This window comes from Sphingobium sp. DEHP117 (assembly GCF_030867385.1).
In the GTDB taxonomy this organism is placed as follows: domain Bacteria; phylum Pseudomonadota; class Alphaproteobacteria; order Sphingomonadales; family Sphingomonadaceae; genus Sphingobium.
On the sequence record NZ_JAPFBJ010000004.1, the window covers coordinates 1 to 56801 of the forward strand.

A 56801-nucleotide genomic window follows, 5' to 3' on the forward strand; every position below is an offset into this window, starting at 1 on the left:
AATACCAGCGCACCGCCCACAGGATCACATCACCCTGGAAATGGCGCCACTTGAAATCCGTCATCGTTCCGTCCGTCCAATCTCCGCCAAGCATGCTCAAGCTTCACGATTTTTGCAACAGAGCCTCCGCGCGCGATACTGGGTCGGCGCGGTGCCGAAGCGGCGACTGAAGGCGCGGGTGAAGCTGGCATTGTTGAGATAGCCGCAGCGATAGCCGACCGATGCGACCGGCAGGTCGGTCGACAGGAGCAGCATCTTCGCACCCTCGAGCCGTTTCTCGGCCAGCGCATCGGCGATCGAACAGTCGAACATGTCGCGGAAACCGCGGGTCAGCTTGGCGCGGTTGAGACCGCAGGCGCGCGACAGCGTGTCGAGCGTCAGCTTCTCCGCCCAGCGCTCGTCGATCATCGACCTTGCATTGAGGATGCGGCGGCTGTCCTCCTGTGACAAATGGCTCTCCCCCAGCACCGGAACCAGCGCGCTGTCCCCGATCAGGCGCAGCGTATCGCACAGCAATTCGATGCTCTTGGCGAGACGGTAGGGCTCGCGCGCGCCTTCGGGCATGTCGCAGTCGCGGATGGCCAGGGCGATCTCGCGCAGTTCGCGGGTGATGTGGAAGGCGCCGTCGCGCCCCTCGGGCAGCGCGCCGAACAGCCGCTCGATCGCCGAGGCGGAGACGATCAGGAGAAGCTGGTCGTCGCCGAGCGTCGCGGCGGAGGGATCGGCATGCCAGCGGACCGTGGCAGGGGTACCGACGCAGCCGAGCGTGTAGCTGAGCGCAACCGGTTCGGCCGGCCAGGGGCGTTGCGGCAACGCGCCCGCGCCTACCATTGCCGCCATCTCGTGGGAGACCTGTACCCAGTCCCGCTCGACCATCCAGCGCATCCTCTCATCCTATCGAGGAAAAGCTAGACCTTCCTGATAGGTTTGTCGAGACCTATCAGAAAGGTAAAGGTCATGTGGCGAGCGAGGTCGAATCGCGCGGCGCGTGGCGCATCGCCAGGGGGAAGGCGAGCGAGGCGATCGCCGTGATCACGACGCCGACGATCGCGAGCGCGGTGCCCAGATGGCTCTCCCCGCCCAGCAGGCCGCTGACCAGCGTGATCAGCGGCGGCGCCACGCCGAAGCCGAGGACGCCGGCCAGCGCCACGAACAGCCCAATGCAGAATCCGCGCAGCTCGTTGGGCAGCAGGACCGTGATGGTGACGCCGACGATCAGCCCGGCGGCTGTGCCGCAGAACAGGAAGAGCCCGAGCATCAGCGCGAAACTGGGCACGTCGGGGGCGAGCGGGAAAAGTGACATCGGCACCGACAGGGTCGTCGCCGCGATCGCGCCGATCAGGATGCCGCCACGGCGCGGAAGGCGATGGCCCCAGTCGGCGACAAGACCGCCCAGGATCGATCCGATCACGCCGGCGGCGAAGACGACCAGGCCCATCCACTGGGCGAACTGATCGGGCTGGAGCCCATAGCTGCGGCTCAGCACCGGCGCGGCCCAGATGCCGGCGGCGGTATCGATCATCGCGACCGAGAGCTGGCCGGCGAACAAGGGAAGGATGAAGGCACGCCGGTCCCAAAGTTCGCGCATCGCGACCGAGAAGGGAGCATCGGCGCCCGCGACCGTCTCGCGCCGGGCCGGCTCGCGGACGAACAGCAGCGGCAGGCACACGATCACGCCGATCGCGGCCACGGCGAGATGGACCCCGCGCCAAGGCGCGACCGGGCCGATCCATGCGGGAAGCACCATCGTGCCGAGCATGCCGAACAGCCAGCCGCCCAGCGCGAACGCACCCGCGCTGCCGCCCCATTTGCCGAGCGTCAGGACCAGCATCGCGCTGCCGCGCTGGGTCGGCGGGCACATGTCGGCCGCGATCGAGATAGCGGCGGTGACCGAACAGAAGCCGCCCACCGCGACGAACATCCGGGCGATGAACAGCCCGGTGACGCTGTCGGCGAAGGCGGTCAGCACCAGCCCGATCGTCCAGCCGAGCACCAGCAGGAGCAGGAGCCGCATCCGGTTGCTGCTGTCGACCAGTCGTCCGATCGGCACCGCCAGCACGGCGAGCGGCGCCGCCGCGCCCACGCCCTGGATGAAGCCGAGCTGGTTGTCTGTCAGGCCCAGTTCGGCCTTGGCGGCCTCCTGGACGATGCTGAAAAGGAAGATCGACATCGTGCCGATGGCCAGCGCCAGCGCCAGGGCGAACAGCGCGGGCAGCGCGGCGGACAGGCGCGGTTCGGCGCGCGTTGGGTCAGGTGCGAGGGGCAAGGAACCTCCTGAGGGCCGACTGGCTGAGCTGCCGCGCCTGCCGGCTGACATAGGCGTCGGCCTGCAGTTCGAAGGCGTGGAAGGCTCCGGGAAAAAGATGGAATTCGATCGGCACGCCTGCGCGGGCGAGGCGGCGCGCATAATCGAGATTCTCCTCCAGGAAGAGATCGAGCGCTCCGGCGTAGAGGAAGGTCGGCGGCAGGCCTGACAGGTCGGTCGCGCGGGCGGGCGCCGCATAGGGCGAAACGTCGGCGCCGCCGGGCGCATGGCCGAGCAGGGCTTCCCAGCCGAAGCGGTTCTTTTCCGGCGTCCAGACATATTCGCCGACGAAGGGATGGGGTTCGGCGCCGCTGCCGTTGCGATCGTCGAGCATCGGATAGATGAGCTGCTGGAAGGCGAGGGGATATTCGCCGCGGTCGCGCGCCAGCAGCGCCAGCGCCGCGGCAAGGCCGCCGCCCGCGCTTTCGCCCATCACGCCGATCCGGGCCGTATCGAAACCCTGTTCGGCGGCGTTGGCGAAGACCCAGGCAAGGCCGGCATAGCAGTCCTCGATCGAGCCGGGAAACACGGTCTCGGGCGCGAGCCGATAGTCGACCGAGACGATCGCGCAGTTCAGCTCGATCGCCAGCGGCCCGTTGGACATGTCCCGCTGATCCGCGGTGCCGGCGACAAAGCCGCCGCCATGGATGTGATAGATGACGGGAAGCGGGGCGGCGGCCGCGTCCTTCGGTCGCAGGACGCGCAGCTGGATGTCGGGGCCCCCCGCAGGGCCGGCGACGGTCTTCACCTCGATCGCCGCGTCGGTCTGCGCCGGCGGCAGCATCGCCCTCAACTGCTCGCGCAGCGCAGGCAGGCTTTCGCGGCTGAGCTCGCTGTCCGGAAACTGCTCCAGAACGGGCAGGAGTTCGGGGTCGACGAGGTGGCGGCTGTTCACGGGCAGATCCTTTCCAGCGGACATGACGGAGGCCCGGACGGAACCGGGCCTTCGTTCAAAGCTGGAATATCTTGCCGGGGTTGAACAGGTCCTTCGGGTCGATCGCACGCTTGATCAGCCGCATCATTTCGACCGCGTCACCCAGTTCGTCGACGAGGAACTGCTGCTTGCCCAGACCGATGCCATGTTCGCCGGTACAGGTGCCGTCCATGGCGAGCGCGCGGGCGACGATCCGGTCGTTGAGTGCCTCGACCTCGATCATCTCCTCCGGCCTTTTGGGATCGATCGCGAAGATCACGTGGAAATTGCCGTCGCCGACATGGCCGAGGATCGTCGAGGGTACCGACGACGTCGCAAGATCTTCCTTGGTCTCGACGATGCATTCGGCGAGGCGGCTGATCGGCACGCAGACGTCGGTGGTCCAGCCGACCGCGCCGGGGCGCTGGTTGACCGCGGCGTAATAGGCCTCGTGCCGCGCTTTCCACAGCCGGTTGCGTTCTTCGGGCAGGTTCGACCAGAGGAACTCGCCGCCGCCATTATAGCCGGCGATCTCGCGCACCGTCTCGACCTGCTCCTCGACATAGCGTTCGGAGCCGTGGAATTCGAACAGCAGGGTCGTCTTTTCGGGATAGTCGAGCTTCGAATAGGCGTTGCAGGCCCGAACCTGCGCATCGTCGAGGATCTCGATCCGCGCGACCGGCACGCCGATCTGGATCGACTGGACGACGGTGTCGACCGCGCCCTTGAGGGTCTCGAAGGAGCAGACCGCCGAGGAGATCGCCTCGGGAATGCCGTGCAGGCGCAGGGTGATCTCGGTGATGATGCCCAGCGTGCCTTCGGCGCCGATCATCAGACGGGTCAGGTCGTAGCCCGCCGCCGACTTGCGCGCCCGGCGCGCGGTACGGATCACCTTGCCGTCGGGGGTGACGACGCGCAGCGACAGGATCGCCTAGCGCATCGTACCGTAGCGCACCGCGTTGGTGCCGGACGCACGGGTCGACGCCATGCCGCCGATGGTGGCGTTGGCCCCGGGATCGATCGGGAAGAACAGCCCCTGGTCGCGCAGATGTTCGTTGAGCTGTTCGCGCCGCACCCCCGCCTGGACGGTGCAGTCGAAATCCTCCTGGTTCACCTCGAGGATCGCGTTCATCTCCGACAGGTCGATCGTGAGGCCGCCCTTGACCGGGGTGACGTTGCCCTCGAGCGAGGTGCCGGCGCCGAAGGCTATGATCGGTACCTCGGCGGCGACGCACAGCCTGACCAGCGCCGCCACCTCTTCGGTCGAGCGAACGAAGGCGACCGCATCGGGCAGCACCGGATCGAAATGGGTCTCGCTCGACCCATGCTGGAGGCGGATCGCCTCCCCGGTGCCGAGCCGGTCGCCGACCACCGCACGAACCTCGTCGAGGAAGCCCGTGGGCAGCGGCTTGCGGTCGAAATTGGGCAGGGGCGCGGTCATGGCCTGTCTCAATATTTGAAGGAGGCGCGGACGCCGTAGCGACGACGATCCCCGATGATGCCCAGGTCGGAAGCCGCCGGCAGGCCCGCGAGCAGGGACGCCGTCTTCTCGATGTAGCTCTCGAAATACTTCTTGTTGAGCAGGTTGTTGCCGAAGATCGCCAGCTCGAACGGACCGGTCTTGTAGGTGATCGAGCCGTTGACCAGCGCATAGCCCTTCAGGAAGGTCGGCGTGGTCTCGTTGAGCGTCCCGGCGAGGCGCTTGCCCTTGCCCTGCACGCCGGCGCTGAAGGTCAGCGTGTCGTCGCCGATCGGCACGGCATAGTCGCTCGACAGGCTGAACATGATGTCCGGCTGGAAGGTGAGGCGGTCGCTCGAAAGCGTGCGGCCGGTGACGGCGGTATAAGGCGAACTGTCCGTCAGGCGGGCGTGCATGTAGGTGAGGCTACCGCTGATCGTCCATTGCTGGGTCGGCCGCACCAGCCCTTCGAGTTCGACGCCGTAGCTTTCGACATCGCCGCTGTTCAGGTCGACCTTGACGAGGCCGGAGGGGAGAGCCGGCGCGACCGAGTTGGGGCCGATATAATCCTTATAGTCGTTGTAGAAGACTGCGGCCGACAGCGAGAGCGCGCGGGTCGAATATTTGGTCCCGGCCTCGTACGTCCAGGCGGAGTCGCCCTTGTAGGTCCGGAATGGCGCGTTGGGGGCGTTGAAGCCACCGCCACGATAACCGCGCGCCACCGAGGCGTAGCTCATCATGCTGGTGTTCCAGTGACGGGTCACGGTCAGCTTGGGCTGGACCTGATCCGATTTGAGGCTGGCATCGGGGAGCGCCGCCCCATTGACGGTGCCCGAAGCCTTGCGGCTTTCATGGTCGTACCGCAGGCCGAGGGCCACTTCCCAATCGATGTTGGGCTTCCAGAATAGCGTGCCGAACGCGGCGTAGGTATTTCCCACGCGCTTGTCGGTCTGCCGTACCACGGCATTTCCGGCGATGACGATAGTGCGCGCCAGCGAGGCCGAGGTCGTTTCGCGGCTGTAGAACAGGCCGAACAAGGTCGAGATCTGGTCGCTCAAGTCGCTGTCGAGGCGAAGCTCGGTCGTTGTCGTGCGCAGGCGGTCGGGGCTGTTGTCGCGGACCGCGTTCAGCGGGCCGAAGTCGGCGTCCGAGTCCGGCGAAACGGTGTTGCGCAGGTCATAGGCTGCCTGAAGGGTCAGCTTGCTGGCGAGTGCTTCGATCGGGGTTTCGATCTTCGCATTGACGCCACGATATTTGTAATTGGCGACACCCAACGCGTTGAACTGGTTGGTGCGCAGATAGTCGGTCGGGCCGGTGACGCGGGCATAGGGGCCATTGGTGCCTTTCACCCAGTCATAATAGCCGCCGATGGTGATCGTCAGGTCTTCGGTTGGCGTCGCGCGGATGGTGGCGTTGATCGAGTCGGTGTTGAACTTGTTCGACTTGCCGCCGATTATGACGTTGTTGATGAAGCCGTCCTGTTCGCGGTGCGACCCGGCGACACGGACCGCCAGCTTGTCTTCGACGATCGGTCCGGCCACCGAAGCGCCGACCTGCCAGGCGTTGTCGGGGCCGGCATAGCTCGCCATGCCGCGCGCTTCGAAGACGTTGCCCGGCTGGCGGGTAATGACGTTGATCGCGCCGCCGAGCGTATTCTTGCCGTAGAGCGTGCCCTGCGGGCCGCGCAGCACCTCGATCCGTTCGACGTCGTTCAGCGGGTTGTTGAGATAGGCGGTGTTGGGACGATAGATGCCGTCGACAAACAGGCCGACACCCGGCTGCACGGTGCTGACGATGGTGACGCCGACGCCGCGGATCGACACGATGGCGCGGCCGGCACCATCGCTGTTGATGTTCAGACCCGGCGACAGAAGGGCTGCCTCGCGGACCGAGTTGATGCTGCGCTTCGCCAACACGTCGCCGGAAACGGCGGTCACCGCGACCGGAACGTCGAGAAGGGTTTCGTTGCGCTTGCGGGCGGTGACGATGATGTCCTGGATGATGTCCTGATCGCCGGTCGCTTCCTCGGCCGCGGCGGGGGCGGCCTGCTGCGCGACGGCCGACGAGGCGGCGAGCGCGACGAACGCACATCCCGAGACGAGCATGGTGGTGAAGCGCATCTGTGGTCCTCTCCTGAAACGCGCCGACCTTTGATGATCTGGCGCCAACCAATGAAGAGGACCTATCCGATAGCTTACCTTTCAGAAAGGTCCTGATGCACCGCCGGCTTTGCCGATCGGCTCGGACAATTGACCGGCCCGATCAAGTGTCTGAAATCAAGGAAGAAAGGTCGCCGCCGGCAGGCGTGGTTCGGAACGGGCGAGTCCGTCCGAAATCGAATAGACCAGCCTTTTCTCGCGGTCGAACGGCGACCAGGGCAGGTTGCCGTCGCGGGCGAAGTCGACCCAAAGCCGATGCATGCGATCGGCGAGCTGCTGCGGCGGGGCTTCCCCGACCAGGCCCTGCGCGCCCGTCGCGGTCGCGAGCGTGTCGAACACGAAGGGCAGTTCGACCGCGTGGCAGGAGCCGAGCTCGCCCTTGAAGGCGGGCGAGCGCCAGTCGAACTCGTACATATGCGTCCGGCCCTGATGCTCCTCGGCGAAACGGCGCGCGGGCCAGCGGAAGACGAGGTCGTTCATCGCGTCGGTCAGCGCCTGTCCGGGCTTCACGCCATGCTTCCCCAGGCCATAGGCCTTGAGCACCCTGCGCGCGCCCGGTTGCGATCGGCTGAGCAGGAATGTCGCGAGCAGGCCACCGATCTTGTCGCGCACCCCGGAGGGGACGAGGAAGAGATTCATCTCCTCCGCATTGGTGCCGATCAGGACCTCGACATCGCTCCCCGCGCCGCGCCGCAAAGCTTCGAGCGGTTGGAGCGGAAGGACGTCGTCGCCATGGACGGGCAGGAAGCGACTGAGGCCGAACATCGGCTCATGCCCCCTCGAATCGCGCAGGTCGATCCGCGCGGTCGGCGCCGATATCTGCTCGACCGCGTCGAGCGCATCGCCCGGCGCCACGCTGGCGAAGCCGGCCCGGTCGGGCGTCACCCGCAGCAGCTTGGCCAGCTTCTTGACCAGTCGCTGCATCACCGGGATCTCGCGGGTCATGCCGGCATGGCCGCTCTGGATGATAGCGCGGCGGAACAGGCCTTTGGCGAGCGGGGAAGCGATCAGGTCGGCGATCGCCATGGCGCCCGCGGACTCGCCGAACACCGTGATATTGCGCGGATCGCCGCCGAATGCCGCGGCATTCGCGCGCACCCACTGCAGCGCTGCGATCATGTCGCGCAGGCCCAGATTGGTGGGCACGCCCGGGATTGGAAGGAAGCCGTCGATGCCCATGCGGTAGTTGATCGCGAAACAGACCAGACCGGCGCGGGCGAAGGCGGCGCCGTCGCTGATCGACACGTCCTTGCTGCCGATCACGAAGCCGCCGCCGTGGATCCACACCATCACCGGCCGGCCGCCGCCATTGGCCTCGGGCGTCCAGATATTGGCCGACAAATAATCGTCGCCCTGAACCCAGCCGCTGCCGATCAGCGGTGTGACGTCGAGGCCGGGGAATGCCTTGACCCGATGGGGGGCGTTGGGGCCGGGGTCGACCGCGTCGCGCACGCCTTCCCAGGGTTCGGCGGGCGCGGGGGCGGCGAAGCGACGGTCGCCCACCGGCGCGGCCGCATAGGGAACGCCGCGGAAGCGGCGAACGCCCGCTTCGATTGTTCCCCGCACCGTTCCAGCGGTCGTGTCGACGATCGCTCTAGCCATCATGATCTCCTGCACATTTTCGTTCTACCTAACGCATATACGCACCACGGTGCCCGCTATTGCAGTGTGCAGACCGGCTCTATCTGGATGCGCCCCGTCTTGCGGGCCGGAACTTCGGACGCTCCCCGGCGTCGAACGGCGGGACGCTAGGCTCGTTTCGGGCACCGCTTGAAATTGCGGGTCCGCGTTTCCTTATTACGGGGGAGCGGCCGTGCCCCACGGCACACCCCCGGCCGCCGAGAGAGGACGTCACATGAATTCTGGCCGATCGCGGGATTGGATGTGGGCGGAAGCCGTCGACCTGATCGACCGCGTGCAGCGCCTGCATCAGCAGGCCTTCGCCCCGTCGCGGGCGAGCGGCGGCGCGCCCAGTTGGGAGCCGCCGGCCGACATGCTCGAGACCGAGGGCGAACTGCTCGTGCTCGTCGCGCTGCCCGGGGTCGACCTCGACCAGACCGAGGCGTTCATCGACGACGGCGTGCTGGTCGTCCGCGGCTACCGGATCCTGCCTCCCGAACTGCGCATCGCCAAGATCCATCGGCTCGAACTCCCGCAAGGCCGGTTCGAACGACGCCTGCCGCTGCCGCCGGGCCGCTATGACTCGGTTCGCCGGTCGAGCGTGCATGGATGCCTGCTCGTGACGTTGAACAAGGTGAATGGAGGGCTGCGGCGATGACCGACCTGGCCGACAGCAAGACGATCGAGGCGCAGGAGGCACGGACCGACGCCGGTCCCCGCCTGCCCGAACTTCCCGCCGACGCGATGATCATCGTGCCGGTCCGCAACTTCGTGATGTTCCCCGAGGTGGTGATGCCGCTGGCGATCGGCCGGCCGGTGTCGATCAACGCGGCGCAGGCGGCGGTTCGCGAGAGCCGCCCCGTCGGCGTGCTCGCCCAGCGCGACGCCGACGCCAAGGAGCCCGGTCCGCTCGACATGCACCGCATGGGCACCATCGCCAATGTGCTGCGCTACATCACCGGGCCCGACGAGACCCATCACCTGATCGTCCAGGGCGAGACACGCTTCCGCGTCGTCGAATTCCTCGACGGCTGGCCGTTCCTCGTCGCCCGGATCGAGCGCATCGAGGAGCCCGCACCCGAGGGCAACGAGGTCGAGGCGCGCTTCATCAACCTGCGCAACCAGGCGCTGGAGACGGTGGGGCTGCTGCCGCAGGCGCCGCAGGGCCTGGCCGACGCGATCCGCACGATCGCGGCGCCCGGCGCGCTGGCCGACCTGACGGCGGCCTATCTCGATATCGGCGCCAACGAGAAGCAGGACATATTGGAGACGGTCGCGCTGCAGCCGCGCCTCGACAAGGTCATGGCGCTGCTCGCCCAGCGGCTCGAGGTGCTGCGCCTGTCGGCCGAGATCGGCAAGGGCGTGCAGGAGAAGCTCGGCAACCGCCAGCGCGAGCATCTGCTGCGCGAGCAGATGGCCGAGATCCAGCGCCAGCTCGGCGAGGACGAGGGCAATTCGGCCGAGATCGCCGAACTCAGGGAAGCCATCGCCGGAGCCGGCATGCCCGAAGAGGTCGAGAAGCAGGCCACGAAGGAGCTGCGCCGGCTGGAGCGCATGCCCGACGGCGCGGCCGAGCACGGCATCATCCGCACCTATCTCGATTGGCTGACCGAACTGCCCTGGGCGCTGCCCGCGCACAAGGACATCGACATCGCCGAGGCGCGGGCCCAGCTCGACGCCGACCATTATGGGCTGGAGAAGATCAAGAAGCGGATCATCGAATATCTCGCGGTCCGCAAGCTGGCGCCTGAGAGCAAGGCGCCGATCCTGTGCTTCGCGGGCCCCCCGGGGGTCGGCAAGACCTCGCTCGGCCAGTCGATCGCCAAGGCGATGGGGCGCGAGTTCGTCCGCGTCAGCCTGGGCGGCGTCCATGACGAGGCCGAGATACGCGGCCACCGGCGCACCTATATCGGCGCGCTGCCGGGCAACATCATCCAGGCGATCCGCAAGGCGGGCACGCGCGACTGCGTGATGATGCTCGACGAGATCGACAAGCTGGGCCGCGGCGTCCAGGGCGATCCGTCGGCAGCGATGCTGGAGGTTCTCGACCCCGAGCAGAACGGCACCTTCCGCGACAATTATCTCGGCGTGCCCTTCGATCTCAGCCGGGTCGTGTTCATCGCGACCGCCAACATGCTCGACACCATCCCCGGACCGTTGCGCGACCGGATGGAGGTGATCTCGCTCCCCGGCTACACCGAGGAGGAGAAGCTCCACATCGCCCGCCGCTATCTGGTCGGCCGCCAGCTCGAGGCGAACGGGGTGAGCGCCGAGCAGGTCGAGATCGACGATGCCTCGCTGCAGGCGATCATCAGCTTCTACACGCGGGAAGCCGGCGTGCGGAACCTGGAGCGCGAGATCGGCAAGGTGATCCGCCACGCGGCGGTGCGCATCGCCGAGGGCAGCGACACCCATGTCAAGATCGGCGAGAAGGATGTCGTCGAGGTTCTCGGCGGCCATATCTTCGAGGGCTCTGTTGCAAAAATCGTGAAGCTTGAGCATGCTTGGCGGAGATTGGACGGACGGAACGATGACGGATTTCAAGTGGCGCCATTTCCAGGGTGATGTGATCCTGTGGGCGGTGCGCTGGTATTGTCGCTATCCGATCAGCTATCGCGACCTTGAGGAAATGCTGGCGGAACGCGGCATTTCGGTCGACCATACGACGATCTATCGCTGGGTCCAGTGCTACGCCCCGGAGATGGAGAAGCGGCTGCGCTGGTTCTGGCGGCGTGGCTTTGATCCGAGCTGGCGCCTGGATGAAACCTACGTCAAGGTGCGGGGCAAGTGGACCTACCTGTACCGGGCAGTCGACAAGCGGGGCGACACGATCGATTTCTACCTGTCGCCGACCCGCAGCGCCAAGGCAGCGAAGCGGTTCCTGGGCAAGGCCCTGCGAGGCCTGAAGCACTGGGAAAAGCCTGCCACGCTCAATACCGACAAAGCGCCGAGCTATGGTGCAGCGATCACCGAATTGAAGCGCGAAGGAAAGCTGGACCGGGAGACGGCCCACCGGCAGGTGAAGTATCTCAATAACGTGATCGAGGCCGATCACGGAAAGCTCAAGATACTGATCAAGCCGGTGCGCGGTTTCAAATCGATCCCCACGGCCTATGCCACGATCAAGGGATTCGAAGTCATGCGAGCCCTGCGCAAAGGACAGGCTCGCCCCTGGTGCCTGCAGCCCGGCATCAGGGGCGAGGTGCGCCTTGTGGAGAGAGCTTTTGGCATTGGGCCCTCGGCGCTGACGGAGGCCATGGGCATGCTCAACCACCATTTCGCAGCAGCCGCCTGATCGGCGCAGAGCGACAGCCTACCTCTGACTGCCGCCAATCTTTGCAACAGAGCCCGAAGGACCGCAGACATTCCAGTGCGTCATCCGAGAGGGAAAGTGTCAAACGATCGCCGATTTCGCGATCGACGATTTGTCCTATGAGTTCCGACAAATCCGCTCGCTCGCGTAAGGGGGGCAAGGTGACGCAGAGTCCATCAATGCGGTAGTAAAGGTCTTCCCGAAATTCGCCCGTGGCGACGAGCGCCTTGAGGTCACGATGGGTCGCACAGACCAGAGAGATATCGATCGGCCTGTCCTTCGATCCGCCCACCGGCATGACGGCCCGCTCCTGCAGAACCCGCAGAAGACGAGCCTGTAGCGAGAGCGGCATGTCCCCGATCTCATCCAGGAAGAGTGTTCCACCATGGGCCTGCTCAAATTTACCCGGAGCGCCTCCCCGGCGAGCGCCGGTAAACGCCCCTTCCACATATCCGAACAATTCGGCCTCGATCAGTCCGTCGGGAATGGACGCACAATTTACCGGCACGAACGGCCCGTTTCGCCGCGGCCCTGAGGCGTGCAGCTCCCGCGCAAGAACCTCCTTTCCAGTTCCCGTCTCGCCGGTTAGGAGAACAGGAATATCACGAGCGAACGCCAGCTTCGCGTCGCCAATGGTGTCCAGCAGGGCGGGATCGGAACAGAACATGTCAGAAGAGGCATGAGACGAACGCTTGCCCGAGGGCGGCGGCAAGAGCGCCTTACCAACCCGCATAACGTCATCTGCATGGCGGGCGAGACTGAGGTGGACGCGGATGCCGGCCGGCGTGTCTGTCACGATCGGTTCGGCATTGCGGCCGCTAAGCTCGTCAACCGCACGCGCAAAAGGCAGGTCGAACATGTGATCGAACTCTGTCGCCGAACGCGTATGCCCAAGCAGCTTGCGCGCGATCTGGTTCCCACCGAGCAATTGCCCATGTTCCGAGAAAGCGAGAACGGCAGCCAAGGGCGTGCGAAGCAGGTCAGGGTGATAATGTAACGAGACGTGCAGAGCGCCCGGAAGGTCAAGCAGCATATGATTTTCTATGGCTCGGGCGGCAACCCGCAACGCCTCGCAAACTGATGACAGATCCCTGCCGCTGCGGCAGGTGGCATTCAAGACGCCGATCAGGTCCCCGTTAACGTCGAACAGAGGAACGGCCGCGCAAGAATAGCCATGAATCTCGTCAAGGAAATGCTCGTTGGCGTGGACAATAAAGGGTTTCTGTTCCACGAGCGCGCATCCCGGCGCTCCGGTGCCGATCGCACTTTCGCTGAGGGAAACCCCGTTCCGGAAAAGACTCTCCAGTTCGCGGCACGGCCCCTCGGCGTCGCCGATCGAGCAAATGACAAATCCGCTGACGTCAAGGCAGGCCAGCACCCAATCCTGCGTGTGAAACGCTTTGTAAAGCCGTGTCATCTCCGGCATCGCATAGCGAATGAGCCGTTCACCCCTTTCTGTGGCGATCCGGCGTTCGCCAGGCGCCGCCATGTCGAACAACCTCTTGTCGGACGCGCTCAAACCCAGGCGTCTTGATCGCTCCCAGGAACGCGTGATCGGCTCGGGCACCCACTGCGACACGATACTCTCGCCCGAGAAGAAAAGATCTCGTGCCCTCCTTGTCTGGCGGACCTGTTCCAGATTCATGGATTGCCTCTCGTACCGTTGTCTTTCCGAACGGTGGGGTGCCCGGCGCCTGGACCGGACGGCGCTGATCCCTCTCTCCATTCGAACATCTTTATCGCCCGTCATGCTAGCTTGTTCGACGGACGCGAACAACCATCTCTCCTTCTCTGGAAGATCCGATCGTGCCGAAACAGATCGATGCCTGGCGATCACAAAAATGGTCGGCCAGGCGACACATGCGCCTGGCCGACCATAGTGGCTCAAGGGGAGAGGAATACTCAAGCCACCAAGCCCAGTTCAGCTTCCATCGTCTTGCGCATCTCGAACTTCTGCGCCTTGCCCGTGACCGTCATAGCGAAGCCCTCGACGATGCGGACATAGCGGGGAACCTTGTAGTGGGCGATCTTACCCCGGCAGTGGGCAATCACATCGTCGGCGCTCAGCCGATGGCCGGCTCGCGCTATGACCCATGCGCAGACTTCCTCACCAAATTTAGCGTCGCTGACGCCAAAGACCTGCACATCGACGATCAACGGGTGGCCAAGCAGGAATTCCTCGAGCTCGCGCGGATAGATATTCTCGCCGCCCCGGATGATCATGTCCTTGATGCGGCCGGTAATGCGAACATAGCCCCGCTCATCCATCACCGCGAGATCGCCCGAGTGCATCCATCCTTCCGCGTCGATGGCATCGTCGGTCTTTTCCGGATCGTTCCAATATCCCTGCATCACCGCATATCCGCGCGAGCAATATTCGCCCTGTTGGTTCACCTGCAATGTCTCGCCGTTCAACCCTACGATCTTTGCTTCGGCATGAGGGTGGACGCGGCCCACCGTCGCCACTCGCTCTGCGACGGGATCGTCTATCGACGTCTGCGTCGTCAGGGGACTGGTTTCGGTCATGCCATAGCCGATAGTCACCTCGCGCATGTTCAACCGATCCATGATCTGCTCCATCATGGCCGCCGGGCAAGGGGCGCCCGCCATGATCCCGGTGCGCAAGGACGAGACGTCGAACTGATCGAGGTCCGGATGGTTGAGGATCGTGATCAGCATGGTCGGCACTCCGTAAAGCGCCGTACAACGTTCATCTCGCACCGCCTCAAGTGTCATCCGCGCATCATAAGCCTCTCCGGGGTAGATCATCGCAGCCCCGCTCGTCACGGATGCAAGATTACCCAGGACCATGCCGAAGCAATGATAGAGCGGAACCGGAATGCAGATGCGGTCCTTGACGGTGAGATTGATGGTTTGTCCCGAAAAATAACCATTGTTGAGAATGTTGCGATGCGTAAGCGTTGCCCCCTTTGGAAAACCCGTCGTGCCGCTGGTGAATTGTATGTTGATGGCATCGTCCGGTCGCAGACTTTCCGATGCCGCGCCCAGCAGCAGGGGATCCGCCGACACGCGCAGTTGCTCCCAAGGAATGAAACCGTCATGTGCCTGCTCACCAAGCGAAATCACCAGGCGAAGGTCAGGTAAACTACGCGTCCCGATCTCGCGTAGCATGGCGATGTAGTTACTGCTTTTGAAGGCAGATGCCGTCACCAGCACGCTGCAGCCGACCTTTGCGAGCGCATACTCGATTTCGCTGACACGATAGGCAGGATTGATGTTTACCAGGATCGCGCCGATCTTGGCGGTCGCGAATTGAATCACGGTCCATTCGGCGCAATTGGGCGCCCAGATGCCGACCCGATCGCCGCGACGCACCCCATGATCGAGCAGTCCGCACGCGACCCGTTCCGCTTCGCGGTTCAGTTCCTGCCAGCTCCAGCATATATTCTGATGCCGGGAAACCAATGCCAGTTCACTCCCCCAGCGCCGGGCAGCCACCGATAGGGCTTCTCCCAGCGTCATCTCCAGCAGCGGAACATCAGCCGCGCCTTTCGCAATTGAGAGCACGGTCACCTCTTGATGTTGATCACTTGGAGCTGCGTATATTCGGCGAGGCCCTCGACGGACTGCTCGACACCCAGGCCGGAATTTTTGAAGCCGGCCATGGGGATGTGCGGGCCGATCGCGATATGCTGGTTGACCCACATCTGACCGCTTTCGATACGCTCGGCGATCGCCGCGGCGCGCTCGACATCTTTCGACCAGATGGATCCACCCAGGCCGTATTCGGAGGAATTGACGCAGCGTACCACGTCGTCCACATCCGAGAAGGCGATGACCGGCAATATGGGTCCGAATTGCTCTTCATCCACGATCGTATGGCCGTCGCTGATATCCCGGACGATGGTCGGTTGGATGAAATAGCCGGCTCGCTCCATGGCTTCGCCACCGGCGATGATCTTGCCGTCGCGCCGGGCCGCCTCCAGGAATCCCTTCACCTTTTCAAATTGCGCGCGGTTCTGGATCGGACCGATATTCGTTCCCTGCTTCAGTCCGTCATCGACGACGGCTTCCTGCGCCAGCCTTGCCAATTCGTCGCACATCGCCTCGTAGATCGATTCATGCACATAGGCCCGCTTCACCGCCAGGCAGACCTGTCCGCAGTTGAGGAACGCGCCGTTGAAGATCGCCAGCGCCGTCTCACGCACATCGACATCCTCCAGCACGATGGCCGGATCGTTGCCGCCCAGCTCGAGCGTGACGCGCTTGAGCGTATCAGCGCTGCTCGCCGCGATCCGCTTGCCGGTGGCGGTCGAACCCGTGAAGCCAATTTTGGCGACATCCGGATGGGCGGTGAGATGCGGCCCCAGGTCATTATCGTCGGTGATGATGTTGACCACGCCCGCCGGGAAGATGTCTCGGCACAGCGCGCCTAATGCAAGGGCGGTGACGGGCGTGGTAGGGGCCGGCTTCAAGATGATGCTGTTTCCCGCCAGCACGGCGGGACCGATCTTCCAGCAGGCGACGAGCAGCGGGAAGTTCCATGCGATGATCCCGACGACCACGCCTAGCGGCCGATGCTTGACGACGATATGGGCCTGCTCATCGTCCTGTATGACCCGGTCGGGAAGCTCGAGAGTGGCGTAGTGCCGGAGATATCCTTCCGTCCACGCAACTTCCCCCTGGGCCTCGGCAAAGGGCTTGCCCTGTTCTTGCACCAGCAGGCGCGCGAGATTGTCGCCATCGGCCGCGATGGCATCGGCAAGCTCGATGAGCTTGGCCTGGCGCTGCGCGAAGGGCGTCTCGGCCCAGCCGGGATAGGCTGCCTTGGCGGCTTTGATGGCTTCGTCGGCCTGAGCCGCTGAAGCGCGCGGCACGGTCACGAACGCTTCGCCGAGTGCGGGGTTGATGACCTCGAGCGTGCCATCGCCCTCCACGAGTTGGCCCCCAATCAGCAACTTATAATCAGACATGCTTGTCTCCAGCCACATACGTGGGAAAATCGAATATGCAGGGCATCCAGAGCGCCCCATGGTCGCCGGTCTGGCTCTGTTGCAAAAATCGTGAAGCTTGAGCATGCTTGGCGGAGATTGGACGGACGGAACGATGACGGATTTCAAGTGGCGCCATTTCCAGGGTGATGTGATCCTGTGGGCGGTGCGCTGGTATTGTCGCTATCCGATCAGCTATCGCGACCTTGAGGAAATGCTGGCGGAACGCGGCATTTCGGTCGACCATACGACGATCTATCGCTGGGTCCAGTGCTACGCCCCGGAGATGGAGAAGCGGCTGCGCTGGTTCTGGCGGCGTGGCTTTGATCCGAGCTGGCGCCTGGATGAAACCTACGTCAAGGTGCGGGGCAAGTGGACCTACCTGTACCGGGCAGTCGACAAGCGGGGCGACACGATCGATTTCTACCTGTCGCCGACCCGCAGCGCCAAGGCAGCGAAGCGGTTCCTGGGCAAGGCCCTGCGAGGCCTGAAGCACTGGGAAAAGCCTGCCACGCTCAATACCGACAAAGCGCCGAGCTATGGTGCAGCGATCACCGAATTGAAGCGCGAAGGAAAGCTGGACCGGGAGACGGCCCACCGGCAGGTGAAGTATCTCAATAACGTGATCGAGGCCGATCACGGAAAGCTCAAGATACTGATCAAGCCGGTGCGCGGTTTCAAATCGATCCCCACGGCCTATGCCACGATCAAGGGATTCGAAGTCATGCGAGCCCTGCGCAAAGGACAGGCTCGCCCCTGGTGCCTGCAGCCCGGCATCAGGGGCGAGGTGCGCCTTGTGGAGAGAGCTTTTGGCATTGGGCCCTCGGCGCTGACGGAGGCCATGGGCATGCTCAACCACCATTTCGCAGCAGCCGCCTGATCGGCGCAGAGCGACAGCCTACCTCTGACTGCCGCCAATCTTTGCAACAGAGCCGCTGAACGTAGAATGAGCTAAGCGGCTCGATAGCGTTGCGTCAACCTGGGGCGCTTGACGTCTCGATTGTCGCAGAAGCGGTCGTTCAAGGGCTAGGATAGACCGGTAGAGAGGACCCGGCTCTTTGGACAACTCTATTATTGCAGTCCGAACCTCTAACCACGACTTGTCTGGCTAACTCGCCTGTGCCCATCAACCGGAAGTCGAAATCGAGGAGATGCTCATTGCCGCTTTTGAGCCTTTCAGGCTGCGTTGTCTCGAAAATCAGCGTTTCCGAGACCAAGCGATATATCAACGATTTTCGCCCTCGCCCGTAAACTGATCTGCTCGTCCAACCGGCATCAGGTTTTGATAGGATGAGGCATGGCTAACGAACATGAGTTGGTTGCCGATTCAAGAGTTGTGGCGACTTGGATCGAAGGATGGACCATTGCCCGCGAAACGCCGCCTCCGGTCGAAGATCACGGTGGTTTCAGAGTCGATGTGGGATGGCCGCAACAACGGACGCGCTATGTCTTTACCGATATCTCGCCGGCCCTGCACGAATTGGCCACCACGATCGAGGAGCCGTGGGTTTTTTTGAAAGCTTGTGTCTCGGCGACAGCAATGCGCGTCGCCTTACCAGAACACTGGGTAATACAGCCACCGGGCTTCATGATGAAATATCGGCGCATCATGCCCGGCGATTCCGCGCCTCCTGACGGCTATCTGCTCGATGCGGCTGAACCTCGCCCCATTGTAATCGTGCGGGCGCTTACTCCGAGCGGCGCGCTGGTCGCAATCGGACGTGTCGTTCGCGTCGGTGAGTTTGCCATATACGATCGGATCGAAACCAACGCCGCTCATAGACGGCGCGGCCTCGCGCGAACCGTCATGAAGAAACTTGAATCCATCGCGCGCATCATGGTGCGACGCGGGAGGTGTTGGTCGCCACTGCAGAGGGTCGCGGTCTCTATGCATCCTTAGGATGGGAATTGCATTCCCTCTACACCACAGCAGTCATTTTACGGGCTGACTGATATCCACAAATCGGCACGTAGGTGTTAGTCAAACGCTCTGTTCGTTCGCCTTTGCAGTAGAGGCGGGTACTTCCGGTATGGGCCGAAGCCATTGCAGCGCGACAAACGCCGTCAGCAGCAGCGCGCCAGCGGCAAATACCACATCGCCGGGGGTGCGCATCCACACGAGGAAATGGATCAGCGGCCGATCCATAAACGCGGCCGACCGCGCATAGGCGTAGCCATGATCGAGCGCCGCCTGAAGTTGCAGCACGCCCATCGGCAGCAGCGTGAGCAGGGCCATCAGGGCAAGCCCGATGTTGAAGCACCAGAAGCTCGCGCGTAGCCAGCCTTCGTTCCAATGGATATGATCGCGCAGGCCGCGCAGGCAGAAGAGCATCAGGCCGATGCCGAGCATCCCATAGACGCCGAAGAGCGCGGTATGGCCGTGCAGCGGGGTCAGGTTGAGTCCCTGGACGTAATAGAGCGCGATCGGCGTGTTGATGAGGAAGCCGAACAGGCCGGCGCCGACCAGATTCCAGAAGCTCACCGCGAGGAAAAACATGATCGGCCATTTGTAGCGCGCCATCCACGGCGTCGCGCGACTGTGCGACCAGGTGTCCATCGCCTCGAGGCCGATTAACGCGAGCGGGACCACCTCAAGCGCGGAGAAACTGGCGCCGAGCGCCACGCCCGCCATCGACGTGCCGACGAAATAGAGATGGTGGAACATGCCAAGCACGCCGCCCGACAGGAAGACGATCGTCGCGAACAGCACATTGACCGTGGCCGTGCGGCCGCGCACCAGCCCCAGCTTTACGAACAGGAAGCTGATGACGGCGACCGCGAAAATCTCGAAGAAGCCCTCGACCCAGAGATGGACCACCCACCAACGCCAATACTCAACCTCGGACAGGTGGCTGCGCGCGCCATACATGAGCCCCGCGCCATAGAAGAGACCGATCGCCACCGTGGAGAGGAACAGCAGGCCGACGATCGAGGACATCTCATCCCGGCGCCGGATCGCGGGCCAGAGCGCGCGACCCACGAGGAAGAGCCACAGCAGCAGGCCGATGAAGAGGTATATCTGCCAGAACCGGCCAAGATCGACATATTCCCAGCCTTGATGCCCGAACCAGAAGTTTTCGGTGAGGCCCATCTTCTGCATCACCGCCAGCCATTGTCCGGCGAACGCGCCGACGACGATGACGATCAGGCTGACGAACAGGAAGTTGACACCGGCGCGCTGCCACGGCGGCTCATGGCCGGAGATGGCGGGCGCGATATAGAGGCCGGTGCCGAGCCAGGCCGTCGCGATCCACAGCACCGCGAGCTGGGTGTGCCAGCTTCGAGTCAGGCTGTAGGGTAGCCAGTCGGCGAGGTTGATGCCGTAGAAATGCTGGCCCTCGACCTGATAATGCGCGGTCGCCGCCCCCAGGCCGATCTGCGCGAGCAGGAGCGCGATGACGATCCAGAAATATTTGGCGCTGGCACGCATCGAGGGTGTCAGAACGATCCCCTTGAGCGGATCGGCCGCGGGCGGGGTGAGCGGCGGTTCCTTGCCGTGCCAGACCGCATAGTGCCACGCGAGAAGGCCGATGCCGGCGAGCATGAAGAGGATGCTGAAAAGCGACCACATGAAGGTGCCGGACGTGGGCACGTTGCCGACCAGCGGTTCGGAGGGCCAGTTGTTGGTAAAGCTCACCATATCGCCGGGCCGATCGGTCACGGTCGCCCAGGCTGTCCAGAAGAAGAAGGCCGCGAGTTCCCTGCGCCGCGCCGGATCGGGAAGTGTGTTCTCCTTCATGGCGTAGGCGACGCGCAAATCGCGCGTTGCCGGGTCAGCGGAGAACAGGCTGTCATAATGCCTTGCCACGCCGGCGATCGCTGCAGCGCGCGCGTCGCTGATCGTCAGCGTGCCGGTCGCAGCGTCATAGGTGTTGGCACGGAAGCCGGGACGTAGCTCGGCCTGCAAAGCCGCCTTATCTGCCAGCGACAGCATGTCGAAGCTGGCCGCGCCCTTCGTGCGGGCAACGGCGTCGAGCTGGGCCAGCGCCTCCCGGTGCAGCCAGTCGGCGGACCAGTCGGGCGCGATCAATGCGCCGTGACCCCACACGCTGCCGAGCTGCTGGCCGCCCATCGACTGCCAAACCTGTTGGCCGGTCTCGATATCGTCGCGTGTGAAGACGGTGCGCCCGGAAGCGGTCACGACCCGTTCGGGGATCGGCGGCGCGGTACGCATAAGGTCCGACCCGAGCCACAGCATCACCGCGAATCCTGCGAAGATGACGGCAGCCAGGCCGATCCACAGCCGTTTCGTCGTCGACATCGTTCCCCGTCCCTCTTCCTTTAGAAAAGCCCGTGACTGCCGCCGACGGCGCCGATCAGCGCGATGACCGATGCCGCCAGCAGCAGACGGTGCATACGCTCCATGCGTGCGAAGTCGGCCGCCGGATCGGGGGAAGCGGCCATGCGGCGGTGCAGATAAAGCGGCTCGATGACGAACAGCATGGCGACGAACACCAGCCAGATCGCCACCATCGCTTGCATCCACCAGAGGCGGGGATCGGCGAAACGCTCCCACAGGTCCGCCCGCCAGGTCATCCAGAAGCCGCTAGCGCCGGCAAGGAGAACCCACAGCCGAGCCTGCGGCGCGAAGCGGCCTTCGATCCGGTGAAATGCCGCCAGCCTCTCAGCGGGCGGATTGCCGGCACGCACGGCCGGCATCAGCACCAGCGTCACGAAGGCGACGCCGCCGATCCAGAACAGGACGGCGACGACATGGATCACGCGCGCAAGAGTGAAATCGTCCGCGATCATCAGCTCTTCGGGGGCGGCTCATGGTAAAATTCGACCTGCATCCGCATCGGACCCAGCGGGGTCACGAAATGCGGCTGCTGCGGTTCGATCAGACCGGGATGACCGGGCTTCAGGATGACTTCCGACGCCGGCTCGAGATAGGTGAGCTTCAGTTCACCTTCGAGGACGCGGATCAGTCCCCACACCCCCGCCTTGGTGTCATGGCGCGCGCGCAGCGCCGCCGGCAATGTGTCCTGATCGAACACCGGCGACGAGCTGTAGGGCGCCGGCCCCGTCATGCGGCCTGGGCCTCGTCATAAAGCTCGGCCTCGCGCGCGATCAGAATGTCGGCGAGGAACCAATAGGCTTCGCCCCATGCCGCCAGGATTTCGTCCGTCGCGGCCTCGCCCAGGATGTCGCGAATGGCCGGCAGCAAGGCATTGGCGACCGCAGGATAATGCTCTGGTTTGATATGGGTATCGACGTGCCGCCCGGCGATCCGCTCGATCGCCGGTTTCAGGACGTCGAGCTTGTCCACATTCTGGGCGAACGCCAGGATCGCCGCCGCAAGGCGCTTGGGTTGCGCGCCCGACTCCTGCGCGGCCATGTCGAACAGCGCCTTGATCTCGGGATCGACAAATAGCCGCTGATACATGCGCGTGGTGATGTCCACGCCATGCTGTTGAAGGGCTGGCGCCGTCGCTTTGACCAACGTCATGGTTTGGGGAGACAATGCTTTGGTCACGACGATCCTCTTCATGATAACAGTTTGCTTGTAGAGGCTGTCGGTGCGAGCCGGTTTGCGCTGGCGCAAACTCGGCTCTGTTATTTCGACTAGATCGACCCGAACGAGAGAAGGCAGGAGGCAAATCATCGTTCAGACCCGAGGCCTTGCTTCACACCTGAAGATTATCGGCGCGGTGGAGCTATTTCGCGATCTGCCTCACGAAGCGCTGGTGCATGCCCATGCCTGCGCACGCATCGAACGATTGCCAAAACATGCGAGGATTTTCGAGCAAGGAGCCCGTGCCGAGCGGGCCTATGCGGTGGCGAAGGGCAGCGTGAGAATCATCCAGACCGGCAGTGATGGCGGGCAGGCGATCATTCGCTTTATCGGCTCCGGCGAAATGTTCGGAACAGTGCCTCTCTTCACTGACCACCTTCTTCCGGCGGACGCGATCACAGCGGAGGCGTCGGTCGTCCTCAGTTGGAGCGAGGCGGATATAGTAGTGCTGATCGGCATATATCCGCAGGTGTCGCTGAACGTCATTCGAGTGATCGGGACGCGGCTTATCGAACTTCAGGATCGGGTCCGCGAGTTGGCCACCCAGCGCGCCGATCAGCGTCTCGCCCGTGCGCTCCTGCGCCTGATCCGTAACGATGGTGGCGACGAGGTAGCGTTCCCGCTACGTCGTAAGGACCTGGCGGAGTTCTCGGGAACGACCCTTCACACTGCGAGCCGAATGCTCTCCGCCTGGGCCAGGGCCGGCCTGCTCACAAGTATCGGACGACGCATCCTAATCCATGATCGTACTGCTCTGGACTCCCTCGCAGAGGGCAGGCCACTCCTCTAGCAATTGGGGCGTTAACTTGATGAAAACCGCACCCCGGCCAATTTGCCTCACTGTGGCCCGCATAGAATTATTGGCTTTGGCGGCGACAGCCGCGCTCACGATCGGCGCGACTGCGCCGATAGCCGCGCAGTCCTCTGACCAGAAGCCGGCAGCCCCGCAACCGCGCATGTTATATCTGCCAGGCCGCGGCACTGTTCTTGTTCAGCCCGCGCCGACAGACGATCCTCGCGCGGTTGCGCGCACGGTCATCGTGCCGGGCTACGGCGAGGTCTATACCGTGCCTGTGCGGCCGAAAGACACTCGAAGCCCGAGGCAGCGTTGCGTTGACGAGGAGATAGCGCGCGAGGGAGGTTCTCCCTCCGCGTTGGCGATGGGCGCAATCGACCTGAAATACAGCCAGCGGTAACGGCCTAACCTGGGGAGCGGATAGCTCATGTAGGCCGCATGCGTCTCGAAATTCGAGCGTTTTAGAGACGGGTTGGTTTAATTGTGCAGCCTCAGAGTCACCCCGATCAGCCGGGGTTCGCTCGGAGTGCCGACGATCAGGCCGCTATTGCCCGCCTGAACTGTCAGGTTCTGCATGTAGACCTTGTGGAACAGGTTGCGCGCAGAGCACGAGCCCGCTCCGCGGGAGGGTCGCTTGGGGTGACGTAGCCATCGGGTCAGCGATTTCGTGGCGCATCAGTTTGGCGCCGACCGCGAGAAAGTAATGCCCAACGCCCATTTCATTGATGATCTCGGGGCAGACAGCCTGGATGTCGTCGAGCTGGTCATGGCGATCGAGGAAGAAATTCGGAATCGCGATCCCCGATGCCGACGCGGAGAAGAACCAGACGGTCGGTGAGGCGATCACCTATGTCGAAGGCGTCAAGGCCTGAGAGCGATCACGGCCCCGGCAATAGTTTAGGATAGGGCAACCGCGGGAGTGCGCGGCCCTGTCGGCGCGCGTTGCGGGTGAGCTCGAAGCAGTAGGTGAAGAGTCCGGATTGGCGGTGGCGGGTCAGGAGCTGCTCGGCCTGAAGGCGGGCGAGCCATGCGGCTGGGCTCTCGCGCAGGCCGGGCGCCGGTAGACCGAGGCGGACGATCTGGTCGATGGCGCCATCCATCCCGCGTTCGCGGAGCCGGATCTTCGAAAGCGTCCGATCGGAGATCGTCTGGCCTGCGGCGCGAAGGACTGTACGCGGGCGCGTGGTGCCCCGGTGCGCCCCGGAAAGAGCGGCGTAAACCCGGCCGGTATGCCCGAATTCGGGGTCGCTGTAGGAAACGACGGCTTCGATCGCTGGCCGCGCCTGGCGAAGCAGTCGGAAGGCCCGTGCGCAAAAGAAGCTTTCCCCGTTCTGCGGGACCCGGTCGAGAAGAATCAGGCGTGCGAGAACGCATCCCTTTGCCGGATCGGTGAAGCCCGTGTGCCGGGTGATGACGGCGTCGGTCGCGGGAACCGCGAAGACGGCCACGCCTGCCAGGACCGCGCGGAGTCCAAAGAGGCCGACTGCGACCTGGGCTGCCGGATAGCTCGGCAGATAATGATGCTCGGCGATGAACGTACGCGCTACGGCGTGATCGATGATGTCGACCGAATAGGCCTTCGGATTGATGATGAGAGAGTCCGTCGCCCATAAGGCGCGGCGTTCCCGCCATCGCTGGCTTCGTGAGGTCTCCATGTCCTGGCTCCCGGGTGGAAGGGGTCGAAGGCGCTTGGCCTCCGACCGGTCTCCCCGGCCCATTCCCCTCTTCTTTGGACATGAATCGACATGAAGGGATTTACGGAATGTTCGGGTTTGGACGCGATCAGATATCGTACGTCCCTGTTTGGCGCGGGTGAATAGGTGCTCCTGTGAGCCTTTGGGAACTTCACAGGGCGCCATGTTCCCGGTAGCGAATAGTCTTCCGGGTTCTTCAACCAGAGAAGGCAAGATCATCATGAGCGACGTATCGGAAAACGATAGCACGCTGATTACCCTGACCGCTGATATCGTCGCGGCGCATGTGACGAACAACAGCGTGGCGGTGGCGGATTTGCCGTCCCTGATCCAGAATGTTCACGGAGCGTTGAGCAATCTCGGCAAAAGTGAAACGGCGCCCGAGACAAAGCAGGAGCCGGCGGTATCCGTGCGTGCCTCGGTGAAACCTGACTACATCGTCTGCCTGGAAGACGGCAAAAAGCTCAAGATGCTCAAGCGTCATCTCATGACGCACTATCAGATGACGCCGGCGGACTATCGTTCGAAGTGGAATCTTCCGGCCGACTATCCGATGGTCGCGCCCAATTACGCCGAGCAGCGTCGCACGCTCGCCAAGAGCATCGGACTTGGCCGCAAGCCCAAGGGGTCCAGCGCTGCCGCATCGGCAAAGGCGACGAAATCTGCGCCGGTTCGTCGCGGAAGTCCGAAATCCACCGAAGGGCAGCCCGCCTAATAGGACTTCCTCTGGGGAGACGGCCGGTTTGGAAAAGGGACCATCGGATCAAGATATTTCGACGCGGCGCTCGACAACACCTCCGGGGCTGATCGAGACTCGCACCCCGTCCTATCCCGGCACGGAGGCGTCGGTTGGTACGGTCATGACCTTGGCCGACGCCTACTGGGATGCCGCGCACAGGCTGCTGCCGCAGATCGAGAAAGGCCGGAGTGTCTCGTCCACCCCGGCTAGGCTGTGCGCCATTCAGTCGATCGAGACTTACCTCAATGCGTTTCTGCTCTTTCATTCGGTCGATCGAAAGCAGGTCCGGGGATTGCAGCATGATCTCGCCGAACGGACGCGGTTGGCTGTCGAGAAGGGATTGTCTCTCCGGCGCCGTACCGCGGAGCATCTGGTCCGATTGAGCGATCAGCGCGATTATCTCATGGTGAGATATGGGCCGGAACAGCTCAGCGATCTGTCCGAAATCAATCGGATGTTCGCCACGCTCAAAGAGATCGCGGAGAAGGTGCGGGCAGCGATTTTCGAACAGCCCTATGATCGCTCTGACCGGAGGTTCCGGGTATATTGGTGATCCAGAGCCCGCCTCAGAGTGTGATGTCCAGAGCCGAGGCGCGCTGGCGGGATTGCAATTCAGAATAGGGTCAACTGCTCGCCGACCGTTCTGGTCCTTGGCTCTTGGGCTTGCTTATCGTGGGTTGTGCGTTCCGGTGTCGTTTCAGTAAAAAATCGCGGGGGTTGTTCGACCAAGCGTTCCTGGCTGGCAAGCCTGGCGCCCCAGCCGCCGAGGATGTGGGCCGGCGTGAACCAGTGTTCGCGGACCTCGTTGCTGAGAGAGTTACCAACGATCACGTGGGCCGGAATGTGGAGCAGCGAGAACTGGATATAGCCCATGTGTACGGCGCGTTGGTCGATATCGATCGCCGTCACGTGGAGATGGCGCTGATAGTTGATCCCGGCGGCGCGCATCGCTTCGGCGAGAGCAATGACCATGGCGCCGGCACCGCAGGCGGGTTCCATCGCGCTGACGAAACCCTTGTCGTCGATCAGCGCCAGGGCGTCCTTGGCATCGCCAAGCGTGACCTGTGCCATCATCTGGCAAACCGGATAGGGCGTGAAGAATTGCCCACGGTTCTTGTTGTGGATCTCGAGCGCGGTGAAGATGCTCCCGAGGACGTCCCCTGGCGCTTCCTCCAGTGCCATTGTGATCTCTCCGAAGACGCGAGGGAACATCTCGATGGTGTGCTGCTCATATCGTCCCACGATCTCGAGATAGCGCGCCTCGCGCGTTTCCCGGGATCGGCTGTCGACGCTGTTCGAGATGCTGATCGCTATGAGCTCCATGCAGTCGGAGAAGAGCGTGTAGCGGTCGTGACGATAGCAATGCGCATCGAAGAGTTTCAGGACGTTCCTGATGTGTCGATCCTGCGGCGGCATGAGAGATCCCCGGTCACGGGGCCGCTTCGCGCGGCATCGCGACGTTCTGATTGGCGGGCGTGGAAGGGCTCGGGCGAATGGCTCGGCGCCCGAGCCCGGGTCAGTTCGTGGCCAAGAGCGCTTCGAGCGTCACGGCGCGGCGCGGCCGGCGGCCGAACTGATAGCCATGGTTGGTCGCGTATTTGCTGAGCGACATGGCCTTGCGGTTGAGCGCCACGGCTCTGTTGCAAAGATTGGCGGCAGTCAGAGGTAGGCTGTCGCTCTGCGCCGATCAGGCGGCTGCTGCGAAATGGTGGTTGAGCATGCCCATGGCCTCCGTCAGCGCCGAGGGCCCAATGCCAAAAGCTCTCTCCACAAGGCGCACCTCGCCCCTGATGCCGGGCTGCAGGCACCAGGGGCGAGCCTGTCCTTTGCGCAGGGCTCGCATGACTTCGAATCCCTTGATCGTGGCATAGGCCGTGGGGATCGATTTGAAACCGCGCACCGGCTTGATCAGTATCTTGAGCTTTCCGTGATCGGCCTCGATCACGTTATTGAGATACTTCACCTGCCGGTGGGCCGTCTCCCGGTCCAGCTTTCCTTCGCGCTTCAATTCGGTGATCGCTGCACCATAGCTCGGCGCTTTGTCGGTATTGAGCGTGGCAGGCTTTTCCCAGTGCTTCAGGCCTCGCAGGGCCTTGCCCAGGAACCGCTTCGCTGCCTTGGCGCTGCGGGTCGGCGACAGGTAGAAATCGATCGTGTCGCCCCGCTTGTCGACTGCCCGGTACAGGTAGGTCCACTTGCCCCGCACCTTGACGTAGGTTTCATCCAGGCGCCAGCTCGGATCAAAGCCACGCCGCCAGAACCAGCGCAGCCGCTTCTCCATCTCCGGGGCGTAGCACTGGACCCAGCGATAGATCGTCGTATGGTCGACCGAAATGCCGCGTTCCGCCAGCATTTCCTCAAGGTCGCGATAGCTGATCGGATAGCGACAATACCAGCGCACCGCCCACAGGATCACATCACCCTGGAAATGGCGCCACTTGAAATCCGTCATCGTTCCGTCCGTCCAATCTCCGCCAAGCATGCTCAAGCTTCACGATTTTTGCAACAGAGCCCGCTCGACCGGCGAACCGAGTCATAGCGGCCCGGCGGCAGCGGCAGGCGTCGTTCGAACCGGCCTTGCGGGAGTTCGAGCCGATGGATCTTGGCGATGCGCAGTTCGGGAGGCAGGATCCGGTAGCCGCGGACGACCAGCACGCCGTCGTCGATGAACGCCTCGGTCTGGTCGAGGTCGACCCCGGGCAGCGCGACGAGCACGAGCAGTTCGCCCTCGGTCTCGAGCATGTCGGCCGGCGGCTCCCAACTGGGCGCGCCGCCGCTCGCCCGCGACGGGGCGAAGGCCTGCTGATGCAGGCGCTGCACGCGGTCGATCAGGTCGACGGCTTCCGCCCACATCCAATCCCGCGATCGGCCAGAATTCATGTGACGTCCTCTCTCGGCGGCCGGGGGTGTGCCGTGGGGCACGGCCGCTCCCCCGTAATAAGGAAACGCGGACCCGCAATTTCAAGCGGTGCCCGAAACGAGCCTAGCGTCCCGCCGTTCGACGCCGGGGAGCGTCCGAAGTTCCGGCCCGCAAGACGGGGCGCATCCAGATAGAGCCGGTCTGCACACTGCAATAGCGGGCACCGTGGTGCGTATATGCGTTAGGTAGAACGAAAATGTGCAGGAGATCATGATGGCTAGAGCGATCGTCGACACGACCGCTGGAACGGTGCGGGGAACAATCGAAGCGGGCGTTCGCCGCTTCCGCGGCGTTCCCTATGCGGCCGCGCCGGTGGGCGACCGTCGCTTCGCCGCCCCCGCGCCCGCCGAACCCTGGGAAGGCGTGCGCGACGCGGTCGACCCCGGCCCCAACGCCCCCCATCGGGTCAAGGCATTCCCCGGCCTCGACGTCACACCGCTGATCGGCAGCGGCTGGGTTCAGGGCGACGATTATTTGTCGGCCAATATCTGGACGCCCGAGGCCAATGGCGGCGGCCGGCCGGTGATGGTGTGGATCCACGGCGGCGGCTTCGTGATCGGCAGCAAGGACGTGTCGATCAGCGACGGCGCCGCCTTCGCCCGCGCCGGTCTGGTCTGTTTCGCGATCAACTACCGCATGGGCATCGACGGCTTCCTTCCAATCCCGGGCGTGCCCACCAATCTGGGCCTGCGCGACATGATCGCAGCGCTGCAGTGGGTGCGCGCGAATGCCGCGGCATTCGGCGGCGATCCGCGCAATATCACGGTGTTCGGCGAGTCCGCGGGCGCCATGGCGATCGCCGACCTGATCGCTTCCCCGCTCGCCAAAGGCCTGTTCCGCCGCGCTATCATCCAGAGCGGCCATGCCGGCATGACCCGCGAGATCCCGGTGATGCAGCGACTGGTCAAGAAGCTGGCCAAGCTGCTGCGGGTGACGCCCGACCGGGCCGGCTTCGCCAGCGTGGCGCCGGGCGATGCGCTCGACGCGGTCGAGCAGATATCGGCGCCGACCGCGCGGATCGACCTGCGCGATTCGAGGGGGCATGAGCCGATGTTCGGCCTCAGTCGCTTCCTGCCCGTCCATGGCGACGACGTCCTTCCGCTCCAACCGCTCGAAGCTTTGCGGCGCGGCGCGGGGAGCGATGTCGAGGTCCTGATCGGCACCAATGCGGAGGAGATGAATCTCTTCCTCGTCCCCTCCGGGGTGCGCGACAAGATCGGTGGCCTGCTCGCGACATTCCTGCTCAGCCGATCGCAACCGGGCGCGCGCAGGGTGCTCAAGGCCTATGGCCTGGGGAAGCATGGCGTGAAGCCCGGACAGGCGCTGACCGACGCGATGAACGACCTCGTCTTCCGCTGGCCCGCGCGCCGTTTCGCCGAGGAGCATCAGGGCCGGACGCATATGTACGAGTTCGACTGGCGCTCGCCCGCCTTCAAGGGCGAGCTCGGCTCCTGCCACGCGGTCGAACTGCCCTTCGTGTTCGACACGCTCGCGACCGCGACGGGCGCGCAGGGCCTGGTCGGGGAAGCCCCGCCGCAGCAGCTCGCCGATCGCATGCATCGGCTTTGGGTCGACTTCGCCCGCGACGGCAACCTGCCCTGGTCGCCGTTCGACCGCGAGAAAAGGCTGGTCTATTCGATTTCGGACGGACTCGCCCGTTCCGAACCACGCCTGCCGGCGGCGACCTTTCTTCCTTGATTTCAGACACTTGATCGGGCCGGTCAATTGTCCGAGCCGATCGGCAAAGCCGGCGGTGCATCAGGACCTTTCTGAAAGGTAAGCTATCGGATAGGTCCTCTTCATTGGTTGGCGCCAGATCATCAAAGGTCGGCGCGTTTCAGGAGAGGACCACAGATGCGCTTCACCACCATGCTCGTCTCGGGATGTGCGTTCGTCGCGCTCGCCGCCTCGTCGGCCGTCGCGCAGCAGGCCGCCCCCGCCGCGGCCGAGGAAGCGACCGGCGATCAGGACATCATCCAGGACATCATCGTCACCGCCCGCAAGCGCAACGAAACCCTTCTCGACGTTCCGGTCGCGGTGACCGCCGTTTCCGGCGACGTGTTGGCGAAGCGCAGCATCAACTCGGTCCGCGAGGCAGCCCTTCTGTCGCCGGGTCTGAACATCAACAGCGATGGTGCCGGCCGCGCCATCGTGTCGATCCGCGGCGTCGGCGTCACCATCGTCAGCACCGTGCAGCCGGGTGTCGGCCTGTTTGTCGACGGCATCTATCGTCCCAACACCGCCTATCTCAACAACCCGCTGAACGACGTCGAACGGATCGAGGTGCTGCGCGGCCCGCAGGGCACGCTCTACGGCAAGAATACGCTCGGCGGCGCGATCAACGTCATTACCCGCCAGCCGGGCAACGTCTTCGAAGCGCGCGGCATGGCGAGCTATGCCGGCCCCGACAACGCCTGGCAGGTCGGCGCTTCGGTGGCCGGACCGATCGTCGAAGACAAGCTGGCGGTCCGTGTCGCCGGGTCGCACCGCGAACAGGACGGCTTCATCAACAACGTCATAATCGGCGGCAAGTCGAACAAGTTCAACACCGACTCGATCAACGCCACCATCCGCGCGACGCCAACCGAAGACCTGACGATCACCATCGGCGGCTATTATGACTGGGTGAAAGGCACCAATGGCCCCTATGCCCGCGTCACCGGCCCGACCGACTATCTGCGCACCAACCAGTTCAACGCGTTGGGTGTCGCCAATTACAAATATCGTGGCGTCAATGCGAAGATCGAAACCCCGATCGAAGCACTCGCCAGCAAGCTGACCCTTCAGGCAGCCTATGACCTGCGCAACACCGTTTCGCCGGACTCGGACGCCGACTTCGGCCCGCTGAACGCGGTCCGCGACAACAGCCCCGACCGCCTGCGCACGACAACGACCGAGCTTCGCCTCGACAGCGACTTGAGCGACCAGATCTCGACCTTGTTCGGCCTGTTCTACAGCCGCGAAACGACCTCGGCCTCGCTGGCGCGCACTATCGTCATCGCCGGAAATGCCGTGGTACGGCAGACCGACAAGCGCGTGGGAAATACCTACGCCGCGTTCGGCACGCTATTCTGGAAGCCCAACATCGATTGGGAAGTGGCCCTCGGCCTGCGGTACGACCATGAAAGCCGCAAGGCTTCGGGCACCGTCAATGGGGCGGCGCTCCCCGATGCCAGCCTCAAATCGGATCAGGTCCAGCCCAAGCTGACCGTGACCCGTCACTGGAACACCAGCATGATGAGCTACGCCTCGGTGGCGCGCGGTTATCGTGGCGGTGGCTTCAACGCCCCCAACGCGCCATTCCGGACCTACAAGGGCGACTCCGCCTGGACGTACGAGGCCGGGACCAAATATTCGACCCGCGCGCTCTCGCTGTCGGCCGCAGTCTTCTACAACGACTATAAGGATTATATCGGCCCCAACTCGGTCGCGCCGGCTCTCCCCTCCGGCCTCGTCAAGGTCGACCTGAACAGCGGCGATGTCGAAAGCTACGGCGTCGAACTCGAAGGGCTGGTGCGGCCGACCCAGCAATGGACGATCAGCGGTAGCCTCACCTACATGCACGCCCGCCTGACGGACAGTTCGCCTTATACCGCCGTCACCGGCCGCACGCTTTCGAGCGACCGCCTCACCTTCCAGCCGGACATCATGTTCAGCCTGTCGAGCGACTATGCCGTGCCGATCGGCGACGACACGCTGACCTTCAGCGCCGGCGTGCAGGGCAAGGGCAAGCGCCTCGCCGGGACGCTCAACGAGACCACGCCGACCTTCCTGAAGGGCTATGCGCTGGTCAACGGCTCGATCACCTACAAGACCGGTCCGTTCGAGCTGGCGATCTTCGGCAACAACCTGCTCAACAAGAAGTATTTCGAGAGCTACATCGAGAAGACGGCGTCCCTGCTCGCGGGCCTGCCGGCGGCTTCCGACCTGGGCATCATCGGGGATCGTCGTCGCTACGGCGTCCGCGCCTCCTTCAAATATTGAGACAGGCCATGACCGCGCCCCTGCCCAATTTCGACCGCAAGCCGCTGCCCACGGGCTTCCTCGACGAGGTTCGTGCGGTGGTCGGCGACCGGCTCGGCACCGGGGAGGCGATCCGCCTCCAGCATGGGTCGAGCGAGACCCATTTCGATCCGGTGCTGCCCGATGCGGTCGCCTTCGTTCGCTCGACCGAAGAGGTGGCGGCGCTGGTCAGGCTGTGCGTCGCCGCCGAGGTACCGATCATAGCCTTCGGCGCCGGCACCTCGCTCGAGGGCAACGTCACCCCGGTCAAGGGCGGCCTCACGATCGACCTGTCGGAGATGAACGCGATCCTCGAGGTGAACCAGGAGGATTTCGACTGCACCGTCCAGGCGGGGGTGCGGCGCGAACAGCTCAACGAACATCTGCGCGACCAGGGGCTGTTCTTCCCGATCGATCCCGGGGCCAACGCCACCATCGGCGGCATGGCGTCGACCCGTGCGTCCGGCACCAACGCGGTGCGCTACGGTACGATGCGCTAGGCGATCCTGTCGCTGCGCGTCGTCACCCCCGACGGCAAGGTGATCCGTACCGCGCGCCGGGCGCGCAAGTCGGCGGCGGGCTACGACCTGACCCGTCTGATGATCGGCGCCGAAGGCACGCTGGGCATCATCACCGAGATCACCCTGCGCCTGCACGGCATTCCCGAGGCGATCTCCTCGGCGGTCTGCTCCTTCGAGACCCTCAAGGGCGCGGTCGACACCGTCGTCCAGTCGATCCAGATCGGCGTGCCGGTCGCGCGGATCGAGATCCTCGACGATGCGCAGGTTCGGGCCTGCAACGCCTATTCGAAGCTCGACTATCCCGAAAAGACGACCCTGCTGTTCGAATTCCACGGCTCCGAACGCTATGTCGAGGAGCAGGTCGAGACGGTGCGCGAGATCGCCGGCTATAATGGCGGCGGCGAGTTCCTCTGGTCGAACCTGCCCGAAGAACGCAACCGGCTGTGGAAAGCGCGGCACGAGGCCTATTACGCCGCGGTCAACCAGCGCCCCGGCGCGGTCGGCTGGACCACCGACGTCTGCGTGCCGATCAGCCGCCTCGCCGAATGCATCGTCGAGACCAAGGAAGATCTTGCGACGTCGTCGGTACCCTCGACGATCCTCGGCCATGTCGGCGACGGCAATTTCCACGTGATCTTCGCGATCGATCCCAAAAGGCCGGAGGAGATGATCGAGGTCGAGGCACTCAACGACCGGATCGTCGCCCGCGCGCTCGCCATGGACGGCACCTGTACCGGCGAACATGGCATCGGTCTGGGCAAGCAGCAGTTCCTCGTCGACGAACTGGGTGACGCGGTCGAAATGATGCGGCTGATCAAGCGTGCGATCGACCCGAAGGACCTGTTCAACCCCGGCAAGATATTCCAGCTTTGAACGAAGGCCCGGTTCCGTCCGGGCCTCCGTCATGTCCGCTGGAAAGGATCTGCCCGTGAACAGCCGCCACCTCGTCGACCCCGAACTCCTGCCCGTTCTGGAGCAGTTTCCGGACAGCGAGCTCAGCCGCGAAAGCCTGCCTGCGCTGCGCGAGCAGTTGAGGGCGATGCTGCCGCCGGCGCAGACCGACGCGGCGATCGAGGTGAAGACCGTCGCCGGCCCTGCGGGGGGCCCCGACATCCAGCTGCGCGTCCTGCGACCGAAGGACGCGGCCGCCGCCCCGCTTCCCGTCATCTATCACATCCATGGCGGCGGCTTTGTCGCCGGCACCGCGGATCAGCGGGACATGTCCAACGGGCCGCTGGCGATCGAGCTGAACTGCGCGATCGTCTCGGTCGACTATCGGCTCGCGCCCGAGACCGTGTTTCCCGGCTCGATCGAGGACTGCTATGCCGGCCTTGCCTGGGTCTTCGCCAACGCCGCCGAACAGGGTTTCGATACGGCCCGGATCGGCGTGATGGGCGAAAGCGCGGGCGGCGGCCTTGCCGCGGCGCTGGCGCTGCTGGCGCGCGACCGCGGCGAATATCCCCTCGCCTTCCAGCAGCTCATCTATCCGATGCTCGACGATCGCAACGGCAGCGGCGCCGAACCCCATCCCTTCGTCGGCGAATATGTCTGGACGCCGGAAAAGAACCGCTTCGGCTGGGAAGCCCTGCTCGGCCATGCGCCCGGCGGCGCCGACGTTTCGCCCTATGCGGCGCCCGCCCGCGCGACCGACCTGTCAGGCCTGCCGCCGACCTTCCTCTACGCCGGAGCGCTCGATCTCTTCCTGGAGGAGAATCTCGATTATGCGCGCCGCCTCGCCCGCGCAGGCGTGCCGATCGAATTCCATCTTTTTCCCGGAGCCTTCCACGCCTTCGAACTGCAGGCCGACGCCTATGTCAGCCGGCAGGCGCGGCAGCTCAGCCAGTCGGCCCTCAGGAGGTTCCTTGCCCCTCGCACCTGACCCAACGCGCGCCGAACCGCGCCTGTCCGCCGCGCTGCCCGCGCTGTTCGCCCTGGCGCTGGCGCTGGCCATCGGCACGATGTCGATCTTCCTTTTCAGCATCGTCCAGGAGGCCGCCAAGGCCGAACTGGGCCTGACAGACAACCAGCTCGGCTTCATCCAGGGCGTGGGCGCGGCGGCGCCGCTCGCCGTGCTGGCGGTGCCGATCGGACGACTGGTCGACAGCAGCAACCGGATGCGGCTCCTGCTCCTGCTGGTGCTCGGCTGGACGATCGGGCTGGTGCTGACCGCCTTCGCCGACAGCGTCACCGGGCTGTTCATCGCCCGGATGTTCGTCGCGGTGGGCGGCTTCTGTTCGGTCACCGCCGCTATCTCGATCGCGGCCGACATGTGCCCGCCGACCCAGCGCGGCAGCGCGATGCTGGTCCTGACGCTCGGCAAATGGGGCGGCAGCGCGGGTGCGTTCGCGCTGGGCGGCTGGCTGTTCGGCATGCTCGGCACGATGGTGCTTCCCGCATGGATCGGCCCGGTCGCGCCTTGGCGCGGGGTCCATCTCGCCGTGGCCGCGATCGGCGTGATCGTGTGCCTGCCGCTGCTGTTCGTCCGCGAGCCGGCCCGGCGCGAGACGGTCGCGGGCGCCGATGCTCCCTTCTCGGTCGCGATGCGCGAACTTTGGGACCGGCGTGCCTTCATCCTTCCCTTGTTCGCCGGCCAGCTCTCGGTCGCGATGATCGATACCGCCGCCGGCATCTGGGCCGCGCCGGTGCTGAGCCGCAGCTATGGGCTCCAGCCCGATCAGTTCGCCCAGTGGATGGGCCTGGTCGTCTTCGCCGCCGGCGTGATCGGATCGATCCTGGGCGGTCTTGTCGCCGACTGGGGCCATCGCCTTCCGCGCCGTGGCGGCATCCTGATCGGCGCGATCGCGGCGACGACCCTGTCGGTGCCGATGTCACTTTTCCCGCTCGCCCCCGACGTGCCCAGTTTCGCGCTGATGCTCGGGCTCTTCCTGTTCTGCGGCACAGCCGCCGGGCTGATCGTCGGCGTCACCATCACGGTCCTGCTGCCCAACGAGCTGCGCGGATTCTGCATTGGGCTGTTCGTGGCGCTGGCCGGCGTCCTCGGCTTCGGCGTGGCGCCGCCGCTGATCACGCTGGTCAGCGGCCTGCTGGGCGGGGAGAGCCATCTGGGCACCGCGCTCGCGATCGTCGGCGTCGTGATCACGGCGATCGCCTCGCTCGCCTTCCCCCTGGCGATGCGCCACGCGCCGCGCGATTCGACCTCGCTCGCCACATGACCTTTACCTTTCTGATAGGTCTCGACAAACCTATCAGGAAGGTCTAGCTTTTCCTCGATAGGATGAGAGGATGCGCTGGATGGTCGAGCGGGACTGGGTACAGGTCTCCCACGAGATGGCGGCAATGGTAGGCGCGGGCGCGTTGCCGCAACGCCCCTGGCCGGCCGAACCGGTTGCGCTCAGCTACACGCTCGGCTGCGTCGGTACCCCTGCCACGGTCCGCTGGCATGCCGATCCCTCCGCCGCGACGCTCGGCGACGACCAGCTTCTCCTGATCGTCTCCGCCTCGGCGATCGAGCGGCTGTTCGGCGCGCTGCCCGAGGGGCGCGACGGCGCCTTCCACATCACCCGCGAACTGCGCGAGATCGCCCTGGCCATCCGCGACTGCGACATGCCCGAAGGCGCGCGCGAGCCCTACCGTCTCGCCAAGAGCATCGAATTGCTGTGCGATACGCTGCGCCTGATCGGGGACAGCGCGCTGGTTCCGGTGCTGGGGGAGAGCCATTTGTCACAGGAGGGCTCTGTTGCAAAAATCGTGAAGCTTGAGCATGCTTGGCGGAGATTGGACGGACGGAACGATGACGGATTTCAAGTGGCGCCATTTCCAGGGTGATGTGATCCTGTGGGCGGTGCGCTGGTATTGTCGCTATCCGATCAGCTATCGCGACCTTGAGGAAATGCTGGCGGAACGCGGCATTTCGGTCGACCATACGACGATCTATCGCTGGGTCCAGTGCTACGCCCCGGAGATGGAGAAGCGGCTGCGCTGGTTCTGGCGGCGTGGCTTTGATCCGAGCTGGCGCCTGGATGAAACCTACGTCAAGGTGCGGGGCAAGTGGACCTACCTGTACCGGGCAGTCGACAAGCGGGGCGACACGATCGATTTCTACCTGTCGCCGACCCGCAGCGCCAAGGCAGCGAAGCGGTTCCTGGGCAAGGCCCTGCGAGGCCTGAAGCACTGGGAAAAGCCTGCCACGCTCAATACCGACAAAGCGCCGAGCTATGGTGCAGCGATCACCGAATTGAAGCGCGAAGGAAAGCTGGACCGGGAGACGGCCCACCGGCAGGTGAAGTATCTCAATAACGTGATCGAGGCCGATCACGGAAAGCTCAAGATACTGATCAAGCCGGTGCGCGGTTTCAAATCGATCCCCACGGCCTATGCCACGATCAAGGGATTCGAAGTCATGCGAGCCCTGCGCAAAGGACAGGCTCGCCCCTGGTGCCTGCAGCCCGGCATCAGGGGCGAGGTGCGCCTTGTGGAGAGAGCTTTTGGCATTGGGCCCTCGGCGCTGACGGAGGCCATGGGCATGCTCAACCACCATTTCGCAGCAGCCGCCTGATCGGCGCAGAGCGACAGCCTACCTCTGACTGCCGCCAATCTTTGCAACAGAGCCGCGCGAGGTGCCGGATGCGTCGGCTTCCCGCAAAATAGGCGTCCACGTCCGTGCCGGGTTCAAGAGCGAGTTGTTCGATCACGGCCGCCAGGACCGACGCTGGGATCTCGGCGGGCGAGACTGGAAATGCGCCCAGAAACCGGGCGCTCGTCAGCATCACGGCAAAGCCGAGCCGATTGTGGTCGCCGCGCAGAGTTCCAATGAGGTCGCGATCAGTTTGGTCCAGATGGAAATATCGCGCGAGTTGATCGGCCGACGGTTCGCCATCAAAGCGGGCAAAGCCCTGACGCTGGGCGTCAGTGAGGTGACGGGTGGGCATACCGTGCGAAACTTTCAACTTTTGCGAAGGGGACGGCCCATGCCGATAAACAAGGCGAATTTCTTCGCAAAACATATGTGCGAAACAAAATTGTTTTGCAGTAACTTTCGCACAATATCTGGAGCAGTCGCATGAAGCTCGGCTACGCGCGCGTTTCCACCGAGGATCAGAACTTGGAAATCCAGCGCGGTCGGCTCTCGGAGGCGGGCTGTGAAATGATGTTCGAAGAGAAAATATCGGGGGCCGCTCGTGGCCGGCCCGAGCTTGAAAAGCTGATGGGTCACCTGCGCAAAGACGATGTTCTCGTCGTCGCCCGCCTCGATCGTTTGGCGCGATCCACCATCGAACTCCTGCACATCGCGGAACGCATCAAGGAAAAGCAGGCAGGATTACAATCGCTTGATGAACCTTGGGCCGATACCACGTCCCCGTCTGGCGTGATGATCATGACCGTATTCGCTGGGATCGCCCAGTTCGAGCGGACTCTCATATTGAGCCGAACCGAGGAGGGGCGAAAGGCGGCGATGGCGCGCGGTGTGAGCTTCGGACGCCCAAAGAAAATGCGCCCAGATCAGGCGGAGCTCGCTCGCCAACTCGTTCTCGAGGGTAAGTCCATTAGCGCCGTCGCAAGGACCTTCAACGTTCACCCGGCCACCATCTATCGCTGTATCGAGCCAAACAGTGCCTTATGACACTTTCCTGTTCCGCTCAGCCGCACGACCCCAATTCGGCGACCGCGGGTTCCTCGGAATCGATGGATTCGAGGAGGATTTCTATGGTTCCGCCACAAAGAAGCCTGATGTCGATCCAGGGGCTTCCCTGTCCGTAAAGCAGTGTCTTGGGAGTGCGATCGCGGAGCACTTCAGCGGCATGGTTGGCCACATCCGCTTCCAGGCATCCTCCGGAAAAATAGCCGCCGGCCCGATCCTGATCGAACACCATCTGTGTTCCTGCTGGACGCGGCGAAAAGCCGACGAGGCGTGTGATCGTTCCCAGGACGACATTGCGATGCTGCCGGCGGGCGCTCTCAAGGCACGGGCGGATATCGGAAATCCAACCGAAGGTAGGCCAATCATTGCCCTCAAGCTGCATGCGCCCCTCCCCGTGCCAAGGATTCACGCGCTATACTTCTTGGTCCTTTGACAGCCGATGGCTGCTTGTATCGGTCCCTCCAAAGCCCTCTGCTTGACGCAGCCCAACGCCGCCATCGCAGGAGCCCCCTATGATATGCTCGGCCGCTTGGACCGGTGATGGGGGAGCTATGAAGAGCATGGGTACGAACGGTGCGCAACGATGTGATCGCGCCCGCCGCTGAAGCTGGGGCAAACTCGGCGGATGGAATTCCCCACTTTTCTATGAAAACCCCATCTTGTCCGATCGATAAAACAGCATTGGCATCCGCCTGATCCACTCGATTACACTCTTTTGAACGCCATGGCGATCGCATCGCCGCGCTCTGGAATGCTGGTCCACCGATCGAAGCGAGCAGTTGCTTCTTTTTCCGGTTTCCGTCTCCATTTCGCGGCTGAAAACGATCGAGCGAAAGGCCAACCTTCTTGTAAACGGTTCTATATCGAAGTATGTTGTGAAGAGCAAGAATTAGGCATGCGGCGGACAATTCCTTCCGGTCTTTAGCCGGTGGTCAAGCCGTTGGCATTACGCTGCCATTCCACAGTAGTTGGGGGGATTTCCTTGTCGCAAGAGGTTGGTTCGCTGCAGGCTCGTCCGAGGGTCCTGGCGACATATGCAATGCCCGCCAGGGTTGTCGGGGAAATTCAATCTTTCGCCGATCTTTCGATCCTTCCCGGTGAGTCCGCTCCTGAGCGCGTTCTTGAGAATTGCAACGGTTTTGACGCTCTCATCTGCACCTTGATGAACAAGGTGACCGCGGATTTTATCGATCGGTTACCCCCTTCCATCCGGCTTGTAGCGACTTACTCCGTGGGTATCGACCATATCGATCTCAGGGCGCTGCAAGCTCGGAGAATAGCATTGGTGAACACGCCCGACGTGCTCACCGAAGCCACGGCGGACATAGCCTGGCTCCTCCTCCTCGGAGCGGCCAGGCGCGCAAGCGAAGCGGAGGCTTTGTTGCGGTCGGGGATGTGGACCGGTTGGGAACCGAACCAGCTCGTCGGTACGGATATTCACGGCTCGACCTTGGGTATTCTCGGTTTTGGCCGGATCGGCCGCGCGGTCGCTCGCCGAGCGGCAGGGTTTGGCATGAACATACTGACCTCGGTCCGTTCATCGTCCGCGGGTGATCCACCCCCTCCCGGGACGATCATTTGTTCATCGATGGAGGAAGTCCTGGCTGGCAGCGATTTTCTATCTTTGCATTTGCCATTGACCGAGGAGACGCAAAACTGGCTCAATGCAGAGCGCATAGCTTCGATGAAATCTGGTGCGATCGTGATCAACACGGCACGGGGAGGGTTGATCGATGAAACAGCCCTGATTGCGGCGTTGCAATCCGGCAAGCTCGGCGGCGCCGGGCTCGACGTTTTTGTCGGCGAGCCCGATATTCGCCGCGATCTTGTAGAGGCACCTAACACCTTCCTCCTGCCGCATCTCGGAAGTGCGACGAGACGCGCAAGGGAAGGTATGGGCTTAAGCTTGGCGCGCGATATCGCCGCTTTCTTTGCCGGCCGGCCGGTCGAAAATGGCGTAGGTGTCTCGAAATGAGCGCGCTCGTTGATCTCGAGGCGAGGCAAAGGGTACAGCTTGATGCTCTCCTGTCGACAGCATTGAACGCTGCCGGCGTCGAAGGCAAGCTTGAGCGCTTTCTCCCCTCAGTTCCTCTCGGTCGAACCGTCGTCATCGGAGGGGGCAAGGCCGCGGCAGCGATGGCGAATGAGCTTGCCAGACTTTGGCCGGCCCCGCTTTCCGGCGCCGTCGTTGTGCCTTACGGCCATCAATCGCCTTCCTATTCCGGTCCAATTCAGATTTTGGAGGCTGGTCACCCGGTTCCCGACGGGAACAGCGTGGTGGCTGCGGACCGCATGATGGAGTTGGTCAAAGATCTTTCTCACGATGATCTCGTCATCGCGCTGATGTCTGGCGGGGCTTCGGCGCTTCTTGTCGGCTTGCCCGAAGGCGTCAGCCTTGAAGATAAGCAAGGACTGAACAAGGCCTTGCTGAAAAGCGGGGCAACAATTTCCGAAATCAATGCGGTGCGCAAGCAGATTTCCACGGTGAAGGGCGGCCGACTGGCGCATGCGGTAGGTAAGGCGCGCCTGCTCACTCTTGCCGTCTCAGACATACCGGGAGACGACATTCGCAAGATCGGGTCTGGTCCGACGATTGCCAATGCGGCGGAAGCCGTTGCGGCGACACCGATTCTCGAGCGATATGGCATAGATGTTCCGGAATCCATCAACCGGCACCTGCGGAAGGGTTTGGATAATCCCTCACCTGACGATCGATCAAGACGGGCAGGTGATAGTGCGTTCCTGATCGTCAAGCCGGGCGATATTCTCATTGCAGCAGCCCGGTGCGCCGAAAGCGTCGGCTACAAGCCGATCATTCTGGGGGATGACCTGGAGGGGGAGGCGCGTGAATTGGGTTCCGCGCATGCAAAGCTGGCGCTCGAAACGCTTCGAGCGGGGCGTAGGGCATGCATTCTGTCCGGCGGAGAGACGAGCGTGACCGTCTCCGGCCGAGGCAGAGGAGGCAGGAACAGCGAATATCTTCTGGGCTTTGTGCTGGCGACAGCGGGGCAGGAAGGGATTGCGGCGCTGGCAGTCGATACCGATGGCCTGGATGGCGCCGGCGACAATGCGGGAGCTGTTGCGTTCGCGTCGACCTTGACGCGCGCTGCCGGGAAGAAACTGGATGCTGCGGCCTATTTGCGCCGCAACGATTCCTATAGCTTCTTCGCTGCGCTGGACGATCTCGTCGTAACAGGACCCACATGCACGAACGTCAACGATTTCCGGGCCATTCTCATCGATCCGGTGATTGATCGCTAAGCTTGGTCGGTAGTCTGGTTAAACCATCGTGCCTCTGATTCCATTGACTTTGTGCGGCCGCCAACGCTGCCGGTGTGTCCAGGTCAAAGTGAATACCGGGATCGTCAATATGGATGGGAACGACAGACGCGCGATATTTTTCGAGAAGTGAGCGTGCGCCAGTATCACCTGAGAGATTCAGCAGCGCGGGGAAAAAATCAGAACCCCATGTGATCGGATTCCCCCTTCGCCCATCGCTTATAGGAACCAAAATCGTCGATGGGGTCGCTTGCTGAGCCATCCTTTGCAAGAGGCTTGCCGGGACAAATGGCATGTCGCCCAGACAAATGATCGCAGCACGCGTATCTTGCGGCAGCGCGGAGATCCCAGCGATCAATGAATGGGCCATTCCCCGACGGGCGTCGGAAGCTCGGGTCTGGCATAGTTCGCGCTTCCCAAGGATATCCCTGAGTTCAGCGGCATCCGCGTCCGTTACGATATGAGGCGGCGGTAAACCCGCCTGTTCGATTGTATCGACGATATGCGCCAGCACTGGCCGTCCGCCCAGATTGGTCCGGAGCTTGTCGAAGCCCATCCGGCTCGAACGGCCGGCGGCCAGCACTATCGGTCGCACGCACATGTGCATTCGTCTTTAGTAATTGCCGGAGAGCACGTCATGCGCCCAGCGGTTGGATAGGTTCGTATAGGGGTGCGCTACCCTTTCCGATCATACTCCCGTCCCATTCCCGCACAGCCATCTCCAATCCTCCCCACCATTTCCGCGACTGGCGGTTCATGTGTTCAGATGGCGTTAGTGGATATTTGCACCATCGTCGATCATGCCGCCCGTCGGCTGGATGGTAAGGAGTGTTATCAAAGCAAAGATGACGCAGGCCAGGCCGAGAAGGGCAAAGTACCACCAGATACCATTGGCCAGTAAAGAGAAGTAAATTGCGGGTACGAAGAACGCGGCGGCAGAGCCGCTCTGGACGACAACACCGTTAGCCAGGCCAACAATAGCGGTGTTCTTGAGAACGCGTGGAATCATGATCATGACCACCGCCACCATCGTACCAGGCGTGGCGAAACCCCAGACCATCAAGCTCACAATCGTTAAGGTTACGCTCGATTGAGGCAGGAAAAGAGAGATGCTCGCCATACAGGCTAAGACGGATATGGTTGCGGCAACGAGCTTGAACGAGTGACCGCGGGAGAGAAGAAAGCCGGTCAATATCCCTCCGCAGATACTGGCGATATTCGAGATCGCTACGGCAGCAGATCCCATGGATACGGAAACACCAAGAGTCTTGGCCATGTATTGAGGCATGACGATATTGACGCCAAAACCAGCGATGGTGAGTATCGCGAATGCGGCCGCCAACCGGAGTACGCCCGATTCTCCGATCACCGCCCGCAAGGCGTCGTCGTTGCCAGCGGTTCCGCGGGACGTCTGTCCAGGCACCGGGAGCAAGCCGACGGAAAGGGCAAGGCCGGCTGCCGCCGCACCATGAATGACGAATGGCAGACGCCAGTGTTCGGTTGCGGAGAATGGAGCGGCAAGGAGCAGACCGGCGCTTATGCCTGCGGCGAAATAGGTCGACCAGAGCGCCATGGCCCCGGTTTGCCGTTTTCCCGATGTAGTCATGATGAGGAGCGAAGGAGCGGCAGCGGTGATCGCTACAAAGCCGATACCTTCGATCAGACGTGCCGCTTCGATCAGGCCCAAGCTGTCGCTTATGTAGCAAATGGCGTTTGCGATCACGATGAGCACACATGCGCCAGCGAGCATGGGCCGAGCACCGTACCTATCGACTGCTGACCCGCCCAGGGTTGAGCCGAGTGTGGGAGCAATGAACAGGAGACCGATAATCCAGCCGATCTCCTGCGGAGAAGAGCCGAGCGCCTTGCCCATATCCGCTGCGATCGGCGCCATCTTGCCGGCGGACGCTATGGCAAGCAGACCGTAACAATAGACAAGAAAGATTGAGCCCCAGCCTGCGCTTTCGGCTTTCGATGTCGTGACGGTCATAAGGTATCCCCCTCTATGCCCGCCCTCCGTCTGCGTGAACTCAACTGCGGAACCGCCGCAGCCTGGTTCAGACTGGTTGGCGGCTATCGATCTCCATGCCAATGAAGCGCATGCCCCCGTTTCGACGGTGACAGCATCCATGCTTTAATCATGCCAGTAGAGTCTGGCCGGGTTGTCCACGAGCAGGCGATGTTGCAACTCAGGCGTCGGTGCGATGCGGGGGATCATATCGACCAGCGCGCCATCGTCCGAAATTGCATCTTGCATGTTCGGGTGCGGCCAGTCGGTGCCCCACAGGACGCGATCCGGATAGTCTTCGACAAGGGGGCGCACGGCCTGTGCGAAAGCATCCCATGGCGGGCCGCTGCCATCGAGGCGGTCGGGACAGGTCACCTTGGTCCAGATATCGTCGCGGCTGTCGAGGAGTGCCCGGAAGACACGCATATCCGGTCCATCCGGTCCTTGCGTGACATCGGGCCGCCCCATATGGTCGACGACGATCAGCGTAGGGATGGCGTCGAGGAACGAACGGAGTTCTTCCAGGATATCCGCCTCGAAATAGACGACGACATGCCAGCCGAGGCCCTGGATGCGACGGGCGACCTCAAGGAATTTGTCCTTGGGCGCATCGTCGACCAACCGTTTCAGGAAGTTGAACCGCACGCCGCGAATGCCGCCTTGGTGCAGGTTTTCAAGTTCGGCATCGCTGATGGCTGGATCGACAACCGCTACCCCGCGCGCGCGTCCATCGGATTTTGCGATTGCATCCAGCGTCGCACTGTTGTCCGTGCCGTGGCAACTGGCCTGCACGATGACGTTGCGGGAGAAACCGAGCCTGTCGCGCAACGCGAACAACATGTCCGGCCCGGCATCTTCGGGAAGATATTTGGCCTTCGCGCTGAAGGGGAACTGCGCCATCGGTCCGAAGACATGGCAGTGCGCATCGACCGCGCCGGCGGGTGGTACAAACCGCGGGCGTGAGGGATCGGCGTGCCAGCTTACGATACGACTCATGCGAAAATCTCTCCATCCATAAGCTTGCGCGCGGTACGCAAGATGGCGGCGCTGGTGACCTGGCCGTCTGCATCCGTCTCCATGACGCAGCTCATCTCGCCGGTAGGATGCTCCACCGACAGGGTCTTGCGGGCACCGCCTGGGATTGACGCGACCTGCGCGGCGGGCGATCCCTCGATCAAGCAGGCGGTGGCGACGCTGACCGCGCCGAGAACACCGATCGAGGCATGTGCGCGGTGGGGGATGAAGCTGCGTACCGTGACGGCGCCTCCGTCGCGCGGTGGTGCAACCAGCATCATCTTGGGTACGGATTTCTCGCGCACGTCGCCGAGGTTCATTCGTTCGCCGACGGCAAGGCGGATCGCCTCGATCCGTGCCTTGAGATCGCTGGCGCCGTCCAGCTCGTCACGACTCTCGTAGCCGGCCGCACCGACGTCTTCGGCCTTCATCACGACGCAGGGCATGCCGTTGTCGATCAACGTGACCGGCACGCCGTTCACGATGTCACAGGCATTTCCGGTAGGCAGCAGCGCGCCGCAGGATGAGCCTGCCGTTTCGCGGAACTCTAGCGGGATCGGAGCCGCCGTGCCCGGTACGCCGTCGATCCTTGCCGCCCCGTCATAGCGCACGCGCCCTGACGGTGTTTCGATTGTCGCCACGGCAATCTGGCCGGTGTTCATCATGTAGATGGTGACACGCGTCTCGCTGTCCTGTGCCGGCACCAATCCGCGTTCGATCGCGAACGGACCGACGCCGGCCAGGATATTGCCGCAATTTTGTGCATCGGTAACGATAGGCTTGTCGACGAATACCTGAAGAAACAGATAGTCGACATCGATGCCGGGACGCTCGGATTTCGAGATCACGGCCACCTTGCTTGTCAAGGGATCCGACCCGCCCATCCCGTCGATCTGGCGGGGATCGGGCGATCCCATCGCGCGGAGCAGGAAGGCGTCGCGTGCCGCGATATCGGCAGGGAGGTCATCTTTGAGGAAATAGCCCCCTTTGGATGTGCCGCCACGCATCCACATGACGCGGGTGGGGTCAGACATATTTCAGGCCCATTTCGGCGAGGCGGCCACGCATATCGTAAATGTCGAGGCCGAGTTCCCCGGCAGCGAGCCGTTGACGCTTCGTTTCCTCATTGGCTTCGCGTGCCTGGGCCTTTGCCAACACGTCGGCGGCGCGTTCGCGCTCGACCACACAGACCCCATCGTCATCTGCAATGATCACGTCACCGGGACGGATCACGGCGTCTGCGCAAACGACGGGGACATTGACCGATCCCAGCGTCGCCTTCACCGTACCCTGTGCGAAGATGGCCTTCGACCAGACAGGAAAGCCCATGGCCGTCAGATCGCGCACGTCACGTACCCCCGCATCGATTACCAGCCCCCGGCAACCCCGTGCCATCGCCGAGGTGGCGAGAAGGTCTCCGAAATAGCCGTCTTCGCAAGGCGAGGTGGGGGCGAGCACGAGAATGTCGCCGGGCTGCAGCTGCTCGATGGCGACATGCACCATCCAGTTGTCCCCGGGAGGCGCGGAGATGGTGACCGCCGAGCCCGCGATACGGGCGCCTGCATAGATCGGGCGCATGCGGGAGGCGAGCAGCCCTGTGCGGCCTTGCGCTTCATGGACCGTCGCAACGCCGCAAGAGGCGAGGGCGTCGATTACCGGCGCTTCCGCTCGCTCGATAGATTGGACGACTAAACCCGACACAACGCTCTCCTTGGCAACGATAACTGGGAGAATGCGCGCCGTTCCGTCCTTGCAGCAAATCCGTTCTTTGCCCGATGAATAAGAATTTGCTAATCGTGCAGCATGGAACGGCTGGACGTGAATCTGCGGCATCTGCGCGCCTTTCTGGCGATCATGGAAAGTGGAAGCGTGACGGCAGCCGCGCGTGAGGTTCACCTTACCCAGCCTGCAGTGACGCAGGGAATCGCCAAGCTGGAGTTGCGGTTCGGGGTGCCGCTTTTCGAACGGCAGCCGCGCCGCATGATCCCCACGGATGAGGCACGAATCCTGGCGCCGCGCGCTACCGCGATCATTCGGCTTCTGGGGCAAACGCGCGCGACGGCGGCGCAGGTTTCCGCTTTTCTCGGCTTATCGCGAGCGGGAAGTTATGCAAATGCTGCGACGGCCATGGGTCTGAGCGAAGCATCGCTGCATCGGGCGGTGAGCGACCTTTCGCTCGCTTTGGGACAGGATCTTGTGAGGCGGCGCGGCAAGGGTGTTGTCCTGACGGCGCGCGGCTTGGCGATGGCGCGCAATTTCCGGCTCGCGCTTGCCGAGCTTCGATCGGCGGATATTGAGCTGGCCGCATTGCGAGGCCACGAAAGAGGGCGCATCACGATCGGAGCGATGCCGCTTTCGCGTGCGCGCCTGTTACCGAGCGCCGTCGCAGCGTTTCATCGCGCGAAGCCGGATATCGATATCGTCATCATGGAGGGCTCCTATGCCGAGCTGACGGGGCCGCTGCGTGACGGCGATATCGATATGATGGTCGGTGCGGCGAGGACAAATATATCGGCAGATATGGCACAGAGAGAACTTTTCGACGATCCGCTCATCATTCTTGCCGGCGCGCACCACCCGCTGGCGCAGGCCCGCCGGCCCCCGACGATTGCGGCGCTCGCGCGGTATCCATGGATCGTGGCCGCGGCTGGTACGCCGTTAAGGGCGCATTGGCAGTCGATGTTCGAGGAGGTCGGCGTTACGCCACCACGCGTGCCGATGGAATGCGGCTCAGTCATGATCGTCCGGCAAATTCTTGTCGAAAGCGATTTCCTCACTCTGCTGTCGCCCGATCAGGTCAGTGTGGAACTGGAGGCGGGGTGGCTCGTGAGAATTGCAGGCCCGGTGCGTCCGATGTCGCGCACCATCGGTTTGACCGTCCGATCGGATTGGCGGCCTACGCCGGCACAGGCTGCTCTGATCGAGGTTATCGAGGAACAGGCCGCAGTGCTGCGCGACGAACACACTTCGTAATTTCTAATGCATTAGGTGCCAATCCGATTGGCGGTGCGTGGACGGTTGCCGCTAATCTCGGCAAATGGATCAGATTGCTGTCGCTTTGATTGGTTTCGGAGAAGCGGGCCGCAGCTTTGCGGAAGCAGGGTCCTGGTCGACTTCGGCGCGTGTCTTCGACGTTTTGACCGATGATCCGGCCAGCGCCGACCGCAAGCGTCGTGAGTATCTGGCAGCTGGCGTTGCGGGAAGCGACACGCTTGCCGATGCGGTGAGCCGCTCGCCGCTGGTGCTTTCGCTGGTGACGGCAGATCAAGCCGTCGTGGCCGCGCGCGCCGCCGCCTCGCTGGTCGCTCCTGCTGCGATGTTCTGTGACATGAACAGCGTGGCGCCTGAAACCAAGCGCATCGCCGCACAAACGATTGAAGCTGCCGGCGGGTGGTATGTGGACGTGGCGGTCATGGCGCCGGTCAATCCCGCCAAGCTCTCCGTACCGCTGTTGCTGAGCGGCGTCAGAGGGAGCGACGCGGCGGCGGCACTGGAGCGGTTGGGTTTCACGAATATCCGGGTAGTGGGCGACAAGGTCGGTCAGGCCTCGGCGATCAAGATGATCCGTTCGGTGATGGTGAAAGGTATCGAAGCCCTCACCGCAGAATGCGTGCTCGCGGCGGAAAGGGCAGGGGTCACGGCTGAAGTGCTCGGCTCGCTCGGCCCCGAATGGGATGCCAAGGCGGACTATAATCTCGACCGGATGATGGTTCATGGCCTGCGCCGCGCCGCCGAGATGGAAGAAGTTGCGCTCACGCTCGAAGGGTTGGGGGCAGCAAGCGGGATGACTCGCGAGGCTGTCGCGCTGCATCGCCGTCTGGGTCGATTGGGGGTCACACCTCCGCCGGAAGGGCTTTCCGCGAAAATCGAGAAAATCACCGATCTGGAATCCAAACTAGTGGGGAGGGTTGACGCCGCATGAGTCTGATTATCGACTGCCATGGTCATTATACCGTGCTGCCCAAGGGGCACGATGCCTGGCGAGAGGAGCAGAAGGCGGCTTTCAAAGCGGGCGTGCCTGCGCCGGCCTATCCGGAGATTTCCGACGATGAAATCCGTGACACCATCGAATCCAACCAGCTTCGCCTGATCAAAGAGCGTGGCGCCGACCTCACGATCTTCTCTCCCCGGGCGTCTGCGATGGCCCCGCATGTCGGTGATGCCGGTGTCGCGAAGGAATGGGCGATCCGCTGCAACGACCTGATCTCGCGCGTGGTCGGCCTTTATCCGGAAACTTTCGTTGGCGTGTGCATGCTGCCGCAATCGCCCGCAGCCGACATGGTGAACAGCATCGCGGAACTGGAACGCTGCGTCGATATGGGATTTATCGGGTGCAATCTGAACCCCGACCCGGGCGGCGGCCATTTCCAGCATCCGCCGCTGACAGACCGTTACTGGTATCCCTTTTACGAGAAGATGGTGGAGCTGGACGTTCCGGCGATGATCCACGTGTCGGGCAGCTGCAATCCCGCGATGCATGCCACGGGCGGATACTACATCGCGGCCGACACGATCGCCTTCATGCAGTTGCTCGAGGGAGATCTGTTCAAGGATTTCCCCACCTTGCGCTTCATCATCCCGCATGGCGGCGGTGCCGTCCCCTATCATTGGGGGCGTTACCGGGGCCTGGCCGACATGCTGAAGAAGCCGGCCCTCGATGCGCATCTGATGAACAACATCTTCTTCGACACCTGCGTCTATCACCAGCCAGGCGTCGACCTGTTGGCCGATGTGATCGACAACAAGAATATCCTGTTCGGTTCGGAAATGGTCGGTGCGGTGCGCGGCATCGATCCTACCACCGGCCATTATTTCGACGATACCAAGCGTTATGTGGACGCGCTCGTGATCAGCGACGCGGAGCGTCATGCGATCTTCGAAGGGAACGCCCGCCGGGTTTTTCCGCGGCTCGATTCCCGATTGAAGGAGAGAGGGCTGTGAGCTTCGTTTCGAAAGCCTTCGTTTCGACTGCTTCCGGTGACAAATATGTCCAGCAGCTCATCAAGCATTGGAGCCACCGGTTCGAGACGTCCTATGCCGATGGAGAAGGCCTAGTCCCCTTTTCTGACGTGGCTTCAGCGAGCTTTACCAGCGATCCGGAGGGTATCCGTATCGTCCTGCGCACATCAGGCGCGGAAGAGGCTGAAACCCTGCGGGGGGTAATCGAGAGCCATCTCGACAGGTTCGCCTTTCGGGAAGCCCCTTTGTCTTATACCTGGGAGGATGGGCGGTGACTGGTCGAACAAGGGATATTCACGCCTATTTGGCCGAGTTCGACGATATCCCCGGCACGCGGGTCTATACGGCAAAACGTGCCCGGCAGGGCTATTGGATGAACCAGTTCGCGATGAGCCTGATGAAAGCCGAAAACCGTGAGCGCTGGAAAGCCGATGAGCGTGCCTATATCGATGAATGGCCGATGACCGAGGATCAGAAGCAGGCCGTTCTGGATCGGGACTATAATCGCTGCCTCGATCTCGGCGGCAATATCTATTTTCTGGCCAAGGTCTTCTCGACGGATGGGCTCAGCTTCCTACAGGCCGTCGGCACGATGACCGGCATGAGCCCCCAGGACTATCAGGCGATGATGATTGCCGGCGGCCGCTCGCCTGAAGGCGTCCGCTCGATTCGGGAGAAAAGGTGATGGCCCGCATTTCCGCCGGCGTCGCGACAAGCCATATTCCCGCGATCGGCGCCACGATCGACAACGGCAAGACGGGCGAGCCTTATTGGGCGCCGGTATTTGCCGGCTATGACTGGTCGAAGCAATGGATCGCCGAAGAAAAGCCCGACGTAGTCATCATTGTCTACAATGACCATGCGTCGGCTTTCGACATGCGGATAATCCCCACTTTCGCGATCGGCTGCGCCGATCGCTACGGTATTTGTGATGAAGGCTGGGGACCGCGGCCGGTGCCGGAGGTGATCGGGCATGCAGACCTTGCTTGGCACATTGCGCAAAGCCTGATCCTGGACGAGTTCGACATGACCATCATCAACGAGATGGACGTCGACCACGGCTTGACCGTTCCGCTCAGTCTCATGTTCGGTCAGCCCGAGGCCTGGCCGGTAAAGGTCATTCCGATTGCCGTGAATGTGGTCACATATCCGCCGCCATCGGGCAACCGGTGCTGGCAATTGGGCGAGGCGATCGCGCGGGCAGTGGCGAGCTTCCCCGAAGATCTCAACGTGCAGGTCTGGGGTACGGGTGGTATGAGCCACCAGTTGCAGGGGCCTCGAGCGGGCCTGATCAATGCGGAATGGGACAACCGCTTCCTCGATTTGATGAGCACAAATGACGGGGAGACGCTTCGTACCATTCCCCATATCGAATATCTGCGCGAGACGGGCTCCGAAGGCATCGAAATGGTGATGTGGCTCATCATGCGCGGGGCGCTGGGCCGCATGGTCAAGCCATTGCATCGGCACTATCACGTCCCGGCGTCCAATACCGCGGTCGGACATCTCATATTGAGGCCGGCTGAGAGTTCGTCATCGGAGGTCTAGTGGACTTCGAAGACCTCAAGGCCAGAGTGATCGAACTGCGTGAGACGCAACAATCGATCGCCTCGGTTGTCCAGGACCAACCGCCTGACTGGCGGAAGGAAGTGGTTCGTTTGAGGCTCGAATTGTCGCGCAAGCTGGGCTTTGTCAGCAATTCTACGAATGACTGGCAAGCGCACGCGAGTGCTTCGGCTGCCTGGTCGCGGTTTCGCAAAAACCTGTCGGTCTTGCGCGCCGCGCTGGCTGAGCATCAAGCTCGCTGGCCGGCGGTGGCGCTAGACGAGAGAGCGACTGATTTTCAGGCGTCTACTCGACGCATACGCAAGGCCTTTGATGACCTCGAGCAGGGGCTCGCTGAACTGCAACTGGCTGCTTCGCGAAGCAACCCAACATAAGGAAATGTCACATATGCGGATTGCACTGGCTGGTGCGGGCGCCTTTGGCGAGAAGCACCTGGATGGCCTCAAGAACATCGATGGCGTGACCGTCACTTCGCTGGTCGGCCGCGAGCTGGAGCCGACCCGGGCGATAGCCGAGAAATACGGTGTCGGCCACGTCACTACAGAACTCGATGAAACGCTTGCCCGCGACGACGTCGATGCGGTCATTCTATGCACGCCTACGCAGATGCACGCTAAGCAAGCTATTGCCTGCATGGAGGCAGGCAAGCATGTCGAGGTAGAGATTCCGCTGGCGGACAGCTGGGCAGACGCGCAAGCGGTCCTGGCCAAGCAGAAGGAAACGGGTCTGGTCTGCATGGTGGGCCACACCCGTCGGTTCAATCCGTCGCACCAATATGTGCACAACAAGATCCGGGCCGGAGAACTGAACGTCCAGCAGATGGACGTCCAGACCTATTTTTTTCGCCGCAAGAACATCAACGCGAAGGGTGAGCCGCGTAGCTGGACGGACCATCTGCTGTGGCATCATGCCGCGCATACGGTGGACCTTTTCGCCTATCAGGCCGGAAAGATCGTCGAGGCACATGCGCTGCAGGGGCCAATCCATGCGGAACTTGGGATCGCGATGGATATGTCGATCCAATTGAAGAGCGAAACCGGCGCTATCTGCACCCTTTCGCTGTCGTTCAATAATGACGGACCGCTCGGCACTTATTTCCGGTATATCTGCGATAACGGCACCTACATCGCGCGCTACGACGACCTGGTGAACGGCAAGGAGGAGCCGATCGACGTTTCCCAGGTGGATGTGTCGATGAACGGCATCGAGTTACAGGATCGTGAGTTCGTCGCGGCCATCCGCGAGGGTCGCGAGCCCAATTCCTCAGTCGCCGGCGTATTCGATTGCTATCGCGTGCTTGGCGAACTGGAAGCGCAGCTTGTCCGCTGATCCCTTCGCGCTACCACAGGCAGGAAGAGCATAGTATGACCGCGACCCTTCCAAAGCGCGCTTTAGGCCCGTTTTCCGTGTCAGCAATTGGTCTTGGCTGCATGAACCTTTCGCATGGGTATCAGCCGCGTCCCGAGGCTGAAGCAGCTGAACGGCTACTGTTACATGCGTTGGATAGAGGCGTCACGTTCTTCGATACGGCTGCTCTCTACGGGTTCGGAGCAAATGAGACGCTGATCGGGCGTGCCTTGGGACATCGCCGCAAGGATTTCGTCCTTGCCAGCAAATGCGCGCTTGGCGAGATCAATGGAAAACGCGGTCTCGACGGTTCGGCGGCGGCGATCACGCAGACATTGGATGAAGCATTGATACGATTGAGGACCGATGTCATCGACCTCTACTATCTTCACCGCCTCGATCCGAAGGTACCGATGGAAGAGTCGGTCGGCGCCCTGTCGCGGGCAGTGGAGGCAGGAAAAATTCGCACGATCGGTTTGTCGGAAGTATCGGCAGAAACGATCCGCGCGGTACATGCGATCCATCCGGTGACAGCTGTCCAGACCGAATATTCGCCCTGGACGCGCAATGTGGAACTTGCCGTACTCGATTGCTGCGAGGAGCTCGGGATTGGCTTTATCGCCTTCTCGCCTCTGGCTCGCGGCTTGTTGGCGGGAAGTGTGGGTACGGCAGGTTTCCAGCAAGGCGACCTGAGAGCCGCGATGCCGCGGTTCCAGGAACCTCATTTGACGCGGAACCTCGGGCTTTATGATCAGATGGCTGGGTTGGCCCGGGCTGCAGATTGCACTCCGGCGCAGCTCTGCCTCGCCTGGCTGCTTTCAAAGCGCGACTTCGTCGTTCCGATCCCCGGGACCACGAACATTGATCATCTCGATGAAATTCTGGATACCCTGTCGTTGACCATCTCCGAGGTCGTGTTTGACCAAGTGGACGCCCTTTTCGCTTTTGGCGCCGTTTCGGGACCTCGTTATTCAAAGGAAGCCCAATCGCAAATTGGTACCGAGATTTGGGAGGGTGAGCCGCTTGCCAGCTAGACTGTTCAGGTGAAACGGGTCGTTCGGGACCGGCGACGCAGGGTCGCGGCCGCAGTTCGCCGGCCGGCCGGTGCCCCGCCCGGTCCGAGGAAGGCTCAGCTTCGGCGCGTCGAAATTCTGGAAGCGGCGAGGCGATTGTTTGTTGAGCGAGGCTATGACGCGACGACGATGGATGACGTTTGCGTTGAAACTGGCCTCGCTAAGGGCACACTTTACCATTATTTTTCAAGTAAGACCGAATTGCGTGCGGCACTTCGGGACAACTTCTGCAACATGATATTGAACCGTGTCAAAAGCAGGATCAGTCTTTGCGAATCCGACGATTTTTTCACGCGGATCGATCTTCTGGTCGAGACGGCGGTGGAAAGTTATCTGGACACGCCCGAGTTGCGGGATGTGATCTTCTTCAGTGGGGATACGCCGCTCAGATCCGTGGCCGTGAACGACGGGCTTGTGGGCTATATCAGCGATCTGCTTTCACAAGGAACGCTGGAGGGCGCATGGTGTGTGGATGATCCCCACGCGCTATCAACGCTGATCTATTATAGCATCCATGCGATCGCAGACGATGCCTTGATGAGCGGTGCGCGACGCCCTCGAAGCGCGGTGCGTGTCTCGAAACTGGTCGCTATCACGCCGGACTAACGCTTCTCATCTGGTTTCGCGCAATCAAGATTCCGCGAGTATCGTCGGGCGTTTACATGCATCAGCTATCAGAATGGATGGCTTCTCATCAAATGAGAGTGTCCATACCGCGAAGGCATCCATCGGCCGGATTTGTTAGGGAATGCCAAACTGGATTTCAGGGAAATAGCAAACGTGAATCTTAGCCTTGCGGAGCCAAAACTGCTCCGGGCGCAAGCTTTTGTCGATGGCGCATGGATCGACGGCGAAGCGCGAATCGACGTCTTGAATCCGGCAGACAGCTCCTTGGTCGGCTCGGTCCCGGATCTCGGGTATCGCGAGGCCGAAGGTGCCGTCGACGCGGCCTATCGTGCCTTGACCGATTGGCGAAAAGCTACAGGCAAGCAGCGGGCCGCGATTTTGCGGCGCTGGTATGATCTGGTGCTCGTCCATACGGATGATCTGGCGCGCCTTCTGACGGCCGAGCAAGGCAAACCGTTGCACGAGGCCAAGGCCGAGGTGGTGTATGCGGCATCGTTCATCGAATGGTTCGCGGAGGAGGCGAAGCGTGTGAACGGAGATGTCTTAGCACCTCATGCGGCCGACCACCGTCTCCTGGTGCGACGCGAACCCGTGGGTGTGGTAGGCGCTGTAACACCCTGGAATTTTCCGCTCGCCATGATCACCCGAAAGGCAGCGCCAGCTCTGGCTGCCGGCTGTACCATGGTGCTGAAGCCGTCGGAATTGACGCCGCTTTCAGCGCTCGCTTTGGCGTGGCTGGCCGACCAGGCCGGAGTGCCGGCGGGAGTTTTCAATATCGTGACCGGTCAGCCCGCGCCGATCGGCGATGTGCTGACGGCTGACAAGCGCGTTCGCAAGTTCACCTTCACTGGTTCGACAGGCGTTGGCAAGATGCTCGCCGCCCGTTGTATGAGCACCGTGAAGAAGGTTTCCCTCGAATTGGGTGGAAACGCGCCGTTCATTGTCTTTGATGATGCGAAACTCGACGATGCGGTTGAAGGCGCAATAGCATCAAAGTTCCGGAATTCAGGTCAGACCTGCGTCTGCACAAATCGCATTCTGGTCCAATCCGGCGTTTATGAAGCCTTTTCCCGGCAGCTGGCGGCACGTGTTCGCGCGCTTGCCGTCGGGCCGGGTCTTTCGACCGGCGCGGATCAGGGGCCATTGATCGATGAACGTGCCGTTGCAAAGGTCGAAAGCCATATCGAAGACGGCGTCAAACATGGTGCCAGGATATTGACCGGAGGGCGACGAGTGCCCGGGGCAGGCCATTTCTTCGAGCCGACCGTTCTCGTAGATGTTTCGCCGGATGCTCTCCTATGTCGGGAGGAAACCTTTGGCCCCCTTGCCGGCCTCGTCCGTTTCCAGACAGAGGATGAGGCGATCAATTTGGCGAATGCCACGGACAGCGGCTTGGCGGCTTATGTATACACGCAATCCCTTGAGCGCAGTTGGAAGGTGAGTGAGGCTCTTGAATATGGGATGGTTGGGCTCAACACCGGCCTGATTTCGACGGAGGTCGCGCCTTTCGGTGGGGTGAAGGAATCCGGTCTCGGGCGGGAAGGATCACGATATGGGATCGATGAGTATCTCAATTTGAAATTCGTCTGTCATCAGATCGGTTAGGACGCATCCGATTCCAAGCGTTTCTTTAGAACTGGATTGTCAAAGAGAAACGGCAAAAAACGAACGCGCTGGCTGTTGATGACAGGCCGTTACTACGGTAGCTGAATCGACCGCGCGATTAAGCTCGTGCGACAGTCGAACAACGTAGTGCGTACGAGCTTATCATGGCGAAGAAGACCGACATTATCAACGAATATGAAGCAGCGGCTGTCGCCTTACGCCACCTATATAGCGTCTGTTCGGCAATCCCGATCTGACGACAGGCCTCGTCGGTGGTCCCGCCTCGCCCGACAATCACATCAACCTCACGCAGCTTCGCGATGATCTGTTCCGGCGTAAATCGCTGACGTCCCATATATTTCTCCATTCCTTTCGCCCGCTCGGGCTCTCTTCAGAAATGGACCAATTTTCTCAAGGCAGACCAATTTTATGAAAATCAATCGACCAGCCGCGCAAAAAGTAACGGCCATACTGCGTCGGCGAACAAAAGATCATGGAGGCGCTCAACCGCCAGTGACGTTCATATGGCGTTCGACAGCCGGCTGTGATCGCGCAATGTCGAACTCGTGGCGGAGTGGCTTGGCGGTCATTACGGCATCCAGCGCCGCGTCGATCGCATCCCGGCCACCAACACGCATCGCATCGCGCAGTTCGATGCGCTGGTCGCGGCCGAGACAACCAAAAATGGTGCCAGTAGCCGATATGCGGATGCGGTTGCAGCCGGCGCAGAAATTGTCGGTGAGGGGCGTAATGAAGCCTATCCGCCGACTGGTTTCGGCAACGTCATAATAGCGCGCCGGTCCGCCGGTTCGGTGG

Annotated in this window: 53 protein-coding genes and 4 pseudogenes (1 of these 57 running past the window's edge); 31 read left to right on the top strand and 26 right to left on the bottom strand. The window is 62.6% G+C overall.

Going from position 1 to position 56801, the window contains the following annotated elements; all coding sequences use genetic code 11:
- Positions 1 to 96: 96 nt before the first annotated feature.
- The 6 genes and pseudogenes from OOT33_RS15975 to OOT33_RS16000 all read right to left on the bottom strand — a co-directional run bounded on the left by OOT33_RS15975 (position 97) and on the right by OOT33_RS16000 (position 8438).
- The gene (locus OOT33_RS15975; protein WP_232333060.1) at positions 97 to 885 is read right to left on the bottom strand and encodes an AraC family transcriptional regulator; all 789 of its coding nucleotides are present in this window, start codon (positions 883 to 885) and stop codon (positions 97 to 99) included.
- 70 nt (positions 886 to 955) lie between these two features.
- Complete coding sequence (locus tag OOT33_RS15980) at positions 956 to 2266, bottom strand: MFS transporter (protein WP_232333061.1); 1311 nt, start codon at positions 2264 to 2266, stop codon at positions 956 to 958.
- Positions 2250 to 3200, bottom strand: coding sequence for an alpha/beta hydrolase fold domain-containing protein (locus OOT33_RS15985; protein ID WP_307751026.1), 951 nt, complete (start codon positions 3198 to 3200; stop codon positions 2250 to 2252). The genes OOT33_RS15980 and OOT33_RS15985 overlap by 17 nt, the downstream gene beginning before the upstream one ends.
- Positions 3201 to 3255: 55 nt before the next feature.
- Positions 3256 to 4659, bottom strand: a pseudogene (locus OOT33_RS15990) (FAD-binding oxidoreductase).
- 8 nt (positions 4660 to 4667) lie between these two features.
- Positions 4668 to 6797 carry a TonB-dependent receptor domain-containing protein gene (locus OOT33_RS15995; protein ID WP_307751027.1) on the bottom strand — a complete coding sequence of 710 codons (2130 nt, stop codon included), beginning with the start codon at positions 6795 to 6797 and terminating at the stop codon, positions 4668 to 4670.
- Positions 6798 to 6953: 156 nt separating this feature from the next.
- Entirely contained in the window at positions 6954 to 8438 is a 1485-nt protein-coding gene (locus OOT33_RS16000; RefSeq protein WP_307751028.1) for a carboxylesterase family protein, read from the bottom strand.
- Positions 8439 to 8718: 280 nt separating this feature from the next.
- Here OOT33_RS16000 and OOT33_RS16005 point away from each other — a divergent pair, with 280 nt between their 5' ends.
- The 3 genes from OOT33_RS16005 to OOT33_RS16015 are packed head-to-tail and all read left to right on the top strand — an operon-like array spanning position 8719 to position 11751.
- Positions 8719 to 9114 carry an Hsp20/alpha crystallin family protein gene (locus OOT33_RS16005; protein WP_198046083.1) on the top strand — a complete coding sequence of 132 codons (396 nt, stop codon included), beginning with the start codon at positions 8719 to 8721 and terminating at the stop codon, positions 9112 to 9114.
- Positions 9111 to 11021 (top strand): endopeptidase La, encoded by a 1911-nt coding sequence (gene lon, locus OOT33_RS16010; RefSeq protein WP_296540388.1) that lies wholly within the window; start codon positions 9111 to 9113, stop codon positions 11019 to 11021. The genes OOT33_RS16005 and lon overlap by 4 nt, the downstream gene beginning before the upstream one ends.
- Complete coding sequence (locus OOT33_RS16015) at positions 10987 to 11751, top strand: IS6-like element IS6100 family transposase (protein WP_001389365.1); 765 nt, start codon at positions 10987 to 10989, stop codon at positions 11749 to 11751. The genes lon and OOT33_RS16015 overlap by 35 nt, the downstream gene beginning before the upstream one ends.
- On the opposite strand, the gene OOT33_RS16020 is transcribed toward OOT33_RS16015, so the two are convergent.
- From OOT33_RS16020 to OOT33_RS16030, 3 genes are all read right to left on the bottom strand, one after another.
- Positions 11723 to 13288, bottom strand: a complete 1566-nt coding sequence (locus tag OOT33_RS16020) for a sigma 54-interacting transcriptional regulator (RefSeq protein WP_307751032.1) — start codon at positions 13286 to 13288, stop codon at positions 11723 to 11725. The genes OOT33_RS16015 and OOT33_RS16020 overlap by 29 nt on opposite strands.
- Before the next feature lie 383 nt (positions 13289 to 13671).
- On the bottom strand, positions 13672 to 15252 hold the full coding sequence (locus OOT33_RS16025; protein WP_049771327.1) for an AMP-binding protein: 1581 nt from the start codon (positions 15250 to 15252) through the stop codon (positions 13672 to 13674).
- A 47-nt stretch (positions 15253 to 15299) separates the two neighbouring features.
- Complete coding sequence (locus tag OOT33_RS16030; RefSeq protein ID WP_011950407.1) at positions 15300 to 16703, bottom strand: aldehyde dehydrogenase family protein; 1404 nt, start codon at positions 16701 to 16703, stop codon at positions 15300 to 15302.
- A gap of 133 nt (positions 16704 to 16836) precedes the next feature.
- Between OOT33_RS16030 and OOT33_RS16035 the strand changes: the two genes are divergently transcribed.
- Together OOT33_RS16035 and OOT33_RS16040 are read left to right on the top strand one after the other, a co-directional pair.
- A complete protein-coding gene (locus OOT33_RS16035) occupies positions 16837 to 17601 on the top strand; it encodes an IS6-like element IS6100 family transposase (RefSeq protein WP_001389365.1) in 765 nt (254 codons plus the stop codon).
- A 417-nt stretch (positions 17602 to 18018) separates the two neighbouring features.
- Complete coding sequence (locus OOT33_RS16040; RefSeq protein WP_011950469.1) at positions 18019 to 18621, top strand: hypothetical protein; 603 nt, start codon at positions 18019 to 18021, stop codon at positions 18619 to 18621.
- A gap of 81 nt (positions 18622 to 18702) precedes the next feature.
- Here OOT33_RS16040 and OOT33_RS16045 read toward each other — a convergent pair whose 3' ends face one another.
- From OOT33_RS16045 to OOT33_RS16060, 4 genes are read right to left on the bottom strand one after another with little or no spacing between them, the layout of a single operon-like run.
- Positions 18703 to 20982, bottom strand: coding sequence for a nitric-oxide reductase large subunit (locus OOT33_RS16045; protein WP_011950470.1), 2280 nt, complete (start codon positions 20980 to 20982; stop codon positions 18703 to 18705).
- 20 nt (positions 20983 to 21002) lie between these two features.
- Positions 21003 to 21473, bottom strand: a complete 471-nt coding sequence (locus OOT33_RS16050; RefSeq protein ID WP_011950471.1) for a membrane protein — start codon at positions 21471 to 21473, stop codon at positions 21003 to 21005.
- A complete protein-coding gene (locus tag OOT33_RS16055; RefSeq protein ID WP_011950472.1) occupies positions 21473 to 21751 on the bottom strand; it encodes a DUF1971 domain-containing protein in 279 nt (92 codons plus the stop codon). Before OOT33_RS16055 ends, OOT33_RS16050 begins: the two co-directional genes overlap by 1 nt.
- Positions 21748 to 22170 carry a globin domain-containing protein gene (locus OOT33_RS16060; RefSeq protein ID WP_017183257.1) on the bottom strand — a complete coding sequence of 141 codons (423 nt, stop codon included), beginning with the start codon at positions 22168 to 22170 and terminating at the stop codon, positions 21748 to 21750. The genes OOT33_RS16055 and OOT33_RS16060 overlap by 4 nt, the downstream gene beginning before the upstream one ends.
- Positions 22171 to 22372: 202 nt before the next feature.
- Here OOT33_RS16060 and OOT33_RS16065 point away from each other — a divergent pair, with 202 nt between their 5' ends.
- From OOT33_RS16065 to acpP, 3 genes and pseudogenes are all read left to right on the top strand, one after another.
- Positions 22373 to 23026, top strand: coding sequence for a Crp/Fnr family transcriptional regulator (locus OOT33_RS16065; protein ID WP_129927364.1), 654 nt, complete (start codon positions 22373 to 22375; stop codon positions 23024 to 23026).
- 19 nt (positions 23027 to 23045) lie between these two features.
- Complete coding sequence (locus OOT33_RS16070) at positions 23046 to 23432, top strand: hypothetical protein (RefSeq protein ID WP_230461522.1); 387 nt, start codon at positions 23046 to 23048, stop codon at positions 23430 to 23432.
- Between the two features lie 267 nt (positions 23433 to 23699).
- Positions 23700 to 23904: pseudogene (gene acpP, locus OOT33_RS16075) on the top strand (acyl carrier protein).
- Positions 23905 to 23910: 6 nt separating this feature from the next.
- On the opposite strand, the gene OOT33_RS16080 reads toward acpP, so the two are convergent.
- The gene (locus OOT33_RS16080) at positions 23911 to 24687 is read right to left on the bottom strand and encodes a hypothetical protein (RefSeq protein ID WP_011950475.1); all 777 of its coding nucleotides are present in this window, start codon (positions 24685 to 24687) and stop codon (positions 23911 to 23913) included.
- 259 nt (positions 24688 to 24946) lie between these two features.
- Between OOT33_RS16080 and OOT33_RS16085 the strand changes: the two genes are divergently transcribed.
- Complete coding sequence (locus tag OOT33_RS16085; protein WP_017183261.1) at positions 24947 to 25441, top strand: MucR family transcriptional regulator; 495 nt, start codon at positions 24947 to 24949, stop codon at positions 25439 to 25441.
- Between the two features lie 145 nt (positions 25442 to 25586).
- Positions 25587 to 26018: a hypothetical protein gene (locus OOT33_RS16090; RefSeq protein WP_017183262.1), complete on the top strand. Its 432-nt coding sequence runs from the start codon at positions 25587 to 25589 to the stop codon at positions 26016 to 26018.
- Positions 26019 to 26077: 59 nt separating this feature from the next.
- Here the strand turns inward: OOT33_RS16090 and OOT33_RS16095 are convergent, their stop codons facing one another.
- From OOT33_RS16095 to OOT33_RS16105, 3 genes are all read right to left on the bottom strand, one after another.
- Positions 26078 to 26881 carry an N-6 DNA methylase gene (locus OOT33_RS16095; RefSeq protein ID WP_011950478.1) on the bottom strand — a complete coding sequence of 268 codons (804 nt, stop codon included), beginning with the start codon at positions 26879 to 26881 and terminating at the stop codon, positions 26078 to 26080.
- Between the two features lie 271 nt (positions 26882 to 27152).
- Positions 27153 to 27917, bottom strand: a complete 765-nt coding sequence (locus tag OOT33_RS16100; RefSeq protein WP_001389365.1) for an IS6-like element IS6100 family transposase — start codon at positions 27915 to 27917, stop codon at positions 27153 to 27155.
- Between the two features lie 32 nt (positions 27918 to 27949).
- Positions 27950 to 28318 carry an Hsp20/alpha crystallin family protein gene (locus OOT33_RS16105; RefSeq protein WP_307751037.1) on the bottom strand — a complete coding sequence of 123 codons (369 nt, stop codon included), beginning with the start codon at positions 28316 to 28318 and terminating at the stop codon, positions 27950 to 27952.
- Between the two features lie 280 nt (positions 28319 to 28598).
- On the opposite strand from OOT33_RS16105, the gene OOT33_RS16110 reads away from it, so the two are divergent.
- From OOT33_RS16110 to OOT33_RS16140, 7 genes and pseudogenes are all read left to right on the top strand, one after another.
- Complete coding sequence (locus OOT33_RS16110) at positions 28599 to 30083, top strand: carboxylesterase family protein (protein ID WP_307751028.1); 1485 nt, start codon at positions 28599 to 28601, stop codon at positions 30081 to 30083.
- 156 nt (positions 30084 to 30239) lie between these two features.
- Positions 30240 to 32369: a TonB-dependent receptor domain-containing protein gene (locus OOT33_RS16115; RefSeq protein ID WP_307751027.1), complete on the top strand. Its 2130-nt coding sequence runs from the start codon at positions 30240 to 30242 to the stop codon at positions 32367 to 32369.
- Positions 32370 to 32377: 8 nt separating this feature from the next.
- Positions 32378 to 33781, top strand: a pseudogene (locus OOT33_RS16120) (FAD-binding oxidoreductase).
- Between the two features lie 55 nt (positions 33782 to 33836).
- Positions 33837 to 34787 carry an alpha/beta hydrolase fold domain-containing protein gene (locus OOT33_RS16125; protein ID WP_307751026.1) on the top strand — a complete coding sequence of 317 codons (951 nt, stop codon included), beginning with the start codon at positions 33837 to 33839 and terminating at the stop codon, positions 34785 to 34787.
- Entirely contained in the window at positions 34771 to 36081 is a 1311-nt protein-coding gene (locus tag OOT33_RS16130; protein WP_232333061.1) for an MFS transporter, read from the top strand. The genes OOT33_RS16125 and OOT33_RS16130 overlap by 17 nt, the downstream gene beginning before the upstream one ends.
- 70 nt (positions 36082 to 36151) lie before the next feature.
- On the top strand, positions 36152 to 36694 hold the full coding sequence (locus OOT33_RS16135) for a hypothetical protein (RefSeq protein WP_307751038.1): 543 nt from the start codon (positions 36152 to 36154) through the stop codon (positions 36692 to 36694).
- The gene (locus OOT33_RS16140) at positions 36660 to 37424 is read left to right on the top strand and encodes an IS6-like element IS6100 family transposase (RefSeq protein ID WP_001389365.1); all 765 of its coding nucleotides are present in this window, start codon (positions 36660 to 36662) and stop codon (positions 37422 to 37424) included. The genes OOT33_RS16135 and OOT33_RS16140 overlap by 35 nt, the downstream gene beginning before the upstream one ends.
- Here OOT33_RS16140 and OOT33_RS16145 read toward each other — a convergent pair.
- Positions 37396 to 37797 (bottom strand): DUF4158 domain-containing protein, encoded by a 402-nt coding sequence (locus OOT33_RS16145; RefSeq protein WP_307751039.1) that lies wholly within the window; start codon positions 37795 to 37797, stop codon positions 37396 to 37398. The two genes, OOT33_RS16140 and OOT33_RS16145, sit on opposite strands and share 29 nt — an antisense overlap.
- A gap of 131 nt (positions 37798 to 37928) precedes the next feature.
- Between OOT33_RS16145 and OOT33_RS16150 the strand changes: the two genes are divergently transcribed.
- Positions 37929 to 38489 (top strand): recombinase family protein, encoded by a 561-nt coding sequence (locus tag OOT33_RS16150; RefSeq protein ID WP_011950653.1) that lies wholly within the window; start codon positions 37929 to 37931, stop codon positions 38487 to 38489.
- Positions 38490 to 38505: 16 nt separating this feature from the next.
- Here OOT33_RS16150 and OOT33_RS16155 read toward each other — a convergent pair whose 3' ends face one another.
- Positions 38506 to 38889, bottom strand: a complete 384-nt coding sequence (locus OOT33_RS16155; protein WP_307751042.1) for an XdhC family protein — start codon at positions 38887 to 38889, stop codon at positions 38506 to 38508.
- Positions 38890 to 39546: 657 nt separating this feature from the next.
- Between OOT33_RS16155 and OOT33_RS16160 the strand changes: the two genes are divergently transcribed.
- Positions 39547 to 40482 (top strand): D-glycerate dehydrogenase, encoded by a 936-nt coding sequence (locus OOT33_RS16160; protein WP_129927481.1) that lies wholly within the window; start codon positions 39547 to 39549, stop codon positions 40480 to 40482.
- The gene (locus OOT33_RS16165) at positions 40479 to 41768 is read left to right on the top strand and encodes a glycerate kinase (protein WP_026002710.1); all 1290 of its coding nucleotides are present in this window, start codon (positions 40479 to 40481) and stop codon (positions 41766 to 41768) included. The genes OOT33_RS16160 and OOT33_RS16165 overlap by 4 nt, the downstream gene beginning before the upstream one ends.
- Here the strand turns inward: OOT33_RS16165 and OOT33_RS16170 are convergent.
- The 5 genes from OOT33_RS16170 to ligK form a co-directional block, all read right to left on the bottom strand.
- On the bottom strand, positions 41743 to 42393 hold the full coding sequence (locus tag OOT33_RS16170) for an NTP transferase domain-containing protein (protein ID WP_081095482.1): 651 nt from the start codon (positions 42391 to 42393) through the stop codon (positions 41743 to 41745). The genes OOT33_RS16165 and OOT33_RS16170 overlap by 26 nt on opposite strands.
- Before the next feature lie 165 nt (positions 42394 to 42558).
- Positions 42559 to 43776, bottom strand: coding sequence for an MFS transporter (locus tag OOT33_RS16175; RefSeq protein ID WP_017184813.1), 1218 nt, complete (start codon positions 43774 to 43776; stop codon positions 42559 to 42561).
- 144 nt (positions 43777 to 43920) lie between these two features.
- Positions 43921 to 44790 (bottom strand): amidohydrolase, encoded by an 870-nt coding sequence (locus OOT33_RS16180; protein WP_026002709.1) that lies wholly within the window; start codon positions 44788 to 44790, stop codon positions 43921 to 43923.
- Entirely contained in the window at positions 44787 to 45842 is a 1056-nt protein-coding gene (locus tag OOT33_RS16185) for a 4-oxalomesaconate tautomerase (RefSeq protein WP_026002708.1), read from the bottom strand. Before OOT33_RS16185 ends, OOT33_RS16180 begins: the two co-directional genes overlap by 4 nt.
- The gene (ligK, locus tag OOT33_RS16190) at positions 45835 to 46509 is read right to left on the bottom strand and encodes a 4-carboxy-4-hydroxy-2-oxoadipate aldolase/oxaloacetate decarboxylase (RefSeq protein WP_026002707.1); all 675 of its coding nucleotides are present in this window, start codon (positions 46507 to 46509) and stop codon (positions 45835 to 45837) included. The genes OOT33_RS16185 and ligK overlap by 8 nt, the downstream gene beginning before the upstream one ends.
- A 102-nt stretch (positions 46510 to 46611) precedes the next feature.
- On the opposite strand from ligK, the gene OOT33_RS16195 reads away from it, so the two are divergent.
- The 11 genes from OOT33_RS16195 (at position 46612) to OOT33_RS16245 (ending at position 55985) form a co-directional block, all read left to right on the top strand.
- A complete protein-coding gene (locus OOT33_RS16195) occupies positions 46612 to 47781 on the top strand; it encodes a LysR substrate-binding domain-containing protein (RefSeq protein ID WP_017184809.1) in 1170 nt (389 codons plus the stop codon).
- 64 nt (positions 47782 to 47845) lie between these two features.
- On the top strand, positions 47846 to 48730 hold the full coding sequence (locus OOT33_RS16200) for an NAD(P)-dependent oxidoreductase (protein ID WP_017184808.1): 885 nt from the start codon (positions 47846 to 47848) through the stop codon (positions 48728 to 48730).
- On the top strand, positions 48727 to 49749 hold the full coding sequence (locus OOT33_RS16205; protein WP_017184807.1) for an amidohydrolase family protein: 1023 nt from the start codon (positions 48727 to 48729) through the stop codon (positions 49747 to 49749). Before OOT33_RS16200 ends, OOT33_RS16205 begins: the two co-directional genes overlap by 4 nt.
- Positions 49746 to 50042 (top strand): DUF2218 domain-containing protein, encoded by a 297-nt coding sequence (locus OOT33_RS16210; RefSeq protein ID WP_017184806.1) that lies wholly within the window; start codon positions 49746 to 49748, stop codon positions 50040 to 50042. Before OOT33_RS16205 ends, OOT33_RS16210 begins: the two co-directional genes overlap by 4 nt.
- On the top strand, positions 50039 to 50452 hold the full coding sequence (gene ligA / locus OOT33_RS16215) for a protocatechuate 4,5-dioxygenase subunit alpha (RefSeq protein WP_026002706.1): 414 nt from the start codon (positions 50039 to 50041) through the stop codon (positions 50450 to 50452). Before OOT33_RS16210 ends, ligA begins: the two co-directional genes overlap by 4 nt.
- Positions 50452 to 51315 (top strand): class III extradiol dioxygenase subunit beta, encoded by an 864-nt coding sequence (locus tag OOT33_RS16220; RefSeq protein ID WP_017184804.1) that lies wholly within the window; start codon positions 50452 to 50454, stop codon positions 51313 to 51315. Before ligA ends, OOT33_RS16220 begins: the two co-directional genes overlap by 1 nt.
- Positions 51315 to 51707 carry a hypothetical protein gene (locus OOT33_RS16225; protein WP_017184803.1) on the top strand — a complete coding sequence of 131 codons (393 nt, stop codon included), beginning with the start codon at positions 51315 to 51317 and terminating at the stop codon, positions 51705 to 51707. Before OOT33_RS16220 ends, OOT33_RS16225 begins: the two co-directional genes overlap by 1 nt.
- Positions 51708 to 51720: 13 nt before the next feature.
- Entirely contained in the window at positions 51721 to 52662 is a 942-nt protein-coding gene (locus OOT33_RS16230; RefSeq protein WP_017184802.1) for a Gfo/Idh/MocA family oxidoreductase, read from the top strand.
- A 35-nt stretch (positions 52663 to 52697) separates the two neighbouring features.
- Positions 52698 to 53714: an aldo/keto reductase gene (locus tag OOT33_RS16235; RefSeq protein WP_026002705.1), complete on the top strand. Its 1017-nt coding sequence runs from the start codon at positions 52698 to 52700 to the stop codon at positions 53712 to 53714.
- Between the two features lie 9 nt (positions 53715 to 53723).
- Positions 53724 to 54359: a TetR/AcrR family transcriptional regulator gene (locus OOT33_RS16240; protein WP_081095131.1), complete on the top strand. Its 636-nt coding sequence runs from the start codon at positions 53724 to 53726 to the stop codon at positions 54357 to 54359.
- A gap of 174 nt (positions 54360 to 54533) precedes the next feature.
- Positions 54534 to 55985 (top strand): NAD-dependent succinate-semialdehyde dehydrogenase, encoded by a 1452-nt coding sequence (locus OOT33_RS16245; protein WP_017184799.1) that lies wholly within the window; start codon positions 54534 to 54536, stop codon positions 55983 to 55985.
- 214 nt (positions 55986 to 56199) lie between these two features.
- Here the strand turns inward: OOT33_RS16245 and OOT33_RS17955 are convergent.
- Together OOT33_RS17955 and moaA are read right to left on the bottom strand one after the other, a co-directional pair.
- A pseudogene (locus OOT33_RS17955) lies at positions 56200 to 56340 on the bottom strand (transposase); the annotation flags it as partial.
- A gap of 148 nt (positions 56341 to 56488) precedes the next feature.
- On the bottom strand, positions 56489 to 56801 hold the 3' end of the coding sequence (gene moaA, locus OOT33_RS16250) for a GTP 3',8-cyclase MoaA (RefSeq protein ID WP_373690598.1). Its footprint extends 581 nt past the window's final position; the window shows 313 of its 894 coding nt (coding positions 582–894); its start codon lies off the right edge, out of view; its stop codon occupies positions 56489 to 56491.

Coding starts and splice junctions, on each gene's coding strand:
- OOT33_RS16160 (WP_129927481.1), top strand. CDS start 39,547: ATGCCCGCCAGGGTTGTCGGGGAAATTCAATCTTTCGCCGATCTTTCG.
- OOT33_RS16110 (WP_307751028.1), top strand. CDS start 28,599: ATGGCTAGAGCGATCGTCGACACGACCGCTGGAACGGTGCGGGGAACA.
- OOT33_RS16205 (WP_017184807.1), top strand. CDS start 48,727: ATGAGTCTGATTATCGACTGCCATGGTCATTATACCGTGCTGCCCAAG.
- OOT33_RS15975 (WP_232333060.1), bottom strand. CDS start 885: ATGCGCTGGATGGTCGAGCGGGACTGGGTACAGGTCTCCCACGAGATG.
- OOT33_RS16185 (WP_026002708.1), bottom strand. CDS start 45,842: ATGTCTGACCCCACCCGCGTCATGTGGATGCGTGGCGGCACATCCAAA.
- OOT33_RS16060 (WP_017183257.1), bottom strand. CDS start 22,170: ATGACGTTGGTCAAAGCGACGGCGCCAGCCCTTCAACAGCATGGCGTG.
- OOT33_RS16035 (WP_001389365.1), top strand. CDS start 16,837: ATGACGGATTTCAAGTGGCGCCATTTCCAGGGTGATGTGATCCTGTGG.
- OOT33_RS16000 (WP_307751028.1), bottom strand. CDS start 8,438: ATGGCTAGAGCGATCGTCGACACGACCGCTGGAACGGTGCGGGGAACA.
- OOT33_RS16145 (WP_307751039.1), bottom strand. CDS start 37,797: ATGCCCACCCGTCACCTCACTGACGCCCAGCGTCAGGGCTTTGCCCGC.
- OOT33_RS15995 (WP_307751027.1), bottom strand. CDS start 6,797: ATGCGCTTCACCACCATGCTCGTCTCGGGATGTGCGTTCGTCGCGCTC.
- OOT33_RS16100 (WP_001389365.1), bottom strand. CDS start 27,917: ATGACGGATTTCAAGTGGCGCCATTTCCAGGGTGATGTGATCCTGTGG.
- OOT33_RS16200 (WP_017184808.1), top strand. CDS start 47,846: ATGGATCAGATTGCTGTCGCTTTGATTGGTTTCGGAGAAGCGGGCCGC.
- OOT33_RS16025 (WP_049771327.1), bottom strand. CDS start 15,252: ATGACGCTGGGAGAAGCCCTATCGGTGGCTGCCCGGCGCTGGGGGAGT.
- OOT33_RS16045 (WP_011950470.1), bottom strand. CDS start 20,982: ATGTCGACGACGAAACGGCTGTGGATCGGCCTGGCTGCCGTCATCTTC.
- OOT33_RS16140 (WP_001389365.1), top strand. CDS start 36,660: ATGACGGATTTCAAGTGGCGCCATTTCCAGGGTGATGTGATCCTGTGG.
- OOT33_RS16040 (WP_011950469.1), top strand. CDS start 18,019: ATGGCTAACGAACATGAGTTGGTTGCCGATTCAAGAGTTGTGGCGACT.
- OOT33_RS16115 (WP_307751027.1), top strand. CDS start 30,240: ATGCGCTTCACCACCATGCTCGTCTCGGGATGTGCGTTCGTCGCGCTC.
- OOT33_RS16055 (WP_011950472.1), bottom strand. CDS start 21,751: ATGACGGGGCCGGCGCCCTACAGCTCGTCGCCGGTGTTCGATCAGGAC.
- OOT33_RS16050 (WP_011950471.1), bottom strand. CDS start 21,473: ATGATCGCGGACGATTTCACTCTTGCGCGCGTGATCCATGTCGTCGCC.
- lon (WP_296540388.1), top strand. CDS start 9,111: ATGACCGACCTGGCCGACAGCAAGACGATCGAGGCGCAGGAGGCACGG.
- OOT33_RS16095 (WP_011950478.1), bottom strand. CDS start 26,881: ATGCCGCCGCAGGATCGACACATCAGGAACGTCCTGAAACTCTTCGAT.
- OOT33_RS16175 (WP_017184813.1), bottom strand. CDS start 43,776: ATGACCGTCACGACATCGAAAGCCGAAAGCGCAGGCTGGGGCTCAATC.
- OOT33_RS16195 (WP_017184809.1), top strand. CDS start 46,612: ATGGAACGGCTGGACGTGAATCTGCGGCATCTGCGCGCCTTTCTGGCG.
- OOT33_RS16180 (WP_026002709.1), bottom strand. CDS start 44,790: ATGAGTCGTATCGTAAGCTGGCACGCCGATCCCTCACGCCCGCGGTTT.
- OOT33_RS16080 (WP_011950475.1), bottom strand. CDS start 24,687: ATGGAGACCTCACGAAGCCAGCGATGGCGGGAACGCCGCGCCTTATGG.
- OOT33_RS16005 (WP_198046083.1), top strand. CDS start 8,719: ATGTGGGCGGAAGCCGTCGACCTGATCGACCGCGTGCAGCGCCTGCAT.
- OOT33_RS16155 (WP_307751042.1), bottom strand. CDS start 38,889: ATGCAGCTTGAGGGCAATGATTGGCCTACCTTCGGTTGGATTTCCGAT.
- OOT33_RS16235 (WP_026002705.1), top strand. CDS start 52,698: ATGACCGCGACCCTTCCAAAGCGCGCTTTAGGCCCGTTTTCCGTGTCA.
- OOT33_RS16170 (WP_081095482.1), bottom strand. CDS start 42,393: ATGCACATGTGCGTGCGACCGATAGTGCTGGCCGCCGGCCGTTCGAGC.
- OOT33_RS16150 (WP_011950653.1), top strand. CDS start 37,929: ATGAAGCTCGGCTACGCGCGCGTTTCCACCGAGGATCAGAACTTGGAA.
- OOT33_RS16105 (WP_307751037.1), bottom strand. CDS start 28,318: ATGTGGGCGGAAGCCGTCGACCTGATCGACCGCGTGCAGCGCCTGCAT.
- OOT33_RS16165 (WP_026002710.1), top strand. CDS start 40,479: ATGAGCGCGCTCGTTGATCTCGAGGCGAGGCAAAGGGTACAGCTTGAT.
- OOT33_RS16030 (WP_011950407.1), bottom strand. CDS start 16,703: ATGTCTGATTATAAGTTGCTGATTGGGGGCCAACTCGTGGAGGGCGAT.
- OOT33_RS16230 (WP_017184802.1), top strand. CDS start 51,721: ATGCGGATTGCACTGGCTGGTGCGGGCGCCTTTGGCGAGAAGCACCTG.
- OOT33_RS16070 (WP_230461522.1), top strand. CDS start 23,046: ATGAAAACCGCACCCCGGCCAATTTGCCTCACTGTGGCCCGCATAGAA.
- OOT33_RS16090 (WP_017183262.1), top strand. CDS start 25,587: ATGACCTTGGCCGACGCCTACTGGGATGCCGCGCACAGGCTGCTGCCG.
- OOT33_RS16135 (WP_307751038.1), top strand. CDS start 36,152: ATGCGCTGGATGGTCGAGCGGGACTGGGTACAGGTCTCCCACGAGATG.
- OOT33_RS16015 (WP_001389365.1), top strand. CDS start 10,987: ATGACGGATTTCAAGTGGCGCCATTTCCAGGGTGATGTGATCCTGTGG.
- OOT33_RS16085 (WP_017183261.1), top strand. CDS start 24,947: ATGAGCGACGTATCGGAAAACGATAGCACGCTGATTACCCTGACCGCT.
- OOT33_RS16220 (WP_017184804.1), top strand. CDS start 50,452: ATGGCCCGCATTTCCGCCGGCGTCGCGACAAGCCATATTCCCGCGATC.